The sequence below is a fragment of the Micromonospora sp. CPCC 205558 genome (assembly GCF_036902955.1).
Lineage (GTDB): Bacteria > Actinomycetota > Actinomycetes > Mycobacteriales > Micromonosporaceae > Micromonospora.
Genome location: NZ_JBAKHR010000009.1, coordinates 227,050 through 273,672 on the forward strand (window position 1 = coordinate 227,050; position 46,623 = coordinate 273,672).

Sequence of the window (46,623 nt, forward strand, 5' to 3'; positions counted from 1 at the left end):
TCCTTGGCCCGGGCCTTCTCCTCGTCGCGTCGGGCACCGCCGAACGCCACGTCGAAGCGGTGCTCGGCGATGACGTCCAGCAGCGTCGTGGTCTGCAGCCGGTTGCGGCTGGCCCGCCGCCCGGTCTGCTCGATCACCCGCCCGGCGTCGATCGAGTCCTGCACCGAGGCCACGATCAGTCGTACGCCCAGCTCGGCGACGCGCTTGTCGCGGTAGTCGAGGACCTCCGGGAAGTTGTGCCCGGTGTCGACATGAACCAGCGCGAACGGCATCGGAGCCGGCCGGAACGCCTTCTCCGCCAGGCGGAGCATGACGATCGAGTCCTTGCCGCCGGAGAACAACAGCGCCGGCCGCTCGAACTCGGAGGCCACCTCGCGGATGATGTGGATCGACTCCGCTTCCAGCATTTCCAGACTCATGTGACACCTCGCGTGTTCCCGCCGTCGACCAGCAGCACCGTGCCGGTCACGAAGCCCGCCTGCTCGCTCGCGAGGAAGGCGGCGAGCGCACCGAAGTCCGCTGGCTGCCCGACCCGGCCGAGCGGCACCTCGGCGATGATCTCCTTGAGCGCGGTCTCGCCCTCGACGGCGGCCCGCGCCGCCACGAACCCGTCGAAGGCCGGCGTCTGATGGACGCCGGGGGCCAGCACGTTCACCGTGATGCCGCTGGCCCCGACCGCGTGCACCACACCCTTGGCGAAACCGAGCACACCAAGCCGGGCGGTCGCGGACATCGCGGTGCCGGGCAGCGGCTGGCGTACGGCCTCCGAGGTGATCAGCAGGATCCGTCCCCAACCGGCCCGGCGCAGGTGCGGCAGTGCCGCCAACGTGATCGAGATGTGCGGCAGCAACGACCCCTCTACGCCTTGCCGATAGTCGTCCACGGTGAACGTGTCGGCCTGGCCGTGCGGCACGCCGGGAGAGTTGGTGACCACGACGTGCAGCTCGCCGAACTCCTCGACCGTCTGGTCCACCCAGCGCGTCACGTCCGCGTCGTCACGGACGTCCACCTCGACCGAGAGCACCTGCCCAGGACCGGCCTCGTCGACCAGCTTGTGCGCCGCGGCCAGTCGCTGCGGGTCGCGGGCCGCGATTGACACGTTCGCGCCCTCGGCCGCCAGCGCGCGAGCGACGGCCAGCCCGAGGCCGCTGCTGGCGGCGGCGACCAACGCCGTCCGTCCGGACAATCCGAGATCCATCACGCCCCCTTTCTCGCCAGCGTCGGATACCCGTAGCGGCGCAGCAGGGGCAGTGCGAGCGCCGTGGTCGTGGCGGTCGGCAACGACGGCAGCTCGGTACGCCAGCGCTCGTCCGGCCGGATCAACACGGTGCCCTGGCCGAGCCGATCCGGGTTGCCGGTGACCGTGTGGTTGATACCGAGGGTCACCTTGCCCTCCTCCGTCACCGGTGGCTCGTCGTCGAGCCCCGCGAAGCGCAGCACCTCGGCCAGCACCTCACGGGGCTGCCGGGTCAGGTCCTCGTGTCGGATGCGGAGGTAACGGCCCTCCGCGGCGCGGCCGACGTACTCGGAGGCCACGTTGAAGCCGACCCAGTTCGCAGTGCTCTGGGCCGGGCTCATCGGCTCGATGTACCGCTTGCCGCGCTGGTACGAGTAGGTGGTGGCGCGCGGATCGCGAACGATGTGCAGCACCCGCACGTCCACGTCGGAGCGCCGGAGCAGAGCAGCAGCCTCAGCGGGGTACTTGGAGCTGTCCACGACCGCCCGCTCCGCGCCACGCCGCGTCAGCTCCTGATAGACCGCGACGGTGCGGTCCAGCACCGCGGCGACGTGGGTGGGCGTGCTGGCGAGCCGGGCGCGGGTGTGCCGGGTCCGGAGGCCGGCCTGCTGCCACGCCATCATCTGACGCGCGAGCTGGGTGGGCTGGTCGTCGCCGAACGCGGCGATCACCGACGACCACAGCGCGCACTGCCGGATCTGCTCGCCGCATCCGCACAGCGAGTTCGTGCCGCTGTCCAGCATGCCGTTCTTCCACAGGTAGTGAAGCTCGCCCGCGTGCAGCACGCCGGGCAGTTCGTTGAGGACGTTGCCGAGGATGGTGCTGCCGCTGCGCAGCCAGCCCGTGATGTAGATGACCTTCATCGCTGACCGTCCGTCAGCAGGAGGAAGTGCTGGGGCAGGTGCACGGCCAGGCCCACGGAGGTGCGGGCCTCCACGACGTCGCCATGCAGCGTCAGCGCCGACCGGCTGGGGTCGAGCAGCGTCACGGCGGCCCGGAAATCCCCGAGCAGCGCCTGGCCACGCGGCATCATCCGGGTACGCGAGACCTTGATTCCGGCCTCGGCGAGTCGGCCGAGCAGCCCGTCGCGGACCAACTCCCAGTAGTGGGCGGGGTGCACGACGATGCCGTCGCAGGAACCACCGGTCTCCTCGACCACGCCCGCCGCGGCGGTCAACACCGCACCGAGGTCGCCGCCAACGGTCTGCCTGCGCATCTCGGGCAGCTTCAGCAGCCCTGCTATCCGACCGTCGGCGGTGCCGTGCAGCAGGGCCTGGTTCTCCACCACGCCCATCCGGACGAGCACCCGGTAGTCGATGAACGCGGCGAGCAACGCGGGCTCGTGCCGCAGGTCGGCCGGCAGGGGAACCGACACGCTCAGCTCGGTCAGCTCGGCGTATTCGACTGTGGGCTCGAAGGAGGCCTCCGGGGTGGCGGCGTACGCCGTGCCGGCGTCGCCGTACTCGCTCTTCGGCGCCTCGCGTACGTAGGCGAGCGTCTGGTCGGAGACGGAGGCCACCTTCAGCAGGTGCCGCACGGTGTAGCGCGGGCGGCTCTTGAAGAGCGGGAAGGAGGCGGTCAGGTGCGCCCGGATCGGCACCACCACGTCGGTGCCGTTCTGCACCCGGGCGACCGACATGGCGAATTCCTCACCCGGGCTGCGTCGGCTCAGCGATGGGTCCGCAAGCGTCTGCCGGGTCACTTCCAGAGCGCTGGCGCTGGGCTGCATCGTGGTGGTCATTGGTTCCCCTTCAGGACGGCGCTGAGGACTGCGGATGTCGTGAGCCCCAGCGCGGCGAGTGTCTCGTCGTGGTTGCCACCCTCGGTCGACCAGTCGGCACCGGCGTTCACACTCCGTACCTCGCGGTCGGGAAGCAGCAGCGCAAGGGTGGATGCCACGCTGCCGGCGGCGCGGTGCTCCTCGACGACGACCAGCCGCCGCGCGCCGGCCAGCTGCGGCAGGGCAAGCGCCAGGCTTTCCGCGTCCACCCAGCACAGGTGCGCATGGCCGAGCTCCGGCTCGCCCTCGGTGACGGCCTGGCACAGTGCGGTCGGCTTCTCCCCGATGGAGACGAGGCAGGTGTCGCCATCCATCGGGTTCAGCCAGGTGACCGCGCCCCGACCGGCCGGAGCGAACGACGCGTCGAACACCTCGTTGCGGCCCAGCCGCACGTAGCAGGGCCAGTCGCCGTCGGCGGCGGCCCGGATCGCCTCGCGGGTCTCGGCCTCACCGGCGGGTACGGCGATCCGCACACCCGGCAGGCTCTGCATCACGGCGAGGTCTTCCAGGCAGTGGTGAGTCGGCCCGAACCACGCGCCGGACACCCCGCCGTACGGGCTGACCAGGACCACGGGAGCCCCGAGGTATCCCAGCCCGAGCTTGACACTCTCCCCCGCCCGGAGCGCCGCGAACGTGGCGAACGTGCTGACGAACGGTCGCAGCCCGGCGGAGGCGAGCCCGACCGCGATGTCCACGGCGGACGCCTCGGCGATGCCGAGGTTGAGGAACCGGTCAGGAAACCGGTCCTGGAAGCAGTGCGAGGGACCGCCGAGGTCCGCCTCCAGGCACACAATGCGCGGGTCGTCTGCGGCCAGCTCGGTCAGCTCAAGCCGGTACGCCTCCCGCGCCGACACCGTGGCTGTCATCACCGGATCGCCGCCTTCCACTGCCGGGCCCGCGCTGGGCTGATCTTCACGTAGTGCGAGCCGGCCTTGCCCTCGGTCGCCGGCACACCCTTGCCCTTGACGGTGGTGGCCAGCACCGCGATCGGCCGGTCGGTCGGCACGATCGTCGTCAGCAACTTCTCGATGTCGTGCCCGTCCACCTCGGTCACCAGGAAGCCGAAGGCGGCCAGCCGGGCCGGCAGGTCGGTCAACGGTGAGATGTCCGAGACGTAACCGTCGTTCTGACCGCCGTTGAGGTCCACCACCACGGTGAGCCCGCCGACGCGCTTGGCCTGGGCCACCTGCAGCGCCTCCCAGACCAGGCCCTCCTGCAACTCGCCGTCACCGACCACCGCGATGGCCCCGCCGGGCCGGTTCAGCAACCGCCGGGAGAGTGCCCAGCCGACCCCGTACGCGAGCCCGTGGCCGAGGCTGCCGGTGGGAAACCGGACGCCGGGCACCTTCGGGCTGGGATGTCCGGTGTAGGGCGATCCAGCGCGGCCGTAGCGGGGTGCCGGATTCTCCTCGATGACGCCGACTTCGTGCAGCACCGCGTAGAGCGCGGCCGCCGCGTGGCCCTTGCTCAGTACGACCTCCGTGCCCGGCTGCGAGCGGGCAACGGCGTACGCGGCGACCAGGATGTCCACCACCGAGAGGCTGCCGCCGAGGTGGCAGCCGACGCCGCTGGCAGCCATGTCGACCACCAGCCGGCGAGCCCGGGTGGCCTGTTCGCGAAGCCTGTCGATCTCGTCCATCACCGCACACACCAATCCCGTACGGCAGCGGACAACACCGTCCGCGCCCGCCGGTACTCGTCGGCCGACAACCGCTCGTCGGGCGTGTGGTCCAGGTGGGCATCGCCCGGCCCGTACGCCACCATCGGAACGCCGCGCCATCTGGTGGCGAGCGTGTTCATGTCGCTGCTTCCCTTCTTCGCCAGCAGCCGTGGCGCGTCACCGGTCACCGCACGCAGGGCCCGGGTGAACGCCCGCACCAACGGATCGGTCCGTGGCGTGCTCACCGGCGGCGTGGCCAGCAGCAGCTGACCGTCTTCGAAGGCGGACAGCACGTCGTCCAGTTCGGTTCCCGGCGGCACCCGTACATCCAGCACCGCCGAGGCGGTCTGGGTGCCACCGGCGCCACCAGTGGCCAGGTCGAGCACCGCGAACAACGCTTCCGGGCTGCACTTGCCGACCTCGGCCTCGACCTCGCCGATGAGGTCGACGAGGCAACTGGCGGCCGTCCGTCGCTCCTTGCCCGCCGTGTGACCGGTGGTCCGGGCCACGTCCATCCGCACCTTGCAGACGCCGTGGTAGCCGATCGTCACCGCGCCGGCACCGCTGGGCTCGCCGATGATCACCGCGTCCGCCGGGTAGTGGTCACGCGCGTAGAGCGCACCTGACGCTGTCCGTTCCTCCTCCACGGTGCCGACCACCCGCACCGTGACACCGTCGGGCGGTTCGAACTCCACGAGCGTCTGCAGGAACGCGGCCAGGCTGGCCTTGGCGTCCACGCAGCCACGGCCGGTCAGCACGGGGCCGTCCCATTCCACTGGCCAGCGGTAGGGCACGGTGTCCAGATGGCCGAGCATCAGCAGCCGACGTGGCCCGCGACCGCGCGTGGCGACCAGGTTGCCGGCTGGATCGATGACCGCGGGTACGCCTCTCTCGGTCAGCCACTTCAGCAGGAACAGCGCCAGCTCGCGCTCGCCACCGGAGACCGAGGAGATCTCCACCATGCGGGTCAGCAGATCCAGGTCGGGATCTGGTGCGGCGGTACGCCAGAAGCGGGTACCGCCGTGGGCGTTGGCGGTGTGCGGGCCGGTGATGGCAACGTCGGCGGTCCCGCCCAGGGCGAGCTCCGCCGCCCGGACCTTCTGCCGCATCCGTCCGCGGGCGTAGGTCATTCCCTCGCCTCGGCACAGCTGCGGCAGGGTGCTGCCGCGGTCGGACGGGTCGGCGAGCAGGCCCGGGGTGCCGGTCACCAGGCGTAGGTGATCGGCGGCGAGCGCGTTGGCCAGTTCGGCGGCGAGCACATCGGCGTCCACGTTGATGGGCGCGCCGCCGTCGGCCGCGGTCACCGGCGGTGACACGCAGACCACGTCGAAGGCGTCGAGCAGAGAGCGCAGCCGAGCCGCGTTCACCGCGGAGACAACGCCGGCCCGGTGGTCGCGGACCAATCGCTGCCGGTCACCCTCGACCACCCGGAGCGGCCGGTTCGGGGTACCCGTGACCAGGCCCTCCGGCGTGGCCGTCGCAGCGAACACCGTCATCTCCCGCTGGCCCAGGTTGTCTCGTATCCGAGGGAGGGTCAGCTGCTCGTACGCGGCGACGATATGCGGCATCTCGTCGGGCGGGCAGTACCGCACCTCGTCGCCGGAGGCCAGCCGCAGCATCCGCATCGGGCGCTCGATGCCGGCGTAGTAGTCAGCGATGTCGGCCGCGCCGCCGGCGACCAGCAACAGTCGGGCACCGCCCGCGCTCAGCGCGGCGAGGTCGTCGTAGACGGACGCGTGACGCAGGCTCGAACTGCCCACCTTGACCACGTACAGCGGTCGATAGGGAAAGATGCCCGCCAATACCTCGTTGTTCATCATGGCCATCCACCGGCCTCCGGAAGTCCCAGCCGTTCGTCCATTCCGTGGATTCGGTTCAGCGTCTGCACCGCCTGGCCGGCGCCGCCCTTGATGAGGTTGTCCAGGGCGGACACCACCACCCAGCGCTCACCGGCCACCGCCACTCCGACCTCGGCGACGTTGGCGCCCACGACCGTCTTGAGCATCGGCATCCCCATCGGGGACCGCCCGCCCGCCACCCGCACGAACGGCGCATCGGCGTACGCCCGGGCGAACGCCCGACGCACGTCGCTCTCCCCCGTACCTGGCTTCAGCCGCCCGTACGCCGAGACCATGACGCCGCGGGCGACCGGCAGGCTGAACGTGGAGAACTGCAGGTCCGGAGCCCGACCGGTCAGGTCGTTGAGGGCCTGGCGCACCTCGGGAGCGTGCCGGTGGCCGTGCAGCCGGTGCACCCGGACGTTCCCGTCGCGCACCGCCGGATGCTCGACACTGCCGGTGCCGCTGCCGCTCGATCCCGACTTCGCGACCACCACCACGTCCTCCGCCGCCAGATCAGCCTGGAACAGCGGGTAGAGCGCATAGATGGTGGCCGCCGCCATACAGCCCGGCAGGTTGAGCACGGACTCCGTCGGCGTCGGCGCGAACTCTGGAATGTAGTAGGGGATGGGCTGCCGCCAGCCGCCCGCCGACGCGGGATAGTGGCGCTCGATCTGGTCCGACTGGCGCAGCCGGTAGTCACCGGCCAGGTTGATCACGACCCTGGCGCGATCGGCCACGTCGTCGAGCACGGACGGCAGTACGCCGTTGGGCAGGCAGGCGAACGCGACGTCCACGTCGGGCATTTCGTCGAGCTTGCGCATGTGGTGTCCGCCGATTGCCGAATTGCGCAAACCCGGCACGACCTGCCCCACGCGCTGACCGGCGTGCCGGGCCGACGACACGAACGTCGGCACCACCCGGGGGTGGGCAGCCAGCAGACGGATCAGCTCGGCTCCGATGAACCCGCTGCCGCCGAGGACGGCCGCCCTGATGTGCTCGCTCACGCCGCCACCTCCGCCCGTGCGAACACCGCGTCGCGCACGTATGCGGCGACGTGGCCGGCGATGTCGACGCCGTGGATCTTCGAGGATTGGGCGAAGTCCGGGTTGGTGTTGACCTCCAGCACGTACATCTCGCCGGTCTCCTTGGACTCGGCCAGGTCGACGCCGTAGAAGCCGGGGCCGAAGCACGCCACGACCCGGGCGCACAGGTCGCGGGCGCGGTCCGAGATCGGGATGGGCTCCACGGCACCGCCCTGGTGGGTGTTGGTGCGCAGACCGGAGCCCACCTGACGGTAGGCCACGATCGGACGGTCCCCCACCACGTGCACCCGCTCGTTGTAACCGGGCTTGGGCACGTACTCCTGCACCACGACGGGGAACTCCTTACCGGCCGGGTCCAACGCCTCCCGGCCGCCGACCCAGGCGTCGAACTGCGCCTCGTCCGCGAGGCGGACGATCCCGCGTCCCCACGAGCCGCTGATCGGCTTGACGACCGCGTCCCCGCCGAGCGCGTCGACGTAGGCACGAACCTGCTCGACGGTGAACGCGATGTGCGTCGTCGGGTGCGGAACGTCGTGGTTGGCGAAGGCAATCGCCTGAAGGTCCTTGGCGAGACACAGGCGCACCGCGTGCGGCGTGTTCAGCGTCTCGACGTCGGCGTGCTCGAACCGGGCGGCCATCGAGGCCAGCTCCCGATGGGACACGTTGCGCAACAGCACCATGCGCGGCCGCGGCGCGGCGTTGTTGAGCACGGCGGCGGTGTGCCGGGGCAGCGCCGTCTGCGCGGTCAGTCCGGTTGCCCGGAGAGCCTCCAGGAGCAGGCGTTCCTCCGGGCGCACCATGGTCACGGAGACCAGCACATCGGCCGTCTCACTCACCCCAGTCCTCCTCGATCTCGGGTGCGCGGTCAAGCCGGATCGTGGGGGCAACTTCGACTACCTCGTGCTCCTGGCCGCAGCCGCGGCACGCCAGGATGTCGCCCAGCTCAGCCCCGGTCGATACGGCGACCTCGGTGTCGCACTCCAGGCAAACAACCGATGCGGTGGTCAGATTGGACATGGGATCCCTCCGGAAGACTAGGCTCGCTCGAAATCGATGATCATCATGTCGCGGGTCGCGATGGCCGCGCCCTCGGGTCCGATCGGGGTAACTTCGTGCTCCATCGCGCGGTCGTCGAGCAGAATCGTTTCCATCGGATTCGACATCGTGTGCTCGAACAACGGCTCGCTCTCACCCTTACGGAAGACGCGGCTGACGCCGCCGGCACAGTTCTGCCGGCCAATCAAATGGATCGCCACATAGTCGTGGCCGTCGCTGTGCCGTCCTTCCGGTGCCGGTGCCGAGGTGCCCTCGTCGCCGGCCGCCACGCGAATCATGTGGACGGTTATCGACCAGTCGCTGTCGATTTCGCCGGCACGGCTGATGAAGCTCAGGTCATGCGCGATGGCGGCTTGAAAGTTCGCGTTCTCGTACGCCTCTGGGGTGATCGGCGCGAACTGCCTGGCCTGCCCACCGTAGACCCGGTTCACGTCGGTCGCCTGGTAGAACGGCTGGTCCGGCAGCGTCTCCAGGCCACCTCCGGCGCGCCCCAGCAGCCGTCCCAACCGGCGGTATCGGCGTGTCCGGTGGCTCGGTTGAACATACGGGTCGATGGGAAGGTCCTCCCAGAATTTCGCGAATTCATACCACCCGTCAGTTACCGAAACGGGTAGTTGCTGATGGGCCCACCCGTTTTTCACGATGTCCTGCGTGCGGAGCAGGGCGAGATTTTCGATAGGCATTGCGTGCCTCCCTTCTTATCCAGGAATGAACGTACTCGCGGGGCGGTACTCTGCACCCGGCCGAGCTCCACTCAAGACATCTGGAATTGGCACCCAGAACCTGATTGAGTCGTCACCCAGGCTGTTGTGTTTCGAGCTGCTGGGTGACGAGTGCGGGAGCCGGCGGGGGCGACCGGCGCGGGCGCCCATCATCGCCGCATCGCTTGCTGGCGGCCGCTCACGCGCCGGCCGCCGCGCCTGACCACGCGTCGCGTTCGACGGTCGGCCCGGCCCGCTGACTCGGAAGAGATTCCTGTCAAACGACAGTCGGTAGTAGCTTGCCCGCCTGCTCAACACCTTCCCAGCACCCACGACACGCCGATGAGCAGCATCGACAGCTCCGGAGTGGACATGGCGAGGAGAGTCGGGCCAACTATGCTACCGTCAAAACCCGGTTAGCTGGCATCACGTACGCGGATCTGCGATTGAGTAGCGCCATCGGGATGGTCGAGTGTCTATTGCGTACCGCTTGCGTGGCGACTTCTTGCTACACCTTGTCCAGGATTTTGGGAGGTAGCCAATGGTGCACCAACGACGCGCTGTCTATGCCCTCATCGCGTTGTCCGCCGCCACTTTCTGTTACGTCACCACCGAAGTACTTCCGATCGGGTTGCTGACGCTGATCGCGCCAGACCTGGGACGCTCCAGGTCCGAGACGGGTCTGCTGGTGACCGGGTACGCCGTGGTCGTCATGATCGTGGCGCTCCCGCTGACCCGGGTCACTCGGCGAGTGCCCAGACGTCCGCTGCTTGCCGGCGCCCTCGGCGTGTTCGCTGCGGCGACGGCGGTGTCGGCCCTCGCAACCTCCTATGAGGTGCTGCTCGCCGCACGGCTGGTGTCCGCCATCACCAACGGTGTCTTCTGGGCGGTGGTGTTCCCCGTAGCGATCTCGATGTTCCCCGAGAACATCCGAGGCCGCATCGTGGCTCGGCTGTCGATCGGTAACGCTCTCGGCCCGGTGCTGGGCGTGCCGCTGGGCACCTGGTTGGGCGCGCAGGCCGGGTGGCGGAGCGCCTTTGTCGCGATGGCCGTCTTCGGCTTCGTCACCTGCATCGCGGTCGCCCTGCTCCTGCCGAGCGTCGCACCACAACAGAGCGCGAGCGGTGTCGGTGCGATGCCGGACCGGCACCGCTTCGTGGTGCTCCTCGTGGCCACCATCCTCGCGGTCACCGGGGCCATGGGCGCGTTCACCTACATGACCGTCTTCCTCCTCGACGTGAGCGGGTTCGCCGCGGCATCGCTCGGCCTGCTGCTCTTCGTCCAGGGCTCGTTCGGCGTCGTCGGCACCTGGGGAGTCGGCCGGGTCCTGGACCGATTTCCGCTCGGTGTCGTGCTGGGTCTACTCGGGCTCATCACCGCCGCGATGCTCGGTCTCTATGCGGTCGGCGCGAGCAAGATATTGACGATCCCGCTGCTCGCCGTGGCGGGAATGTCGTTCAGTTCGCTGATCGCGGGCATCCAGCACCGAATCATGCAGGTGGCCCCGTCGACCACCGACATGGCGTCGGCCAGCCTCAGCGTCGCGTTCAACTTCGGTCTCGCCGCCGGCTCGTTCATCGGCGCGGGCCTGCTGGCTACGGCCGGGGTGCGCGTCATCCCGTTGTTCGGTGGCCTACTGACGGCCGCCGCATTCGCGTTGCTCGCCTGCCACGAAATGTCCCGCAAGAGAAGGAGAGGCCATGAAACTGTCCGTCGTAATCCCGACCTACAACCGGTCGGACATTCTGCAGCTCACCCTTGAGTCCCTCGTCCATCAGGACCTGGATCACGATGACTACGAGGTGCTGGTGGTCGACGACGGATCGTCGGACGACACTGCGGATGTCGTGAAGAAGTACATGGACCAGATGAACCTCCGCTACTTCTTCCAGGAGGACGAGGGTTACCGGGCTGCCGGGGCCCGCAACCTGGGTATCACCCACGCCCAGGGCGAGATCACCGTCTTCATGGACGCCGGGGTGATGGCGCACTCCAGCCTCCTCCGCGTGCACCTCGCCACCCACGAGGCCGCAAGCGAACCGCTCGCCGTGTGCGGATACGTCTTCGGCTACAGCCTCAACAACGAGAACGCCGACGACGTCCTGGCCGACCTTGACCTCAACAATGTGGACGGCACGATCGAGCAATGGCGCGAGAAGGGCCTCCACCGCGACATCAGGGAGGACTTCTTCATCCGGGAGGGCGACGACTTCTCCGCCGCGCCGGCACCCTGGCTCATGTACTGGACGTTCAACTCCTCGGTGCGGACGGAGCAGCTACGGCGCGTGGGCATGTTCGACGACGCGTTCCGGGCCTGGGGTGGCGAGGACGTCGACCTCGGCTACCGGCTGCACCGCGACGGCGCGCGCATGTTCCTCAACCGCGATGCGGTGTCCCTGCACTGGCCGCACGAGCGTGACGGCGAAGGCGCCGACGCAGTCGCCAACTATCGGTACATGGCCCGGAAGTACGACACGCCGATCACGCGCCTGCTGGACATCGTCCCGACCATCAACTTCTTCGTCATCAACGATGTCATCCGGGGTCGGAAGCTGACCCACTGACCCGAGCGCAGCTGGTATGTGGCCCACGGACCACATACCAGCGCGGCGCCCCTCGCGCGCCGGCCACCGTCGATGCGACAAAGGCCGGCGCGCGACGCGTGGTCGACGACTCCGCGCGCTCTGCTGTCAGGGCGCTTCTGCCAACAGCACGCGTCGATGGTGTCGGCCATGACGCTGAGCATCGTCTTGCGCGCCACGCCCACCAGCGAACGACTCTCCGGCCAGAGATGAGTTACGGCCAGCCGTCGTCGGACGGCCCCCGGCCTGACCGGACACCAGCCGGGGAATCTCACTGAAATCACCTCAGTAGTAAATCCCCGTTCTGATGAGCAGCTCCACAGAATGTCTTGAGTATCCGGGAGAACACTAATGCGGTACCGCGACGGGAGTACGTTGCTGCTACGAATATAAAGGAACTGCGGAAGGATGGGATCGCGTTCAGCCTATCGGGAGAGCGGACACGAATTGTGCGCTCTCCCGTCATTGGTTCCAACGGGACGAGCAGCAGGCGCGTGAGAGATGATCCGAGGTCGACCTGGGGCTGGCACCCGCAATCGACAAACGGTCGACCCCTTGGCCGGCGGACTCTCAATAGGCAGGTCTGGCGCACCGGAAGGAGCTCCGGCGCAGCCGGCACACGGCCCGGCCGCGGTTACGCGGACCGGCGGACGGTAAAAGTCTGGTCGAAATGAGGCGGTCATGGGACAAGAGTCGGTTACCTCCATGATATTGGACGATGCACGGTCGCATCGGTCATTCGAGAAGGACTACTCGCCTACCTCCATAGTGAATGGATCAACAGGGGAGTTTTCTCGTGTGTCGTACGACTTGGCAGTGGTTGGTCTCGGCTATGTGGGTCTACCCCTGCTGAAAGAGGCAGCCGCTGCCGGGCTGCGTGTTGTCGGCGTGGATATCGACGCCGGCCGGGTCGACATGCTGAACAGCGGGAAATCGTACGTCGACGACATCTCCAAGGACGATCTCGGTGAGATGCTTGCCGCCGGCTTCCGTGCGACGACGGACCCGGCGTCGTTCGCCGAGAGCGCAGTCATCATCGTCTGCGTGCCGACGCCGCTCAGCGACGATCACGGACCTGATCTGACGGCTGTGCGGAGTGCGGCACGCATGGTGGCCGCCCGCCTGATGCCGGGCACACTGGTCGTCCTGGAGTCCACGACGTATCCCGGAACAACCGAGGAGGTCGTTCGGCCGATCCTGGAGGAATCGGGCCTCACGGCGGGGCGCGACTTCAGCCTGGCGTACTCGCCTGAGCGCATCGATCCGGGGAACGGCCAGTTCGGACTGCGGAACACGCCGAAGGTCGTCGGTGGCCTGACCGAGAGCTGCCGTGACCACGCTGCCACCTTCTACGGCAAGCTGGTTTCCCGGGTGGTGCCCACCTCCGGCCTCCGCGAGGCCGAGATGGCGAAGCTGTTGGAAAACACCTATCGCAACGTGAACATCGCCCTGGTCAACGAAATGGCGATCTTCTGCGAGGAACTGGGCATCGACCTGTGGGAGACCATCGAGGCCGCCGCCACCAAGCCATTCGGCTTCCACAAGTTCCTCCCCGGCCCGGGAGTCGGCGGACACTGCATCCCGATCGACCCCTCCTACCTGTCGCACACCGTCCGCAAGCTCGGCTACGCCTTCCGGCTGGCCGAAACAGCGGACGAGATCAACGGGCGGATGCCCAGGTACGTCGCCAGCCGCCTGCAGCGGGCGCTCAACCGGGAGCGGAAGTCGGTCAACGGCGCACGCGTGATGCTGCTGGGTGTGACGTACAAGCCGGACATCGCCGACGACCGCGAGACTCCGGCGCTGCCCCTGGCCCGTGAGCTGCTCAACCTCGGCGCCGAGTTGTGCTTCGCCGATCCCTACGTGCGGAACTGGGTCGTCGACGGGGTGAGCATCACACCGGTGGAGGCGCCCCTTTACGCGGTCCACGACTGTGACGCCGTCGTACTGCTCCAGGCCCACTCCGCGTTCGATCTCGCGGCCATCGCCCGGCGCTCCCGGTTGGTGCTCGACACGAGCGGCCGCATGGAGCGCTACGACAACGTCGAGCGACTCTGAGCCGCGCTTCAGGAGACCTTCGGATGACTCACGGAAACGGACACCCACGATGACTTTCACCTGGTCGCAGCAGCGCATTCTCATTCTTTCGCCGCATCCCGACGACGAGACCCTCGGCTGCGGCGGATTGATCCACAAGGCGAAGTCCGCCGGCGCCGAGGTCTTCGTCCAATTTCTCACCGTTGGCAACACCACCGATCAGTCCTCGTCCGTCGTTTCCAGCCCGACGGAACGCGACCACGAAATCAAGCGGGTCGCAGACCACCAACAGTGGGACGGCTGGCACATGGCGTTTCCGGGCGACGAGTATCACCTCCGGCTCGACCAGATTCCCCGGGTCGAACTCGCCAACATGGTGGAGCAGGAGAGCCCGCTGGCGATCGCCAGGCTGCGTCCGACGATGTTGATCGCTCCGCACCGGTCGAGCTACAACCAGGACCACCAGGCTGTCGCTGAGGCGGCCCACACCGCGACGCGACCATCCAACACCCGGCTACGCCATCACCCCGATTTCGTGCTGGCCTACGAAGAGGCAGCGGATCAGTGGCGTACCGATTCGGTCCCGATGCCTAACCTCCTGGTCGAACTCGCCGAGGAGGACCTCGAAAGCAAACTCGAAGCCATGCGGCAGTACGCCACCCAGGTTCACGAGCATCCACATACGCGGTCCGAACAAACCCTCCGCAGCCTCGCGGTACTGCGCGGCATGCAGGCCGGCGTACCGCTTGCCGAGGCGTTCTACATCATGCGCTGCCTGGCCTGACCGGCTGCGCACCCCCGCACCCCACCTGCTGCCGAAAGGAAGCGAGCTATGCGAATTCTTGTCACCGGGGGCGCCGGATTCATCGGCTCCCACCTCTGTGAATTCCTGGTTGCGCAACACCATGACGTCACCGTGCTCGACGAGCTTTCCACTGGTTCGGTGGCAAACCTCGCCAGTTGCCTGGACGCCGGGACCGTACGCCTCGTGGAGGGGTCGATCCTCGACCGGGACCTGGTGAACGAGTGCGTCCGCGGCAAGGATGCGGTCTTCCATCTCGCCGCCGCCGTCGGGGTGCGAACGATCGTCGACAATCCCCTGCACTCACTGCGCGTCAACCTGTACGGAACGGAAAACGTCGTCGAGGCGGCAGTGACGCACGGGGTGCCATTCGGCGTCACGTCGACAAGTGAGGTGTACGGCAAGAACGATGCCGACGGGCTCCGCGAGGACGCCGACCGGATCCTCGGGTCCCCGCTGCTCAGCCGATGGTCATACGCGGCGGCCAAGGGTCTCGACGAGTTGGTGGCGCACGTTCGCGCGGCCGAGACGGGCACCCCCTGCGTGAGTTACCGACTGTTCAACGTCGTCGGGCCGCGGCAGACAGGCCGGTACGGCATGGTCCTGCCCCGGTTTGTCGCGCAGGCGCTCAACCACGAACCGATCACGGTGTACGGCGACGGCACGCAGCGCCGGTGCTTCGGGTCGGTCTACGACGTCGTACCCGCGATGGTCGAGCTGCTGCGGACCCCTGCGGCGCACGGTAGGGCGGTGAACCTCGGCGGGCGCGAGGAGATCTCCATCCGCGGCCTCGCCGAGAAGATCAAGGACTTCACCGGCTCGACCAGTGACATCCAGACGGTGCCCTACGACGTCGCCTACGGCAGCGGATTCGAAGACATGGCTCGCCGTATGCCGGATCTGTCACTGGCCCGCGAACTCATCGGGTACACCGTCCGTTACAGCCTCGACGACATCGTGCGATCAGTCGTCGGGGACCCACACCGCGTCGACGATCGGGATTCGCTGCTGGCCGCTCCGTAGTCGAACGGGCGCAGCTGTGGACGCAGACGCCACACCGCACCTGATCCCACGCCACGCCGCCAACCCGGCCCGCCGCCGGGACGGAGACCGGCCCGGCACGGAGAGTGGTCCTCCGCGCCGGGCCGTGGCACCCGGTTGGGTCAGGCGGGCACGCAGTCGGCCAGCACGCCCGGGCCAGTGCCGGTGCCCTGGAAGCCGAAGTTGGTCGACTGCCGACCGAGGACCCGTCCGTTGTAGCTCATGTTGGTGAACCCGACGGTTCCGCTGCTGCCGCTGGCCTGGGCGTTCCAGACGCCGGTGACCGCTGCGCCGCCGGGCAGCGTGACGTTCACGGTCCAGCCGTTGATGTCCGACTTGCCGGCGGTGACCGTCACGCTCGCGGTGAAGCCCCCGGCCCACTGGTTGACCGCGATCGACGCGTAGCAGCCGTCACCGGCCGGCGGCGTGGTGTTCGGCGGCGGGGTGGTCGGCGGGGTGGTCGTCGGCGGGGTCGTGGTCGGCGGAGTGGTCGTCGGCGGGGCGGTGGTGGGCGGGGCGGTGGTGGGCGGGTTGGGCGCGCCGTTGGCCAGGCTGAAGGCCAGCTCGGGCTGGAACGAACCGGCGGTGTAGCGGCAGCCGTCCGCCTCGCCCGGCGGCTTCACCCAGAGGTACGCGTCGATGTTGTTGTCGCCGGTGTTGGTCGTCGGGTACTGCCCGATGCGTCGGTCGGTGTTGTCGTCGCCGCACCAGTCCCCGCTGGCGCCCCCGTTACGGCTGGTGTCGATGACCTGGCGCTTGCCCGAGATCCCCATGCCGTTGAGGGAGGAGATGACCGACCGGCCGAAGTTCGCCTCGTTGGAGGTGGAGTTGTAGTTCGACACGTTGGTGAAGAAGCCGTCGGCGTACTGCACGCCGGCGGCCCGGAGCCGGTTGGCCGTCTCACCCGCGCTGTTCCAGGTGGAGTGGCCGCCGTCGAGGTACACCTTGGCGTTGGGGTTGCCCGACTTGATGGTCCGGGTGGCCGTCGAGATCGCCTCGTTGCGCGCGTTGATCTCGCCGGTGCTCAGGCAGGTCAGCAGGGCGAGCGAGTCGGTCTCCAGGATGATGATGACGGTCTGGTTGCCCAGTCCTCTGGCGAAGTTGGACACCCACGTCTGGTACTGGTTGAGGTCGGGCGCCCCACCGGCGCTGGCCCCGCCGCAGTCCCGGTTGGTGATCTCGTACACCGCCAGAACCGGGATCTGCTGTGCCGCGTTGGCGGCGCCGATGAACCCGGAGACCTCGGACTGCACGGTCGAGGGGTTGAAGTTGGCGAACCAACGCGCCTGTGGCTGACTTGCGATCTTGTCGCGGATGACGGCGGCTCGCGAGTCGCCGGGGTTGGCGGCGACCCAGCGGACGACGGCCGAACTCGGGTCGCGGTAGAGCGACCCGGACAGCGTGCCGGCGGAGGCGCTGCTGACGGCGAGGCAGACGCCGACGGCGGCGGCGCCCGCGACGGCCGCCACACTGGCGGCCGCCGATCTGCGGCGGAGCGAGGAGAGGATGGCCACGACGTGTTGCCTCCAGATCACATCGATGTTGCTAAGTTGATGGGAGCGTTCCCATGGACGTTAGCGGAGGCGTGCACCACTGCCAAGATGTGAACGCCCATCGATGGGGCAGATGCCGATGTTCGGGTGTCACAGCAGCCACCACTGTCGGCCTCGGCGACCTTCGCGGATCACCACCCACGCTGCGTCGAGGCCCGGTGGAGGAAGGCTCGACAGGCCCGCCTACTCCGGCTGATTGGGAGTGCCGCGCCCCAGCTCGTAGGGGGATGTCACCCCCTCGTAGGCGAGGTGCATCACCATGCCGTTGGCCGCGTGGTCGAGGTTGTGACAGTGGTCCATCCAGAGCCCCGGATTGTCCGCAGTGAAGCCGATCTCGTAGATCTGACCGGGTATCAGGTCGAGGCTGTCGATCCACCACGGCGACCCGGTCGCGCGGACCCCGTTGCGGGACAACACCAACGCGTGATGACCGTGCAGATGCATCGGGTGGTTCTGGTGGCTGCGGTTGACGATCCGCACCTTGACCACGTCACCCGTCCGGACCATCAGCGTCGGCGTCCTGGGGAAGCTGTGCCCGTTGATGATCGGCACCAGGTGGAGACCGCCGTCGTAGAAGGACAACCGGTCGTCGAGGAGCTGGGTGAACGAGCGGTCGAACGACGAGCCCGCGTCGAAGGGCCGGGAGCCGCCAGAGCCGTACGAGAGTGGGTCGAACTGGTGCCCGTCGTCGACGACCTTCGGCGTCGAGCTGTCACCCGGGGGCGCCAACACCAGCCCACCGTCGCGGTTGGCGAGGTCGGTGAGGCGCACCGGGCCTGCCGGCATCGTGAACGTCACGTCGTAGCGGCCCCCGGTCGCCAGCCCGAACCGCGGGTCGGTCAGCGGGGTCGGGCCGCTGACGTCGACCCCGTCGATCGCCGCGACCCGCACCGGCGTGCCGTTGACCGTCAACGACCGCGGGCGGCTGTCGGTGGACGGATTGTTGTCGGTGTTGATCAGGCGCAGCCGCACCGGCGTGCCCGGGGCGACCTCCTGGCGTTGCAGCGTGTCACTGGTGCCGAACGCGACGATGTTGTCGTCCGGCGTACGCCACTCGTGCGCCATCACGACGACATCACGCTCGCCGGGCGGCGGGCCGTCGCGTGGCTCGACGATCAGTGCGCCGAACAAGCCCCGCCGGATCGCCTCAAGCGGGTTCTGGTGGGTGTGGTACCAGAAGGTGCCGACCTGCTCGGCGATGAACCGGTAGGTGAAGGTGCCACCCGTCTCCACCGCGTTCTGCGTCGCGCCGGCCACGCCGTCCTCACCGTTGGGCACGTCGAGGCCGTGCCAGTGGATCGTCACGTTCTCGTCGGGGATCTCGTTGTGCAACGTCACCTCGACGAGGTCGCCCTCGCGGACCCGCAGTTCCGGTCCGGGCGACTGACCGTCGTACGTCAACGCCTCGATCTCGGTGCCCGACGACAGCCGTACCGTGGCGTTTCTCGCGGTCAGGGTGAAGGCCTTGTTGGGCTTGCCGGTCCGCGGCCCGCGCAGGTCGTCGACGGAGACCCCACCGTGCCCACCGTGACCGAACGACGGGCCGCCGCCGTAGTCGACGTTGTCGTGCGACGTCATGCTCATGCGGTCGGGCAGTCTGCTGCTCTGGGCCACGTAGGCGATGCCAGCGGCGACGACGAGCACCACGACGGCGGTCTGCGCGGTGGCGCGCAGGGCGCTGGCCCGCCGGCCCCGACGGGCGAAGTCCGTCGCCGTGACGGCACGCAGGCGCCGCCCCTGCCAGAGCCACAGCACCAACACCGACAGGAGGATCGGCGCGGCGTGGGTCGCGATGTCGTCGAGGTAGGAGGGGACCGGCCGGGACACGTACGCGAAGTAGACACCAATGACCGTCGCCACGGCCGTCACCTGGACCGGAACGACGAAGCGGGGATCGGCGACGGCGGAGCGCGTCTGCACGTCGACCGGTGCGTCGTCGCGGTTGGCCAGGGCGCGCAGCGCCGGCACGGTCCAGACGGCGACGGCCAGCATCGGCAGCAGCAGGAGCGGCATCTGCACGATCACGCGGTTGTCGGCGAAGATCCAGTCGACGGCGAGCATCAACCCGATCGCGACGCACTTGACGATCAGCACCACCAGCGCGGCGACGAGCAGGCGCAGCAGCCGCCGCGCGCTCTTCCGCAGCGCCTCGGGCGTCGGCCGCCAAGCCAGCCGCGTGGCGAGGATCGCCGCGGACAGCCAGATCAGGAACAGGACCCCGGCCAGGATCCCATCGGCGTTCTCTCCGACCTCAAACATGACGCCAACGTACGGAAGGTGTGCGGCACGTGGCATCCGGTGACGAACGGCCAGGGTGTACGGCGATCACCGTAGCCGGGATCCCCTGCGAAACAGGGGCCGTAGCTAGCTGCCGGGCGCGACGAGCCCGGTCTGGTAGGCGAGCACGACGAGTTGCGCGCGGTCGCGGACGCGGAGCTTGACCATGGCCCGGTGGACGTGGGTACGGGCGGTGGCCGGGCTCATCGACAGCCGGCGCCCGATCTCCTCGTTGGTCAGGCCGCTGGCCACCAGGCTCATCACCTCGCGCTCGCGGTCGGTCAGCACCGCCAGCCGGCCGCCGTCGACCGGCGGCGGCGCGACCCTGCTGACGAATGCGCTCACCAGCCGGCTCGTCACCCGCGGCGAGATCAACATGTCGCCGCCGGCCACCACCCGCACGGCCTGGCGCAGTTCGTCGGGCTCGATGTCCTTGAGCAGGAACCCGCTCGCGCCAGCGCGCAGCGCCTCGAAGACGTACTCGTCGAGCTCGAAGGTGGTCAGCACGATGACCCGCACGGCCGGGAACCGTTCGACGATCGCGGCCGTGGCCTTGACGCCGTCGAGCACGGGCATTCGCACGTCCATCAACACGATGTCGGGCCGGGTCGCGGCGACCATCTCGACGGCCTGGGCGCCGTTGGATGCCTCACCGACCACCTCCAGGTCGTCGCTGTGGTCGAGCAGGCCCCGGAAGCCGGCCCGTACGAGTGTCTGGTCGTCCGCCAGCACCATCCGGATCGTCACGCTGTCTCCTCCACCTCGACCGGCAGCCGCGCGGCCACCCGGAAACCCCCGCCCTCCGGCCGAGGGCCCGCCTCGAGCGATCCGCCCGCGGCCGTGGCCCGTTCCCGCATGCCGGCCACCCCGTGCCCCCGCCGGCTCGCCGGGACCCCGACCCCGTCGTCGACGACCTCGACCGTGACGGCGCCACCCGTGTAGGTGATGGTCACGTCGACGGTCGTCGCCTCGGCGTGTTTGACCGTGTTGGTGATCGACTCCTGCACGATCCGGTAGACCGAGAGCGCCACCTCCGGCGGGATCGGTCGCGGGTTGCCGGCGACCCCCGAGCGCACCTTCACGCCGGCCTGCTCGGCGACCGCGAAGACGCGGGCCAGATCGGGCACCTCCCCGGCGTCGCGGAGCATGCCGATCGCCGAGCGGACCTCGTGCATCGCGTCGCGGGCCGCGCCCCGGATGCTACGCAACGCGGCCCGCGCCTCGGCCGGCTTGCTGTCGAAGATGTCGTCGGCGAGGCTCGCCTGCACACTGATCGCGGCGATCGTGTGACCGAGTACGTCGTGGACCTCGCGGGCGATGCGGAGCCGCTCCTGGGCGACCTCGTGTTGACGCTCCTGACGCATCACGGCGAGCCGCTGCTGTGCCTCAGCCAGCCGGATCCGGCGGGTGCGGATCGTCTCGGCGAGCAGCACCACGGCCGCGAGCAGTGAACCCTCTTCGAGGGTCGCCGCCAGGGCGGGGAAGAAGCCCTCGCCGAGCAGCGTGTAACGCATGATCAGCTCAAGGACGACGAAGAACCCGGCGACGACGAGCGCCCAGGTGAACCGGCCGGCGGCCGCGACGGAGAAGAGGGCGGCGGCCAGCGGGAGGGCGGGCGGGATGCCCGGGTACTCAAGCGCGTAGTAGATCATCAGCGCGGTGACCGAGCCGACGAGCACCAGCAGCGGCCAGCGGCGGCGGAAGACCAGCAGGAGCCCGATCACCGCGCCGATCGCGTAGGCGCGCGCGTCCGGCGGCCGGGCGCCGGGCTCGTCGGCGACTCGGATCGCCACCGCCACGACGGCCGCGACGACGATCGCGATGACTGCATCGATCGCGATCCGTCGGATGGCCGGGCCCATGTCCGCAACGGTACGACGCGCGCACGGTCCGTTAGCGAGGGCCCCTTCCTGACCCGAACCCGTCAGCAAGGGGCCCCGTCCCTCATCCCGCCCCGGTCAGGGGCTCGTGCAGGTGACGTTGCTGGGTGCGCTGGCACCGTTGCCCGTGGCGGTGAACCCGAAGTTCGTCGACGCGTTCGGGCCAACCGTGCCGTTGTAGGGGGCGTTCCTGACGGTGACGCTGCCGGTGGTGCCCGTGTTGACACCGCTCCACAGGCTGCTGATGGCCTGACCACTGGCCAGGGTCAGGCCCACTGTCCAGCCGTTCAAAGCCGCCGCGGAGTTGTTGGCCACGGTCACCTCGGCCTGGAAGCCGCCGGGCCAGGTGTTGAGCGTCCGGTAGGTGGCCACGCAGGCGCCGGGCTCCCCGGTGGGCGGCGGGGTGGTCGGCGGATCCGTGGGCGGCGGGGTCGTGGGCGGCGGGGTGGTCGGAGGGGTCGTCGACTCGAACTGGCTGAAGAACCTCCAGATCTCGCCCGAGGTCCAGGTCCGCGAGTCGTTGGGGCTGCCCGAGCCGTCGACGGGGCTGGGGGTGTGGTCCCCGTCGAACGCCGCCCACTGCACCGGGTAGCCGGCTCGGCAGCCCGAGTAGGCGGTGGTGATGTGGGTGAGGCTGCCCCGGCTCGGCTCGCGCGGGCTCTGCGCGGTACAGCCGTTGTTCCGCACGAACGTGTCGCGCAGTTGCCGCCCCTGGGAGATGTTCAGCACGCTGTCGTAGATGCCGTGGATGCCGAAGTAGGCGACCGGCTGAGTGCCCCCGTTGCATCCGCTGAGGTTGGCACCGGACAGCACGCTGACCGCGCGGATGACAGTGGGTCGGGCGCAGGCCACCGCGTAACTCATCGCCCCGCCGTAGCTCCAGCCCAGGGCGAAGCGCTGAGTGGTGTCCACGCAGAGGTCGTTCTCGATCTGCCGGGAGATGTCGTCGAAGAGGGTCAGGTCGCGACCGTTGGTGTTGGCCCAGCCGGCGTTGAGCCCCTGCGGAGCGACGAAGATCGTGCTGTTGTTCGACAACGGCTGGAGCCCGTAGTAGCCGGCCGAAGTGACGTTGTTGGCCGAGCCGTTCAACCAGTGGAAGCCGAAGACCAACCGGTAGGGATGGTTCCGGTCGTACCCGTCCGGGATCCGCAGGTTGTACGTACGGCTCTGTCCGCTGCTCTGAATCGTCCGCGTTCCGCTGGCGAGGGTGGGGGCCTTGCCGCAACCGGCGGTCGCCGCGAGGGTGCCGTTGGTGGCGGCCACCGCCGTCGCACCGAAGCCGCCGCTCAACACGCCGCCGGTGGTGGCCGCGAGGAGAAGCGCCGCGGCCGCGATGGATGGGAGGAAGAACCTGGGTCTCAGCATTGCTTGGGCTCCTTGCCGTTCGGCCTCTGGTGCTCGTGACTTGGCAGCGACACATTGCGATGTGCCGCCGCGACCCGTCGGCCCGGACTGCCTGCGGTGGAGCGTCGGAAGCTGGACATGCGGCCGGCGCGACATCGCCTGACGACCAACCATGGTCGTCTGGCATCGACGGGGGCCCGGACTGGTCACCGACCGGCAGATGCGGCGGGAGGGGCGGACCCCTCGGCGCGTCGTCGCCGGCTGGCTCAGGTGACCGGGAGCGTGCCCTTCACTCCCGGATGAAAGATAGCATGTTATCGATAACATGCTGATCCAGATCGACCGTCCGGTTGGGCGATCGCGCGCCGAATGAGCGACGCCCCGCAGGCGCTCATCGGCCTGCGGGGCGTCACTCGACAACTGCTGAAATTCGTGGGCCGATCAGCCCGACTTCACCACAACGAAGTACCAGACCTCGTCGGTGGTACTCCCGTCGGCCTTGCGGCCCTTGACGACGAGGTAGGTGCCGGTTGCCTCGGTCGGCGTCCAGGTGATCGACGCGCGGCCCTCGGCGTTGGCCTCGACCGTCCCCGGGACGCCACCGATGGTGTATTCGAACGACGTGATTCCGGCCGTCCCACCGCTGAACTCGAACCGGCCCTCAAGGCCCACTCCGCCGCCGGGGGTGCTCTGCGGATACTCCTCGGAGAACACGTACGGCGCGGTGCCGACCTGGAACGGATATTCGGTGACCGGGGAGAGCCGGCCGTCCTCGGTGCGGCCCTGCACGGTGAGCATGTTGAGCCCGTTCCGGTCCGGCACGACCGTGACCCGGGTGCTCCAGCTGTCCCCGATGGCCACGGTCAACTCCGGGCCGTCGTTGAGCCGGTAGCGGTACTCCACCACCTCCGGAGTCCATGAGGTGCTGAAGCTGAAGTCCCCAGGCACGCCGATGCCACCCCTCGGGCTCCACTCGGAGAACTCGCTCCACACCGAGACCCGCGTGTCGCGGACCGGGACCGTCATCTCGCGCTCCGGCGACGTCGTTCCGTCCTGAGCGACACCGGCGACCCTGGCCGAGAACCAGCCGCCTCCGGACTGCGGTGTGAACGAGACGGTCGCCGTGCCGTCCGGCCGCGCCGCGACGGTCTGATACTCGCTGAAGTCCAGCGAGTAGCGGAACTCCTTGGTGTCCGGCAGCACCGAGCGGAACGTCAGCGTCATCGGCTGACCGTCCGCACCACCGCTCGCCGGGTCGGTGCTGACCACCGGCGCCTCGAATGGTTGCCAGGTGAAGGTCTTCTCCGGCGACCGGGTGCCATCGGCCAGCAGAGCCTGGACGATCAGCGTGTTGTCACCGATGTGCGTCGGCGTCACGGTGAACTCCGTGCTGCCTCCGCCGCCGTCGATCGCGACCTCCGGTTCGCCGTCGAACCGGTAGGCGTACCCGGTCACGTCCGGCAGCCGGCTGCTCACGTAGAACTGCACCGGCAGGCCGACGCCGTCGATCCGGTTCAGGTGTTGCAGTGTCGGCGAATACAGGTTCGGCACCGGGTCGATGACGTTGAACTGGTGGTACGCCTCCATCGACTTCTCGCCGTCCGCCCGCACCGACCGCACGACCATGTCGTGCCAGCCTGCGGTCGCCGTCCACGAAACGACCGCGGTTTTGTCCGCGGCTGCCTGAACGGTCTCCGCGACGCCGTTCAAGACGTATTCGTAGGCGACGACGTCACTGTTGCGCGGCGTGAACGTGAACGATCCGGTCTTGCCGGCGATCTGGTCGGTGTCGAAGTTGAACTCGGCCGACGCCACCCCAGGAGCGTCGGTGACATAGACCCGCAGGGTGTCCTGACCGATGAGCTTCTTGTTCACGTAGCTGCTGACGACCACCTCGACCTCGCCGGTCGCGGTGAACGTCAGCTGACCGGTGGCTGCGCCGTCGACGGCCGGCACCCGGGTTTCCGGCCCACCCTTGATCTGATAGCCGAAAGCGGTCGTCTCGGGCTTCCGCGCGGTGAGGGCGAGCGTGCTCGGAAGCCCGACGCCGCCCAATTCGATCTGCACGTTCGGTGCGGTGTCGGCGATGTTGAAGCGGTAGCGCTTCTCCGGCCCCCGGTTGCCCACGGCGTCGACCGAGTGGAAGGTGAGCTCCTCGAACCGGTCCCGCTTCGGGGTGTATTCGAGGACCGCCGTGCCGCCCGGGTGCCGCGCCTTGACCTGTCCGTTGTAACCGCTCGAGTCACGCCACGCGAACCCGACCACGTCGAGGTCGCCGCCCGCGTCGAGGCGGAACTTCCCCTTGAGGCCGGTGCCCCCGCCGGGCGTGGTGCCCTCGGGGTAGAGCTTCGAGGCGACGCCCGGCGGGTTCGCCGGTGCCGTCTTGTCCATGACGAGGTAGCAGATTTTGCTCCACGGGCCGGCGTCGTAGTAGTCACGGCCTTGTGCCTGCCAGGCAAGAAGCTCGCCGTCGGCGTACTGACTGAGGTCCGTGCCGTAGTTGTAGCTGGAGAACTCGCGGCGCTGGTCCGGGTGGTCGACCGGCCAGATCGCGTAGAGGATCGACGGCGAGTCGCCCTCGTCGGGGTCGTTCGCGGTAGCTCTGAACAGGGTCGACGCCCCCGCCGGCGAAGGCTTGTCGACGGTGCCGCACGGCCGGGTCGGGCTCTCGAGACGCGGTTCGGTAACCGTTGGCGGGTGGTTGGACGTGGAGCTCAACGTCGGCTGCTGAAAGGTTCGGCCGGCCCGCGGGTCCGCTTCCTGGGCTGCCGTGATCCGGTATTCGATGGTGATCGACTTCTCGTGCCGGCCGAGGGCGGCGTTGAGCGTCGACACCATGTCGACGCCCAGGTAGCCGGGGCAGTAAGCACCTGCCCCGCGGTTGACCGAGATCAGCTTGTCGAGCTCGGCGGGCGGGTTGTTCCAGGTCGTGCCGGCCTTGACCGGGGCGGTCCGCCACAACTCGATCGTCGCGGCGGTGGAGCAGTCGGTGACGGTGTCCTCGTACGTGTACAGGTACGAGCTGTGCACCACCGCGCCCTTGAGCTGGGTCAGGTCGTAGGTGAAGTAGGAGCGGTAGGTGTGCGCCTTGTTCGCATCGTCGAGAATCGTCCCGACGGGCGGCGCGACTGCGGGGTTGACGAACTTTGTCTTAGGGCTCTGCGAATCGAGATAGGCCCAGCTCGACAGGGGCAGATTGACCGAGGTGGCGGCGAGGGCCGGCTGGCTGGTGGCCAGAACGACGGCGGCAACACCCACCACGGATGCCAGCATCGCTGATCCGATGCGCTTCATTTGGACGGTTACCTCCACTTAACGGCGCCTTGATCGGCTCCGTTCCGCGTTATCGTAACGACGAACGCCACTGGGTATTCGCCCGACAATCCAATGTGGAACAAGTCGGGAGTTCGTACGCCTTTTCCACGGGACTCAGGCCCGCAGCTCCCGTTCCGCCCACTCGGCAGCAATCCCGCTCGGATTGCCGTTGCGAAAGAGCGGCGGCTCGTGCAGCAGGAAGTCACGGTGGCTGATGTTCCAGGCGTACGCGCCGGCCATGGCGAAGGCCAACACGTCGCCCACGCCGATCGGCCCGGCGGTGGCCGAGAAGGACAGCACGTCCTTCGGGGTGCAGAGCTGCCCGACCACGGTGACCGGCCCGCCGTCGGTACGAGGGCCGTCGGCACCGCGTCGCGGGTGCACGGAGAACGGCTGCGCGTGCCCCTTCGCCGCCGGTGTCCGCAGGTGGTGCGTCCCCCCGGCCACCACCACGAACCACTCGCCGTAGGAGCGCTTCACGTCGATGACCTCGGTCAGGTACCACCCGCAGTGGGCGGTTACCGACCGGCCCGGCTCGATGCGCAGCCGCACTCCCGGGTACCTGTCCAGGACGTCCGCCAGGGCCTGGCCGTAGCCCTCCCAGTCGAACCGCGCGGCCGGGTCGGTGTAGTCGACGGTCATGCCCCCGCCCACGTCGACCTCGTCGGCGCCGACCTCGGCCACGGCCCAGCCGACCACGGCGGCGGCGACCGTCGCAGCCAGCGGTGCGTGCAACCCACTGGCCAGGTGGGCGTGGATTCCGCGTACGTCGATGCCGGCGGGCGGGCGCCGGGCGCACTCGACGGCGTCGGCCGGGTCCATGCCGAACGGGCTGGGCCCACCGCCCATGACCAGGCTCGCGCCCGGCGCGTCGACCGGCAGGTTCACCCGCAGCAGCACCTGCGCGGACCGGCCCGCGGCGGTGGCGAGCGCGCCGAGTCGCGCAAGTTCGGTGGGCGACTCGACGTGGATGCGGTGCACCCCGGCGGCGAGCGCAGCGCCGAGGTCCGCGTCGGTCTTGCCCGGCCCGGCGTACGCGGCCGGCGCCCGTCCCGGCAGCACCTCGGCCAGCCGCCGTAGCTCCCCCCGGCTCGCGGCCTCGAACCCGTCGACGATCGGAGCGAGAGTCCGCAGAACACCGGGATCCGGGTTGGCCTTGACCGCGTAGAGCAGCTCGACCGGCTGCGGCAACGCGCGCCGGATGGCTCGGGCCTGCGCGGCCAGCGCGTCGAGGTCGTGGACGTAGACCGGCCGGGTCAACGTGGCCCACCCATCGGGTTCGGCACCGGCACGAACGGTGCGGCCCGGTCGGCGTCGCGCCGCCACCGGACCAGCAGGTTCGCCTTGGCCAGCAGCGGCTCGCCGGTCAGCAGCGCGCGCAGCTCGGAGGGATCACCGAGGTCGGCGGCGACCGCCTCGACGACGGCCCGCAGCTCCTGCCACAGCCGCCGTTCGATCTCCGGCCGGGCGTCGGCGAGAGCCCCGCTGATCCCACCGAGATGGTTGACGAACAGGCAGTAGACGATCCGGCGGTGGGCGGCCCGGGGACCGTACCGGACTTGCACCGGAACGCCGTCCGGCCAGGTGACCCACCGGTCGGCGTCCAGCTTCACCCCCTCCAGGTCGCGCAGCAGCATGCGTACCGGGCGGCGGTCCCGGTCGAGCACGACGACCACGTTCTGCAGGTGCGCCTCGTGCACGACACCGTGGCTGAGCCAACTGCGCAGCACCGCCGGGACGAGCAGGCCGACGTACGAGCGCCACCAGGCCACCGGGTCCGCTGTCACCAGCGGCGTCGAGGCCAGCGCCGCCGCCAGCACCGGGGTGTCGCCGGGTCGCAGGTGCGGGCGCAGACCGCCGCGCAGGATCGTCCCGTACGCCTCGTCGATGGTCGGGACGTCGACGGTGCGGTAGGCGGGCTCGGCGAGCAGCCCCACCCCGTCCGGCAGCGGCACCCGGGCCAGCAGGTCGGTCAGCGCCACCGCGCCGGTGAGTTCGTAGCGGGCGTTCTTGCGCAGGCAGTTGGTGATGCGCACGTGCAGGCTGGTCTTGACGAACAGGTCGGCCCCGGGGGCGTAGAGGGTGCGGACGCTCGCCGTCGGCCGGACCGGCACACCGGCCGCCCCCAGGTCGCGCAGCCGTGGGTGGGTGGGCGGGATCAGCGACAGCTGCCAGGGGTGCACCGGCAGGACGCGGTGCCCGCGCGGCGGCCGGGGCGGGTCGAGCGCGGCCACGAGCGGATCGAACGGGCCGGCGTCGGCGATCAGGTCATCCGGTACGGCAAGCCAGTGCAGCTGGAACGCCGTGCGCAGCTCCGGCGCGTACGCCCGCCAGCTGGCCGGGTCACCGCTGCGCCACTTCGGGGTGGGGTGGTGCGGGTGGCCGAAGACCAGCGACTGTTCGGAGTCGACGTACGCGTCGATGGAGGGCTCACCGGTGGGGGTGGGATCTTCGGCCGGTCGATCGGCCAGCAACCGGGCCACGGTGTCCCGGCTGGCCCGGACCTGCCCGACGAACTCGTCATTCGTCAGGCCGGTACGAGTGGCGAGCTCCGCCGCGACCAGAGCCGCCAACCCGTCCGCGTCCAGGTCTTCCCACCGCCCGCCGTCGATCCTTCGTTGCACCGGGCCGGCGTAGCGGTGCGCGCCGAGCGGCGAGGCTCGGGCGACCTCGCAGCGCACTGTGACGTCGAGGTGCGGCAGCAGCAGCCGTACGGCACCGTCGGTGACGGTCGGGGTGCCGTCCGGCGGGGGCAGCTCGCGCAACAGGCAGCCGAAGACGGCGTGGGCGGCGGCCAGATCGGCGAGCTGACCGGTGTCGGTGGCCGGCCGGGAGCGCAACTGCGCGCTCGTCATCGTGTCTCCCGGAGGTAGTTCGGGCCGGTACGCAGGTAGTACTTGTTGATGTCGGCGCAGCCCAACCGCTGTTTGGGCAGCAGGGTGCCGGCGGTGAGCATGGCCTTGATGGGCAGTTGGTTGGCGTGCAGGACCCGCTCGGTCAAGGTATGCACCGCCGGCCCGTCACCCCACCGGTCACGCGCGGCGGCGAGTCGGGGCACCAGCGCCTCGGCGGGTGACGGAACGGGCAGCCCGCGGCCCGCCAGGGCGACCAGCGGCGCGGTCGCGGCCAGGTGCAGGGTGATGGTGATGAACACGTCGGCCAATTCCTGCTGGTCACGCGCCCACATCCGGTCGTCGTGCAGGACGAGCCCGCCGGTGCCCTCGTGCCGCGCGTCGAGCCGGGCGCCGTCGTTGTCCTTGTAGAGCAGGCCGACCGTGCCGTCCGGGTGCACCAGCAGGTGGATGTTCTGCGGGTGCGCCTCCAGGGCGATGCCGTGGCGCAGCCAGAGGAAGACGTGCCAGTCGAGCAGCAGGTCCAGGTAGGACTCCAGCAGCGGCACGGGCCGCCCCGGGCTGATCCGTTCGAGGACGGTGCCCGCCACCGGGTCGGCGGCGGCGAGGGCCGCGACCGGCACGACCTGGACGCCGGCCAGGTCACGCGGAAATCGGCGCAGCAGGAAACCGCGTCGCTCGTCACCGTCGACGTGCGCCCAGGTGCTCTCGTCCGCGTGCCGGATCCGACCGGCGAAGCCGGGTTCGGTGGTGGCGATCCGGTCGAGCAGGGTGGCGACTGCCGCGCCGTCGGCGAGCGAGCCCGGTTGCAGCGTGCGTCGGTTGCGCGCGCCGAGACTCGCAGTGGGCAGCGGGAGTTTGAGATGCAGGTACGGGTCGTGGTCGAGTGCCACCGTCCGCATGGAGAGGGTGGGTCGCACCGGGGTCACCGGCAGGTCGACCACCGCTAGCGCGTCGCGGGCCACGGTGATCGGATGCGCCGGCAGCAGCAACTGGTCCGGTCGCGGCGCGCGCGGCCACCACGCTGGGAGTTCGCCAGCGAGCCGAACCTCCTCGGCGGGGGCGGCGTACCAGCGCAGCGCGAAACGTGGGGCGTGCTCCGGGGCGTACCGGAGCAGTTCGTCGTCGCGAAGACCGTGCCGGCACCGGTCGGTCGGGTAGACGGGGTGGCCGTGGTGGGCGGCGAGCACGTCGTCCAGGAGCGCCGCCGGCGGGCCGGTCGGGGTGATCGCCCGTTCGGCGGCCACCTCGCTGAGCACCCGCGGCCGGTGCCGGGCGGCGAGCCGCCGGGCCCGCAGGTCGGCGCGGCACTCGACGCCGAAGTCCCGCCAGCCAGCCTCGGCCTCGGCGTTGTCGTGCGGGGCGAGCAGCGTCAACAGCCCGTCCAGCGTCTCCGTACGCTGCGGGTCGCCGGCGCGGGTCACCAGCAGCACCATCGGCGCGGCGCTGCGCAGTGCCTGCTGGAACCCGTCCGCCCGGACCGGAATGCGCAGCAGGCCGGCGGGGTGGGGCGCCTGCCACCAGTCGGGCCCGTCCGGTCGGCCGGCGCTGAGCAGGCCGAGGTGATCCTCGCGCAGCAGGGCGTCGAGCACCCGGGCGAAGACTTCCCGCTCGCAGTCGTCGCTCACTCGACGATGGTCCACTGGAGGTCGCCGCGGAGAGCGGCCAGTGAGTGCCGGACGGTGGCCTCGTCGGGGCCGATGCCGTGCAGCACGGCGAGGTAGTCACGGTTCGTGCCGGTGTGCTCGGCGGTGCGACCCACCTCGCGCAACGGATGGCAGCCCAGCCGGACGTCGCCGTGCACGGTGTCCAGCCGGCCCGGCGCGGCGACGAGACGGCCGGACCGGTCCGCGCAGACGTACTCGACCCGGGCGTGGCGGTCGACGGGGTCGGGCAGGCCGAGAGCGGCCAGCGGCTCACCGAGGTGAAGCCGGATGACGTACTCGAACAACGGCACACCGAGCAGGTCGGCGAGGATCAGGTCCATCCGGTCACCGATGAGACGGTAGTTCACCTCGATGAGTCGGACCCGGCCGTCGGAGATGACGTACTCGGTGTGGCAGGCACCGAAGCCGACCCCGAGCGCGTCGAGCCGCTCCCGCAGCTGGGCGCGGGCCTGCTCGGCCGGGGGTGACCAGGCGAGGCTCTCCTCGGTGAAGGTCGGTGGCGGGCCGAGGCCGGTACGCCACCCGCCGAGGGAGGCCAGCTCGGTGCCGTCGCCGAGGGTCTCGAAGGTCCGCAGGTCGCCGTCGAGGTACTCCTCGACCACCAGGGCCACGCCGGGCCGGCGGCCCCGGATCTCGGCGACCCGGGCGACCAGCTCGCCGTGGTCGACCACCAGGTACGCGTCCTCACTGGCCACCCCCTCGCGGGGTTTGACCACCGCCGGGAACATCCCGGTCGGCACCTCTGGCGCGGCTTGCGGGTCGACGGTGACGGCGCGTACCAGATCGAGGCCCGCGGCGGCGATCGCCCGGCGGGCCGCCGCCTTGTCCTTGCAGAGACGGGCGGCGTCCGGGTCCTTGCCAGGCAGGCCGAGCTTGCGGGCGGCGATCGCGGTGGCCTCCTGGAGGTGGTCGCTGTTGGACAGTAGCGCCACCGGTCGGGTCGATGCCGCCGCCGCGACCACCGCGGCCGCGTCGCGGACCGCGCAGCGCGCCACCCGCACGTGCGCCGGCCATTCGGCTGGCCGGTCGGTCAGCACGGTGGCCGACAGCCCGAGCGACGCCGCTGCCGGAAGGAACCCGTCCAGGACGGCGTCGGTGGGGTTGAGCGCGGTCAGGTAGAGCCGCATGCCGCCTCCGTCGACTACCATAATGTCACGCTTAGGGCAGCCTACCCTTATTAGGCGGATACAGCGCGATCTACCCGATTTGGCGGGCCGGCGGTCGAGCCGGGCCGGCGCGGGAATCGGCGCTGGTGAGCGAGGCCGAGGGCGACTCCGGCGGCCACCAGCACGATGGCCGCGACCGCGACCGGCGGGTAGCCGACCCGGTCGGCCGCCGCGAGCCCGATCGACGACGCCACGAACGAGCAGACCAGGCCGAACGACGACAGGACGGTGAAGTCGGTGCCACCGGTGTCGGGCCGGGAGTAGTCCATGTTGACCGTGTAGAGCACGACGTTGGCGATGGTGTAGGCCACCATGAAGCAGCAGAGCGCGGCGACCGTCCCGCCCAGCGGCGCCTGACCGTTCATCAGCGGCAGCAGCAGCAACGTCGACACCGTGAGCGCGAGGCCGCCCGCCACGAGCACGCCACCGCGCCCGAACCGCCCGATCCCGAGCCCCGCCACCAGACCCGCCACGATGGCCGGGGCGCTGGTCACCACACCGGTGACAACGCCGATCCGACCCAACGACCACCCGGCGTCGACCAGCGCCGGCGTGACCAGGGCGTACGCCATGCCCGCGCCGACGTAGACCAGCGGCACCACCCCGAACGTCCACCACCGGCAGCCGGGCTGGCCGAACACCGACAGCAGCGCCCGGTAGGCCGTGCCGACCCGGGCCACCCGATCGGTACGGGGAGGCTCCCGGAACCGCCACACCACCAGCAGGCCGACCGCCGTCATCGCGGCCAGCAGGCCGATCGCAGGCGCCCAGCCGAACTGGTCGTAGACCAGGACGCAGGCGCCGCCACCGAGCAGGTTGCCGAGGTAGCTCGCGGCGACCTGGATGCCGTTGCCGGTCCCCCGGGACGACTCGGCGAGCATCCGCACCGCGACGGCGTCCACGGCGATGTCCTGGGTGGCCGAGAAGAACACGTACGCGGCGCAGATCGCGATGATCGGGCCGAGCGCGTCGGCTGGGCTGGCGAACGGCAGCAGCGCCAGCAGGGCCAACACCAGGGCGCTCTGCAGCACGAGCAGCCAGGAACGGTAGTGGCCGCGGCGGCGTGAACCGTACCGGTCGAGGAGCGGTGCCCAGAGGAACTTGATGGGCCAGATCAGGCCGACGATCTGCAGGAGCGCCAGCGTGTCCAGCGAGGTGCCGCCGTCGCGCAGGATGGCGGTGAGCCCGACGGTGATGAAGCCGACGCCGAGGTACTGGGTGACGTACAGCGCGGTCAGGGTGCCGAGCCGGCCCTTCATGCCGCTTTCCAGTAGCCGAGGGAGGTCAGCCGGTCCTTGTCGACGCCCAGCGTCTTGCGGAGGTGCCGGGTGATGCCCCGGGTGCTGGCCGCCTCGCAGGCCACCCAGTAGTGCCCCGTACCGCTGGTTGGCAGGGCGGCGCAGACCATGTCGACGAGGTGCTGACCCGCGTCGCGCCGTGGCACCCAGGTGACCTCGTGGTGCGCCCGGGCCCGCAGCGCGAGCGCCTTCTCGCCCTCATGGGCGTACTCCAGCCAGACCGTCGCCGGGATGTCGGCGCCGGCGTCGAGCAGGCTGTTCACCGCGGGCAGCGAGGCCGCGTCGCCGACGAGGTAGAGATGCTCGGGCGCGGGGTCGGGCAGCTCGAACGCGCTGCCCTGAACTGTCGCGCTGATGGTGTCGCCGACCTTGGCCGTGGTGGCCCAGCGGGCCGCGCAGCCGTCGTGGATGGCGAATTCGAGGCTGAAGCGGCCGGTGGCCGGGTCGGGGTCGACCAACGTGTAGGCGCGCTGGTGTGCCCGGCCGTCGTTGTCGAACCACAGCCGGATCCACATCGTGGGGTGCACCCCGCACGACTCCAGCAGGCCGCCCCCGTCCAGGAGAAGTCGCTGGTAGTGCCCGTCGATCGACTCGGTGCTCAGGACGGTCAACCGAAAGTCCCGACCTCCCATGGCCTTGAGGACCAGGGCCTCCCAGTTCCGTTTCACGCACCCCTCCAGGTAAGGTCATCCTTGGTTAGGGGAGGGTAACCTAAGTTGCGCTCCGGATGGAACAGAGGACGGCGCCCGATGACGTACCAGGAGAAGATCGCCGGCCTCGGCGAGCTGTCGTTGGTGACGGTGGACCCCGACCGGGACGCCGCCCTCCTGCACGGTTGGGTGACCCTTCCCCGCAACTCCTTCTGGGGCATGGGTTCGCACACCCTCGAAGAGGTACGCGAGGTCTACGCCTTTGTGGACGGTCTCTCCACCCACCACGCGTACCTGATCATGATTGACGGGGAGCCGGTCGGCCTCTTCCAGAGCTATCAGCCCGAGGCCGACCCGGTGGGCGAGAGCTATCCCGTCCAACCCGGCGACGTGGGGATGCACCTGCTGCTCAGCCCCGATCGACGCCTCGCCCGCAGCCTCACCAACGCGGTCGGCCCGGCGGTGGCACGCTTCCTGTTCCGCGACCCGGCCGCGCAACGGATCGTGGTCGAGCCGGACGTCCGCAACCACCTCGCCCTGCGCCGACTGGAGATCGAGGGCTTCACCTTCGACTCGGAGATCGACATGCCGGACAAGCGGGCCCAACTCGCGTTCCTGACCCGCGCCCGGTTCGCGGAGAGACACCAGACACCGGCCTGACCGGCAACCCGACCGTCAGCCGTTGCCTGGTGGCTGGTGGGTGACGGTCAGTTGTTGGCGTTCCAGAAGCCGACGAGGGTCGCGGTCCACCAGCCGACCTGCGAGATGGTGGCGGCGGCGACACCGGGCAGCAGGACGGACCAGGGCGGACGGCCCCGCACGGCCACGAGCCGATCCCGCACCCGGCCGAGGAACAGCCCGTTGATGCCGACCACCAGCACCGCGAGCAACTTGACCCAGACCAGCCCGGACGACGTGTCCGGACCCAGGGCGGCACCACTGGCGAGCAGACCCACCAGGCCCAGCCAGATGAGCAGGTGCGCGCCGCGTGCGGCAGTCAGCACGGTGCCGAGCGGTTCCCTGCGCAGCAGCCAACGGAGGCTGAACCAGTCCACCGTCAGCACCGCACCGAAGCCCACCACGAGACAGGTCAGGTGACAGAAGAGGGCGACCATTCGCGCACCCGGCGAGAGGGTGACGTGCGGCGCGACGAGGATCGCCAGCAGCCACCCGAGACTGACCGCCAGAATCGGGGCGACGATGGCGGCGCGGCCGGCGGCGCGACGGTGACCACCGCGCCAACCAGCCGCGGGCTCCGCGTCGGGCAGCGGTGCGCTGCGGAGCCGGTGCGTCGCGCGCCCCGCCGGGCGGACGGCGCCCGACGTGCCGGCTCGGTGGGCGGGGTTGGACGCCCGGGGCGCTGGGCGGACGTCGGCGGGCAGGTCAGACGTCCGCATCGGCCGGTCTTCCGGGCGGCATGCTCAGCCGACCGATGCGGTGGTGGGCGCGCCGGGCCGGTTGTCCAGCGTGCTCAGCTCGGCGGCCCGCGCCTGCTGGATCCGGCCGGCCAGCGCCTTCAACTCCGGGCTTTCCCCGCTGGTCTGCTCGCCCCGGCACAGCACCACGGTCTGCGCGAGGTGCGCCCGGATCAGCGCAACCGCCCGGGTCGGCACCTCGGCGTCGGGCGCGGCACGCAACTCGGCCAGGCTGGCCTCGGTGACCATGCCGGGCATCTGGTGCCCCTCGTGGATGTTCAGCTCCGGCATGTTGCCCGCGGCCAGCAGCCCCCGCAGGTCCCGCAACTCGGCCTGATGAGCCTTCCGAAGCTCACCGAGAAGGGCACGCAACGACGGGTCGGCGTCCGCCGGTCGGGTGTCGAGCTGGTCGATCAGTGCGAGCGCGCCCTCGTTCATCGGGATCAGCAGTTGGATGAAGGCGTCGTCGGTGCCGTTGAGCACCACCGGCGCGGTCGGCACCGCTGCGGCCGACGAGGCTGCGGCCGAGGAGGCCACCGGTGCGTGGTCGGTGCGGCCCCAACCCTGGGTGAGACCCACGGTCAACACCGTGGCGACCAGGGTCGCGACCACGCCGACCAGCCGCCCGGGCCGGACGCGAAGCCCGGGGCGTTCCGCCATGGCTTGTTCGTCCATCCGTCCGCCCCTGCTCACCGGGCGGCTTGGAACGCGCGGCCGACCACTGTCGCCTCGGCCCCGTCGCTGAACAACCCGGACCGGTCCTTGGCCGTGGCGGGTAGCCCGAACCAGGCGTAGCGCTGCAGGTAGGGGAGTTGGCCGAGCATGGCGGTGGCCGCCGTGAGGAAGGCCGCCTGCTGCTCCTGACTGGGAAACTGCGAACCGCCCGCGCCGAAGCGGATCAGCGCGAACTCGGTCAGCCAGATCGGCTTTCGATACCGCTGGTAGACGGCCTGAAGATACTGCCGGAGTTGGGCCACCGCGGTGGCGGTCGTGAAGTCGGCGCCGAACCAGTGCAGCGTGATGAAATCCACCCGGTGGCCGCGGGCCTGTGCGCCGGTCATGAACCTGTCCAGCCAACCCTGCGGGTCCGGCCCACCCCAGGCGACAGCCGGGCTGCCCAGCCTGCTGCCCGTCGCCATCAGCTGCGGCCACAGGTCCAACGCCTGCTCGACGGTCATGTTCGCCTGGTCGGGCAGGTCCGGCTCGTTGAAGGTGAGCAGGTACGGCCCGGCGGCCTTGGCCCGAGCCAGCTCCGTGGCGGTGACGTTCTCCGCGCTGCGGATCATCGGCACGAACGTCGCACCGCGCGGAGTGCTGATCCCCGGGTGCTGGGTGCCCCAGGTGTAGTACCAGCCGGCCTTGGAGTTCGCCAACGCCTGACTCGCCCCGGCGAAGTTCCACACCCCGACGCCCTTGCGTGCGGAGCTGACCACCGGCGTGACCGGAGGTTTCGACGAGGGCCGTGCGCTCGGCGAGGGCGCGACGCTCGGGGGGACGACGGCGGTGGGTGCCGCGGATGGCGGCGCCGCCCACGAGGGTGCGGACGGATCGTCCGGCAGGATCACCACCGCCATGGTGATGGCCACGACGGCGGCGGCCACACCGGCGGCGAGGGACGGCACCAGGCCACGGGGCCGGTTCACCGCGAGGTCGACGATGCTCTGGCCGCCGCCGGCATCGGTGGACACCGCCCCGGGTGAGGTCGGCCCGGCGGCAGGCGCGACCGTGGGAGCCGGGGGCGCGACGGCCTGCGCCGCGGCTGTGGGGGCGGCCGCGCTCGGCAGGTGGGCGCCGAGACCCGCCGGCAGCGGCAGCAGCGGCAGGCCGGCGAGCAGCCGGTCGATCGGCAGGAGCGTGCTTCCCAGCCGGGCACAGAAGGCGCAGTCGCGGACGTGTCGAGCCAGTCGCTTGCGCCACAGCGAGCTGGGCACGCCGTCCCACTCGGTGGCCACGACGCCCAGGTCCGGGCAGCCGGGGCGGGCGCGGAGCGCGCGTACGACGCCGCGGGCGCTCTGGATCTGCTCCTTCATCCGGTGGACCCGCACCGCGACGTGCCCCGGTGACAACCCGAGCGCGTCGGCGACCTCGTTGCGGGTGATCTCGCCGGTCTCCTCCAGCCACCACAGCGAGAGCAGTTCCTGGTCGTCCGGGTCGAGCCAGCGGGTCGCCTCGGCGACCTCGCGTCGTTGGTCGGTGAGGCCGAGCCGGAGAATCGTCATCCCCGCGAAGTCGGAGGCGGGGTCGGGCACGTTGTGGATCGCGTCGAGCCCGGCATCGCGGTTGAGAGCGACGCGCCGGCGTGTCTCCCAGTCACGAACCTGGCGAATGGTGATCGCCACCAGCCAGGACCGGTAGGCCGCCGGGTCGTTGAGCGCGGGCAGGTATCGGATCACCCGTACCAACGTCTCCTGGACCACGTCGTCGACGTCGGCGTGCCCCCGCAGCGCACGCCCGACGATGTTGTAGACCAGCGGGAGCGACGCCGCGACGACATCGTCGAGGGCCCGCTGGTCGCCCTGCCGGGCCGCGACGACCAACCCGACATCGGGCAGTGCTCGACCGGCTGACGACATGGGTCTCACTCCTTGGGTGCTCGTTCGCGCGGCGCCCACGCTGGGTGCGCTGACCGCCCTCAAGATCGGAGACTTGCGGCAGCGGGCGGGATTACAGAATTCTCGGACGGCTGGTTCGCCACAAGCGACGCGGGTTCGTCGGCGGCGCATACGGGGCGACGACGCCGGGTATGGTGCGGGGTGTCGGTGTCGCCGGGCGCTCGCCCGTGCACAGGACACCGCATTCGGGCGCCAGCGTGTGCGCCGAAGCGTCACCGGGTCGCACGGCCGACGTTGCCGAGGCCTCAGACGCACCCCTCTCGTAGAGACAGGATCCCTGTATGACATCGAACGACAACGGTCGACCTGCCCTGTTCCTCGCCACGTCGAACGGCGACGCGCTGGACGGACCGGCGGTGACCTTCGACAGCAGCGAGGAGGCCATGCGGCAACTACGCCACCCGTTCGCTGTGCAGTCGGCCCCGCCGGCCCCGGCCGCTGTCGACGCCTCGGAGCAGCGCGGCTGACCCGAGCGCGCCGTCCCGCAAACGCCAGGGTCATACTTTCGGCTAGAAAATAGTCGACCTTTCGGGTAGTGTCCGGGTCATCAAGTGAACGACATGACGCGGTGGCGAGGCCCGTGCTCGTGGCCTTGCGACAGCGCACCTTCGCCCGTGTGTGCGCCCCGGCGTTAGCCGGTTCGGAGATCCTTCCGGTCGACTCGATCGACGGGCCTGCGGGAAGGACCATCCACATGGCCACCATCGTCGACAACGCGACCAGCACACGCGCCGATCAGCGGAGCAGCGACCAGAGCCCGGACGAGCTCCTCGCCACGATGAAGGCGACCCGGGCCGACGACCCCCGCCGCGCGGCACTGCGGGACCGCGCCATCGAGGCGTGGCTGCCACTCGCCCGGCACCTTGCGCGCCGCTACGGCGGACGCGGCGCGCCCGACGACGACCTGGCCCAGACCGCCTTCGTCGGGCTCATCAAAGCCGTGGACAACTTCGACCACAGCCGAGGTGTCGACTTCAGCGGGTACGCCATTCCCACAATCATCGGCGAAATCAAGCGCTACTTCCGGGACCGCACCTGGGCCGTACGCGTGCCCCGCCGCCTCCAGGAGCTGCGCCTGTCGATCAGCGCCGCGAACAGCGCCCTGACCCAGACCCTCGGCCGCTCGCCGACCGTCGCCGACATCGCGTCCTACCTCGACGTCTCCGAGGAGACGGTCCTGGAAGGGCTGGAGGGGGCGCGCGCCTACCGGGCCACGTCGCTGTCCACCCCGACCGGCGCCGACGGCAGCCGGGAGCTCGGCGACACCCTCGGCGACGACGACCAGGCGTTCGATCTTGTCGAGCTCCGCGTCGCCCTCGCTCCGGCCCTCGCCACGCTGCCGGAACGCGAACGCCAGATCCTGAGCCTGCGCTTCCACGGCAACCTGACCCAGGCCCAGATCGCCGACCGGATCGGTGTCTCGCAGATGCACGTGTCCCGGCTGATCACCCGCTCGCTGGCCGCGCTGCGCCACCAGCTCAGCGACGACATCGCAGCCTGAGCGCCGCACCCCGTCAGCCGTTCAGAGTTGGATGACGTGACCCACCCGGGGCGGCGTACGACCGGCGAGAACGTCGAGCCACGCGTGTTGCAGCGCCGTCGGCCCGGCACCCACCCGAACGTCGAGCCACCCGCTCACGACGGCGGCGAAGCGTTGCCAGGCCGCGGTGAACCGCTGATCGAGCCCGTCGCGGCCCCAGTCGTGGCTGCGCTTGCGCATCTGCACCGGCGCGAAGAACACCTCCTCGGCGGCGTCCGCGTTCGGCGTCTGGTTGGTGAGCCCGACCGCGATGTCCCGGACGAGCCGGTCACCGAGGCGCTGGCGCAGGGCGGCCCGGGTCGACGGCGCGCCGGACAGGTCGAGGTAGACGGTCGGGACGACGTCGAGGGTGTCGATGTCGTCGTACGACACGACCTCGTCGTAGCACCCGAGCGACCGGGTGAACGCCAGGTTGCCGGGTGAGGTGAGACCGATCAGGCGCGGCCCGCGCCGGTGCAGCTCGAACGCGGCGGCGTACGCGGTCTTGCTCGACGCCGACGACACCAGCAGCGCCTCGGCCCCGTAGAAGTCGTTGTCGACAACCTGGTCGGCCAGCATGAACGAGGTGAAGAAGAGCGGCCGGAACAGGATCAGCAGATCCTCCTGGTCGCGCTGGTACGCCGGGTCGCCGGTGGTAGACCGGTACGCGTTGTACGGCGACGGCAACTCGGCACGGTGCGGGCTCGCCTCGCGGAACCCGGACGCGTCCACCCGGTCCGGCCGCACCACGAGGTGACCGGCGGGCGGAAGGTAGCCGTAGATCCGTTGCCCCACCTCGACCCCCGCCACCGCCGAGGCGACCACCTCGGCGAAGCCCCAGAGCGGCGGCAGGCCCCACTGCGGTCCGAGCCCCTGGGCGTCCGGCGGGAAGAACTCCCAGTAGCGCATCGCGTCGCCGAGCACCGCGTAGGTCACGTTGTTGGCGGTGAGGCCGACGCGGTCCACGCGCAGCAGCGCCTCGCCGTCGGCCACGGCGGGGGTGACGCCATCGACGAGCGTGGTCTGCCCGAGGTCGTCACGCGCCACGGCGAAGGTCCATGAGTCAGCCATGAGGTGACGCTAGACAGCCTCACAATCGGAGACAAGTGCACTGCGAGTGCAAAATCCCACTGCGTGCGGGTCGGCGGCCGGGCACCCGGCGTCTACCGAGCCGCCCCCGCCCCGGGGGCGCGTCGTGATCAGCGCGTCGTGATCAGCGCGTCGTGATCAGCGCGTCGTGATCAGCGCGTCGTGATCAGCGCGCCGCCGGCGGACGGCCCGAGCGGCGCCACCTCACGAGGACGGCGCATCGGCGAGATCGGCTGGGTCGAGGTCCAGGGTGGCGAGCAGCCCGGAGTGCTTGGCCGGGTCCACGCGCTCCGGCAGCTCCCGCTCGACCCAGTCGGCCCGGGCCTGCTGACCCCGCTCACGAAGTGCGGCGACGATCCGGTCCCTGGCGATCCTCATCTGGTGCTCCTTCATCAAGGCGTTCGGGACAATATGCACGAAGGATGAACCTGCGTGCTTGCGCCGGGCGAGCGATCGCCGGCCGACGACGACGCCTCGCCCGGTCGGGACGCGGTCCACGGTCAGCCGATCCGACCGGTGGTCGCGGCGACGGAGAAGATGAGCGGTAACGCCCCTGGCGGGCTGGTGGCGACGGCGTCTGACGGCCACCGGGTCCCCCGGGCGACCTGTTCACCGTACGCCCTCGCGGCGGCCCCGCCGCGTCTGCCCGGCCCCGACGCTGGTCAGGGTGCGATACGCGGCAGTCGGATCGCGCTGTCGTCGTAGACGCTGATGCGGTACATGATCCTCGTCAACCGGGCCACCGGGGTGGAGGCCGCCCCGGTGATCGTGGACCGCAGCACCGGTCGCCCGCTCGACGACGCCGACTTCGTGTTCGCCGCCGGCCCGGCCGCCAGCGAGACCACGCGCAGGCGTTACCAGCACATCGCCATCCAGGCGACCCCGCAGCGGCCCGGACCGGCTCACTCCAGCGGATAGAGACGCGCCGGGTCGCCGGGTCGGAGGCTGTCCGGCACGTCGTCCGCGGTGCTGGCGGCGATCGAGCCGAGCAGCGCCAACGAGCGTTCGGACTCCGTACCCGGCTCGGCGTGGTAGATCACCAGAAGCTGCCCGTCGGCGCCCGCCACCGCGAGCTTGTCGCAGTACAGGTCGAGCTCGCCCACCTCGGGGTGGTGCAGCCGGCTGACGATGCCCTCCCGTCGACGCACCTCGTGGCGCGCCCACAGCCGCCGAAAACAGTCGCTCTTGAGTGACAACTCCCCCACCAATGCCGTCAACCGTGGGTCGTCGGTGTCCCCGCCCGCGTCGGCACGCATCTGCCCCACCACGCCCTGCATCGCCTGCCGCCAGTCGCGGAACAGCTCCCGCTCGGCCTCGTCCAGGAACACCGCGCGGAGTCGGTTGGCGCCCGGGACGAGATTCGGCGACAGCGCCCTGGCCATCGGGTTCGAGGCCAGGATGTCGAGGTAGCGGTTCTGCACGAAGGCCGGCATGGTGAGCTGCCGCAGCAGGTGCAGGATGCTGGCCGGCACCCGCTCGGTGGCCGGTCGGGCCGCCCGGCGCGACCGCGCACGGCTCAACCCGATCATGTACGAGGTCGCCTCCGGGTCGAGCCGCAGCACCCCGGCGAGGGCATCGAGGACCTGCACCGACGGGTGCCGCTCGCGACCCTGCTCCAATCGGAGGTAGTAGTCGGCGCTGATGCCGGCCAGCATCGCCACCTCCTCGCGCCGCAGCCCCGGCACCCGGCGCAGGCCCACGCCCGGGCCGAGCCCGACGTCCTCGGGCCGGGTCTGCTCGCGGCGGGCACGCAGGAAGTCGCCGAGCGGATTCGTTGCGTCCATGCCATCGACGGTAGATCGCCGGACCGCCCGGTGACTGGCTGTGTCACTACCAGGAACAGCTCGCCCTGCCGCCCGGATGGGTGCCGACGGACAGTCGTCGGAGGGCCGGTTCCCACCGGCCGCACGTGCCACGACGACAACGGACAGAGGACGACATGAGCGAAAATCTTCCCGGTGGTGCCCTAACCCCCGCCAACGGCCTCACCCTGAGCCGGATGGGCTACGGGGCGATGCAGTTGGCCGGCCCGGGTGTCTTCGGCCCGCCCCGCGACCGCGAGCAGGCGCTCGCCGTGCTCCGTGAGGCCGTCGACCTGGGCGTCCGGCACATCGACACCAGCGACTTCTACGGACCCGTCGTGGTCAACGAGCTGATCCGCGAGGCGCTCCACCCGTACCCCCAGGATCTGCACCTGGTCACCAAGGTCGGCGCGCGACGCGGCGCCGACGGCTCCTGGATCCCGTCTCTGACGCCGGATGACCTCAAGGCCCAGGTCCGGGAGAACCTGGACCACCTCGGCCTGGACGTGCTCGACGTGGTCAACCTGCGGCTGGGCATGGCGAAGGGCACCATGGGCGCGCCGCTCGGCGCACAGTTCGCCGCCCTGGCGGAGCTGCGGCAGGAGGGCCTGATCCGGCACCTCGGGCTCAGCAACGTCACCCTCGACCAGCTCACCGAGGCCCAAGCGATCGCGCCGGTGGTCACCGTGCAGAACCTCTACAACCTCGTCAACCGGCAGGACGACGCCCTGGTCGATCGGTGCGCGGCGGAGAACATCGCGTTCGCGTCGTTCTTCCCGCTCGGCGGGTTCACGCCGTTGCAGTCCGACATCCTCGACGGCGTGGCTGCCCGGGTGGACGCCTCGCCGCAGCAGGTCGCCCTCGCCTGGCTGCTCCAGCGATCCCCCACCACCGTGCTCATCCCCGGCACCTCCAGCGTGGCGCACCTGCGGGAGAACGTCGCCGCCTCCGACCTGAAACTGCCGGCCGACGCGATCGAGGAGTTGGACCGGCTCGCGTCCTAGTGCTGGTGCGGCCTGGTTCCTAGTGCTGGTGCGGCCGGTTGCGGATGAGGGTGAGCGCGAGCACGGCGGTGACGAGGAAGACGACGCCGTTGATCCGCAACCCGGCCTGGACACCCGAGGTCAGTGCCTCGGCGATCGCCGCTCGGACCGGGTCGGGCAGCGGTTGGTCGCCGTTGGCACCGGAGGCCACCGCCGCCTGCACGGCCGTGCGGGTGGGTTCGCCGACCTGGTGCGCGGCGAGCCGGCCTGGCAGGTCGGCCACCATCGTGGTGGTGAGGAGCGTGCCGAGCAGGGACGAGCCGAGCACCGAGCCGACCTGACGGGCGGCGTTGACCGCCCCGGAGGCCATCCCGGCCTGGGGTGGCGCGACGCTGGCCATCGCCGCCGCCGTCGCCGGGGCCACCACCAGAGCGCTGCCCGCGCCGAACAACACGAACAGGGCCCAGCGGTGATCGAACGACGTGGTCGGCCCCTGGTTCGCCAGGGCGAAGCTCGCCACCGCACCGAGGACCAGGCCGAGGGTCAACGGCGCTTTGAATCCGGTACGACGAATCGCCCGCCCGGCACCGAAGGCGACCAGCACGTAGGTGCCGAAGAGCACCAGCAACCGCCAGCCGGTGTCCAGCGGGCTGAGCGCCTGGGCACGTTCGTGGAAGAGGACCAGCAGGATCGCCACGCCGGTGAAACCGAACAGCGACACCGCGCCGACGACCATGACAGCGCTGAACGACGCGGACCGGAACAGCCGTACGTCGAGCATTGGCGCTCTGGTCCGCAACTCGACCAGCACGAACACGACCAGTGCGACGACCGCGACGACCCAGGCCGTCGACACCACCGGGCTGGTGTAGCCGACCTTGCCGCCCTGGATCAGCGCGTAGACGGCGGCCGCGATCGCGACGGTGCCCAGCAGCAGGCCGGGCACGTCGAGTCGGGCCGTACTCGGCCGGAACTCGGCCACCCCGACGACGGCGACGACGAGGGTGACCACGCCCAGCGCGATCGTCGACAGGTAGACGCTGTGCCACTGGTAGTGCTGCAACAGCGCGCCCGCGATGAGCGGGCCGATCGCCAGCCCGATGCCGGACGCCGCCGACCAGGCGGTGATGACCTCGGTCCGGCGGTGCGGGTCGGTGAAGGTCGCACCGAGGATCGCCAGGCTGTTCGGCAGGATCAGAGCGCCACCAAGGCCGGCGACCAACTGCCCGGCGATCACCCAGCCGACGGTCGGAGCGCTGGCCACGACGGCCGCGCCGATGATCATCGCGATGACCCCGGCGGCGAACATGCGCCTGCGCCCGTACCGGCTGCCCAGGGTGGCCGCGGAGAGCACGACGCTCGCCACCATCAGGGTGTAGGCGCTGGGGATCCAGACCAGGGTGGTCGGGTCGACCCGCAGGTCCTGCTGGATCGTGGTCAGCGAGGAGACGGTGGCGGTGATCTGCAGGAACGTGATCATCGCGCCCAGGCACATGGCGATCAGGGTCACCGGGCGGGAGCCGCGGAAGGATGAGCGGGCAGTGGCCGCCGGCTCTGGCGTTGCCGGTCCGGGCGGAGCCGCTCTGGGTGGAGTAGCTCCGGGCGGGGTCGAGGCCGTGGCGCTGGTGGTCACTGAAGATCCTTCAGGCTAGTAGTCTGGCTTGCTTCTGCCAAAGTCAGCGCGACCCAGTGAAGCACCTGGCTAGCCATTACGCAAGTCAGGTATGCTGGGCGTCATGGCAGACCTACGAGAAGATCGCGATTCCTGGTCGAGCGAGAACTGCTCGGTGGCCCGGGCGATGGACATCGTGGGCAGCAGGTCGACGGTCCTGATCATGCGCGAGGCCCTGCTCGGCACACGCCGCTTCGACGACTTCGTCCGCCGGGTCGGCGTCGGCGAGCCCGCCATGGCCACCCGACTCAAGGAGATGGTCACCGCCGGGCTACTCGAACGCATCCCCTACCGCGAGCCGGGGCAGCGCACCCGCCACGAGTACCAACTCACCCGCAAGGGCCGCGAACTCCTGCCCGTCATCACCGCACTGCGCAACTGGGGCGACACCTGGGCCGCCAACGAAACCGGCCCGTCCGTCATCGCCACCCACCACGACTGCGGCGAACCGATCCGCGCGGTGCTCCGCTGCACCGCCGGCCACGACATCTCGCACGACGACGTCGACATCATCGCCGGCCCGGGCCTCGTCCGGCGCGACTGACCAGAGCGTCACCGGCCACGCGACCTGCATCACCGGCTCCGGCCCGCTCTTCGCCAGCCGCGCTGGACGACCTCTCTCGCGACACCTTGGCCCGGCGACAACCGTGAGTTGACGCGTGCAGCGCGGCGCGGCTCAGCGCGACGCGGCCCAGCGCGACGCGGCCCAGCGCGACGCGGCCCAGCGCGACGCGGCCCAGCGCGACGCGGCCCAGCGCGACGCGGCCCAGCGCGACGCGGCCCAGCGCGACGCGGCCCAGCGCGGCGCGGCGTTCCTTAATGATCACGCCCGGTCCGCCTCGGTTCGCGGAGCGGCCCTGATGGGCATTGGGCGTCGCCGACCCATTGATCATCTTGCCTGAAAGTGTCGTACGTCTGTTCTAGTGTCGGGTCATGGTTGAGGAGTTGGCCCGGGCAGATGACGCGGTCGCCGCCTGCGTCGATGCCGCCGCCTGGGCCCTCACCGAAGAGGATCTGATCGCCGCTCTCGACGCCACGCACCGCCTGGAGCAGCGCCTCGCCGCTGTCAAGCTGACCCTGGTCCGCGAGATCGACGGCCGAGGCACAGCCCACACGCAGGGTGCCTCCTCCACCGCGGTGTGGTTGCGGGAACGACTGCGACTCACCGTCTCCGCCGCCCGCCGGCTCGTCGACCTCGCCACGGCTCTCGACACCGGCAACCCCGGCATCCGACAAGCGTTGGCTGATGGCGCCATCAGCCTCGACCAGGCTCGGGTCGTCACCGACACCGTCACCACCGTACAGCAAGCCGCCGGCGCAGAGGCCGCCGACAAGGCAGTGGGGGTGCTCGTCGACTGGGCCGGGCAGTTCGACCCCACCCTGCTCCGCAAACTCGGCACCCGCATCCTCGACCACGTCGCCCCGGACCTCGCCGACGCCGCCGCAAAAGCCGCCCTCGACGCCGAAGCCGCCCGCGCCGACCGCGACCGGCACCTCACCCTGTCCGAGCAGACCGACGGTCGACTACGCCTCACCGGCATCCTTGACGCCGAAACCGCCGGCCTCCTCCGCGCCGCCATCGACCCGCTGACCGCACCATCCGGCCCCGACGACCAGCGGTCCCCCGGGCAACGCCGCCACGACGCCCTCGCCGACGTGTTCCGACTCGCCCTGCGCACCGGCGAACTGCCCGACAGCGGCGGTGATCCCGCCCAGATCGTCGTCTCCACCAACTACGACAGCCTCGCC

General features: G+C 70.2%; 43 protein-coding genes (1 of these 43 only partly in view). 13 read left to right on the forward strand and 30 right to left on the reverse strand.

Features of this window, described 5'->3' with window-relative positions; genetic code table 11:
- The 11 genes in view from cysD to V6U86_RS13625 are tightly spaced (at most 17 nt apart) and all read right to left on the reverse strand, a layout consistent with a single transcriptional unit that may run on beyond the window.
- Positions 1 to 419 carry the 5' end (the start) of a sulfate adenylyltransferase subunit CysD gene (cysD, locus tag V6U86_RS13575; protein WP_334502761.1) on the reverse strand. Its footprint begins 472 nt before the window's first position, so only the first 419 of its 891 coding nucleotides appear in the window; it begins with the start codon at positions 417 to 419; its stop codon lies beyond the left edge, outside the window.
- Positions 416 to 1,198, reverse strand: a complete 783-nt coding sequence (locus V6U86_RS13580; protein WP_334502763.1) for an SDR family oxidoreductase — start codon at positions 1,196 to 1,198, stop codon at positions 416 to 418. The genes cysD and V6U86_RS13580 overlap by 4 nt, the downstream gene beginning before the upstream one ends.
- Positions 1,198 to 2,100: a sulfotransferase gene (locus V6U86_RS13585; RefSeq protein WP_334502765.1), complete on the reverse strand. Its 903-nt coding sequence runs from the start codon at positions 2,098 to 2,100 to the stop codon at positions 1,198 to 1,200. Before V6U86_RS13585 ends, V6U86_RS13580 begins: the two co-directional genes overlap by 1 nt.
- Positions 2,097 to 2,978, reverse strand: coding sequence for a family 3 encapsulin nanocompartment shell protein (locus V6U86_RS13590; RefSeq protein WP_334502768.1), 882 nt, complete (start codon positions 2,976 to 2,978; stop codon positions 2,097 to 2,099). The genes V6U86_RS13585 and V6U86_RS13590 overlap by 4 nt, the downstream gene beginning before the upstream one ends.
- Positions 2,975 to 3,883 carry a transketolase family protein gene (locus V6U86_RS13595; protein ID WP_334502770.1) on the reverse strand — a complete coding sequence of 303 codons (909 nt, stop codon included), beginning with the start codon at positions 3,881 to 3,883 and terminating at the stop codon, positions 2,975 to 2,977. The genes V6U86_RS13590 and V6U86_RS13595 overlap by 4 nt, the downstream gene beginning before the upstream one ends.
- Complete coding sequence (locus V6U86_RS13600; protein WP_334502886.1) at positions 3,883 to 4,656, reverse strand: 1-deoxy-D-xylulose-5-phosphate synthase N-terminal domain-containing protein; 774 nt, start codon at positions 4,654 to 4,656, stop codon at positions 3,883 to 3,885. Before V6U86_RS13600 ends, V6U86_RS13595 begins: the two co-directional genes overlap by 1 nt.
- The gene (locus V6U86_RS13605) at positions 4,656 to 6,494 is read right to left on the reverse strand and encodes a M20/M25/M40 family metallo-hydrolase (protein WP_334502771.1); all 1,839 of its coding nucleotides are present in this window, start codon (positions 6,492 to 6,494) and stop codon (positions 4,656 to 4,658) included. Before V6U86_RS13605 ends, V6U86_RS13600 begins: the two co-directional genes overlap by 1 nt.
- A complete protein-coding gene (argC, locus tag V6U86_RS13610) occupies positions 6,494 to 7,522 on the reverse strand; it encodes an N-acetyl-gamma-glutamyl-phosphate reductase (protein WP_334502773.1) in 1,029 nt (342 codons plus the stop codon). Before argC ends, V6U86_RS13605 begins: the two co-directional genes overlap by 1 nt.
- Positions 7,519 to 8,397: an ATP-grasp domain-containing protein gene (locus tag V6U86_RS13615; protein ID WP_334502776.1), complete on the reverse strand. Its 879-nt coding sequence runs from the start codon at positions 8,395 to 8,397 to the stop codon at positions 7,519 to 7,521. The genes argC and V6U86_RS13615 overlap by 4 nt, the downstream gene beginning before the upstream one ends.
- On the reverse strand, positions 8,390 to 8,578 hold the full coding sequence (locus tag V6U86_RS13620; RefSeq protein WP_334502779.1) for a lysine biosynthesis protein LysW: 189 nt from the start codon (positions 8,576 to 8,578) through the stop codon (positions 8,390 to 8,392). Before V6U86_RS13620 ends, V6U86_RS13615 begins: the two co-directional genes overlap by 8 nt.
- A 17-nt stretch (positions 8,579 to 8,595) precedes the next feature.
- A complete protein-coding gene (locus V6U86_RS13625; RefSeq protein WP_334502781.1) occupies positions 8,596 to 9,300 on the reverse strand; it encodes a 2OG-Fe dioxygenase family protein in 705 nt (234 codons plus the stop codon).
- Between the two features lie 559 nt (positions 9,301 to 9,859).
- On the opposite strand from V6U86_RS13625, the gene V6U86_RS13630 reads away from it, so the two are divergent.
- The 5 genes from V6U86_RS13630 (at position 9,860) to V6U86_RS13650 (ending at position 15,762) form a co-directional block, all read left to right on the forward strand.
- Positions 9,860 to 11,080, forward strand: coding sequence for an MFS transporter (locus tag V6U86_RS13630; RefSeq protein WP_334502783.1), 1,221 nt, complete (start codon positions 9,860 to 9,862; stop codon positions 11,078 to 11,080).
- On the forward strand, positions 11,019 to 11,882 hold the full coding sequence (locus V6U86_RS13635) for a glycosyltransferase (protein WP_334502785.1): 864 nt from the start codon (positions 11,019 to 11,021) through the stop codon (positions 11,880 to 11,882). The genes V6U86_RS13630 and V6U86_RS13635 overlap by 62 nt, the downstream gene beginning before the upstream one ends.
- 816 nt (positions 11,883 to 12,698) lie before the next feature.
- Positions 12,699 to 13,958, forward strand: a complete 1,260-nt coding sequence (locus V6U86_RS13640; RefSeq protein WP_334502888.1) for a nucleotide sugar dehydrogenase — start codon at positions 12,699 to 12,701, stop codon at positions 13,956 to 13,958.
- A 49-nt stretch (positions 13,959 to 14,007) separates the two neighbouring features.
- The gene (locus V6U86_RS13645) at positions 14,008 to 14,721 is read left to right on the forward strand and encodes a PIG-L deacetylase family protein (RefSeq protein WP_334502787.1); all 714 of its coding nucleotides are present in this window, start codon (positions 14,008 to 14,010) and stop codon (positions 14,719 to 14,721) included.
- 48 nt (positions 14,722 to 14,769) lie between these two features.
- Positions 14,770 to 15,762: an NAD-dependent epimerase/dehydratase family protein gene (locus V6U86_RS13650; protein ID WP_334502790.1), complete on the forward strand. Its 993-nt coding sequence runs from the start codon at positions 14,770 to 14,772 to the stop codon at positions 15,760 to 15,762.
- A gap of 140 nt (positions 15,763 to 15,902) precedes the next feature.
- Here the strand turns inward: V6U86_RS13650 and V6U86_RS13655 are convergent, their stop codons facing one another.
- The 12 genes from V6U86_RS13655 to V6U86_RS13710 form a co-directional block, all read right to left on the reverse strand.
- The gene (locus V6U86_RS13655; RefSeq protein ID WP_334502890.1) at positions 15,903 to 17,294 is read right to left on the reverse strand and encodes a glycoside hydrolase family 6 protein; all 1,392 of its coding nucleotides are present in this window, start codon (positions 17,292 to 17,294) and stop codon (positions 15,903 to 15,905) included.
- 222 nt (positions 17,295 to 17,516) lie between these two features.
- Positions 17,517 to 19,592 carry a multicopper oxidase family protein gene (locus V6U86_RS13660; RefSeq protein WP_334502792.1) on the reverse strand — a complete coding sequence of 692 codons (2,076 nt, stop codon included), beginning with the start codon at positions 19,590 to 19,592 and terminating at the stop codon, positions 17,517 to 17,519.
- Between the two features lie 105 nt (positions 19,593 to 19,697).
- Positions 19,698 to 20,357, reverse strand: coding sequence for a response regulator transcription factor (locus V6U86_RS13665; protein ID WP_334502794.1), 660 nt, complete (start codon positions 20,355 to 20,357; stop codon positions 19,698 to 19,700).
- Complete coding sequence (locus V6U86_RS13670; RefSeq protein ID WP_334502796.1) at positions 20,354 to 21,472, reverse strand: sensor histidine kinase; 1,119 nt, start codon at positions 21,470 to 21,472, stop codon at positions 20,354 to 20,356. Before V6U86_RS13670 ends, V6U86_RS13665 begins: the two co-directional genes overlap by 4 nt.
- A 96-nt stretch (positions 21,473 to 21,568) precedes the next feature.
- Entirely contained in the window at positions 21,569 to 22,855 is a 1,287-nt protein-coding gene (locus V6U86_RS13675; RefSeq protein ID WP_334502798.1) for a cellulose binding domain-containing protein, read from the reverse strand.
- Positions 22,856 to 23,275: 420 nt separating this feature from the next.
- A complete protein-coding gene (locus V6U86_RS13680; RefSeq protein WP_334502800.1) occupies positions 23,276 to 26,107 on the reverse strand; it encodes a hypothetical protein in 2,832 nt (943 codons plus the stop codon).
- Positions 26,108 to 26,263: 156 nt separating this feature from the next.
- Entirely contained in the window at positions 26,264 to 27,409 is a 1,146-nt protein-coding gene (locus V6U86_RS13685) for an alanine racemase (RefSeq protein WP_334502802.1), read from the reverse strand.
- Positions 27,406 to 29,004, reverse strand: coding sequence for an IucA/IucC family protein (locus V6U86_RS13690; RefSeq protein WP_334502804.1), 1,599 nt, complete (start codon positions 29,002 to 29,004; stop codon positions 27,406 to 27,408). Before V6U86_RS13690 ends, V6U86_RS13685 begins: the two co-directional genes overlap by 4 nt.
- A complete protein-coding gene (locus V6U86_RS13695; protein WP_334502806.1) occupies positions 29,001 to 30,629 on the reverse strand; it encodes an IucA/IucC family protein in 1,629 nt (542 codons plus the stop codon). The genes V6U86_RS13690 and V6U86_RS13695 overlap by 4 nt, the downstream gene beginning before the upstream one ends.
- On the reverse strand, positions 30,626 to 31,795 hold the full coding sequence (locus V6U86_RS13700) for an ATP-grasp domain-containing protein (RefSeq protein ID WP_334502892.1): 1,170 nt from the start codon (positions 31,793 to 31,795) through the stop codon (positions 30,626 to 30,628). Before V6U86_RS13700 ends, V6U86_RS13695 begins: the two co-directional genes overlap by 4 nt.
- 50 nt (positions 31,796 to 31,845) lie before the next feature.
- Positions 31,846 to 33,093, reverse strand: coding sequence for an MFS transporter (locus V6U86_RS13705; protein WP_334502808.1), 1,248 nt, complete (start codon positions 33,091 to 33,093; stop codon positions 31,846 to 31,848).
- Positions 33,090 to 33,800, reverse strand: a complete 711-nt coding sequence (locus V6U86_RS13710; protein ID WP_334502810.1) for a siderophore-interacting protein — start codon at positions 33,798 to 33,800, stop codon at positions 33,090 to 33,092. The genes V6U86_RS13705 and V6U86_RS13710 overlap by 4 nt, the downstream gene beginning before the upstream one ends.
- A gap of 81 nt (positions 33,801 to 33,881) precedes the next feature.
- Here V6U86_RS13710 and V6U86_RS13715 point away from each other — a divergent pair, with 81 nt between their 5' ends.
- Positions 33,882 to 34,442, forward strand: coding sequence for a GNAT family N-acetyltransferase (locus V6U86_RS13715; protein ID WP_334502813.1), 561 nt, complete (start codon positions 33,882 to 33,884; stop codon positions 34,440 to 34,442).
- 47 nt (positions 34,443 to 34,489) lie between these two features.
- On the opposite strand, the gene V6U86_RS13720 is transcribed toward V6U86_RS13715, so the two are convergent.
- Genes V6U86_RS13720 through V6U86_RS13730 form a run of 3 tightly spaced genes read right to left on the reverse strand, consistent with a single transcriptional unit; the run spans position 34,490 to position 37,770 of the window.
- A complete protein-coding gene (locus V6U86_RS13720) occupies positions 34,490 to 35,179 on the reverse strand; it encodes a hypothetical protein (RefSeq protein WP_334502817.1) in 690 nt (229 codons plus the stop codon).
- Positions 35,180 to 35,203: 24 nt separating this feature from the next.
- Positions 35,204 to 35,872 carry a DUF305 domain-containing protein gene (locus V6U86_RS13725; protein WP_334502819.1) on the reverse strand — a complete coding sequence of 223 codons (669 nt, stop codon included), beginning with the start codon at positions 35,870 to 35,872 and terminating at the stop codon, positions 35,204 to 35,206.
- 14 nt (positions 35,873 to 35,886) lie between these two features.
- Positions 35,887 to 37,770 (reverse strand): sigma-70 family RNA polymerase sigma factor, encoded by a 1,884-nt coding sequence (locus V6U86_RS13730; RefSeq protein WP_334502821.1) that lies wholly within the window; start codon positions 37,768 to 37,770, stop codon positions 35,887 to 35,889.
- Positions 37,771 to 38,090: 320 nt separating this feature from the next.
- Here V6U86_RS13730 and V6U86_RS13735 point away from each other — a divergent pair, with 320 nt between their 5' ends.
- Positions 38,091 to 38,276 carry a hypothetical protein gene (locus V6U86_RS13735; protein ID WP_334502823.1) on the forward strand — a complete coding sequence of 62 codons (186 nt, stop codon included), beginning with the start codon at positions 38,091 to 38,093 and terminating at the stop codon, positions 38,274 to 38,276.
- A 227-nt stretch (positions 38,277 to 38,503) separates the two neighbouring features.
- On the forward strand, positions 38,504 to 39,310 hold the full coding sequence (locus V6U86_RS13740) for an RNA polymerase sigma factor SigF (RefSeq protein WP_334502825.1): 807 nt from the start codon (positions 38,504 to 38,506) through the stop codon (positions 39,308 to 39,310).
- 21 nt (positions 39,311 to 39,331) lie between these two features.
- Here V6U86_RS13740 and V6U86_RS13745 read toward each other — a convergent pair whose 3' ends face one another.
- Both V6U86_RS13745 and V6U86_RS13750 read right to left on the reverse strand, forming a co-directional pair.
- On the reverse strand, positions 39,332 to 40,399 hold the full coding sequence (locus tag V6U86_RS13745; RefSeq protein WP_334502827.1) for a DUF2855 family protein: 1,068 nt from the start codon (positions 40,397 to 40,399) through the stop codon (positions 39,332 to 39,334).
- Between the two features lie 222 nt (positions 40,400 to 40,621).
- On the reverse strand, positions 40,622 to 40,795 hold the full coding sequence (locus V6U86_RS13750) for a hypothetical protein (protein ID WP_334502830.1): 174 nt from the start codon (positions 40,793 to 40,795) through the stop codon (positions 40,622 to 40,624).
- 333 nt (positions 40,796 to 41,128) lie between these two features.
- Here V6U86_RS13750 and V6U86_RS13755 point away from each other — a divergent pair, with 333 nt between their 5' ends.
- Complete coding sequence (locus tag V6U86_RS13755; RefSeq protein ID WP_334502832.1) at positions 41,129 to 41,335, forward strand: hypothetical protein; 207 nt, start codon at positions 41,129 to 41,131, stop codon at positions 41,333 to 41,335.
- On the opposite strand, the gene V6U86_RS13760 is transcribed toward V6U86_RS13755, so the two are convergent.
- The gene (locus V6U86_RS13760; RefSeq protein WP_334502835.1) at positions 41,320 to 42,201 is read right to left on the reverse strand and encodes a helix-turn-helix domain-containing protein; all 882 of its coding nucleotides are present in this window, start codon (positions 42,199 to 42,201) and stop codon (positions 41,320 to 41,322) included. The genes V6U86_RS13755 and V6U86_RS13760 overlap by 16 nt on opposite strands.
- A gap of 155 nt (positions 42,202 to 42,356) precedes the next feature.
- Here V6U86_RS13760 and V6U86_RS13765 point away from each other — a divergent pair, with 155 nt between their 5' ends.
- Positions 42,357 to 43,223 (forward strand): oxidoreductase, encoded by an 867-nt coding sequence (locus V6U86_RS13765; RefSeq protein ID WP_334502837.1) that lies wholly within the window; start codon positions 42,357 to 42,359, stop codon positions 43,221 to 43,223.
- Positions 43,224 to 43,242: 19 nt separating this feature from the next.
- Here the strand turns inward: V6U86_RS13765 and V6U86_RS13770 are convergent, their stop codons facing one another.
- Entirely contained in the window at positions 43,243 to 44,712 is a 1,470-nt protein-coding gene (locus tag V6U86_RS13770) for an MFS transporter (RefSeq protein ID WP_334502839.1), read from the reverse strand.
- 226 nt (positions 44,713 to 44,938) lie between these two features.
- Between V6U86_RS13770 and V6U86_RS13775 the strand changes: the two genes are divergently transcribed.
- From V6U86_RS13775 to V6U86_RS13785, 3 genes are all read left to right on the forward strand, one after another.
- Positions 44,939 to 45,418 (forward strand): winged helix-turn-helix transcriptional regulator, encoded by a 480-nt coding sequence (locus V6U86_RS13775; protein WP_334502841.1) that lies wholly within the window; start codon positions 44,939 to 44,941, stop codon positions 45,416 to 45,418.
- A gap of 115 nt (positions 45,419 to 45,533) precedes the next feature.
- Positions 45,534 to 45,776, forward strand: coding sequence for a hypothetical protein (locus tag V6U86_RS13780; RefSeq protein WP_334502843.1), 243 nt, complete (start codon positions 45,534 to 45,536; stop codon positions 45,774 to 45,776).
- A 31-nt stretch (positions 45,777 to 45,807) separates the two neighbouring features.
- On the forward strand, positions 45,808 to 46,623 hold an 816-nt coding region (locus tag V6U86_RS13785; protein ID WP_334502845.1), incomplete at its 3' end, for a DUF222 domain-containing protein.

Coding starts and splice junctions, on each gene's coding strand:
- V6U86_RS13580 (WP_334502763.1), bottom strand. CDS start 1,198: ATGGATCTCGGATTGTCCGGACGGACGGCGTTGGTCGCCGCCGCCAGC.
- V6U86_RS13585 (WP_334502765.1), bottom strand. CDS start 2,100: ATGAAGGTCATCTACATCACGGGCTGGCTGCGCAGCGGCAGCACCATC.
- V6U86_RS13590 (WP_334502768.1), bottom strand. CDS start 2,978: ATGACCACCACGATGCAGCCCAGCGCCAGCGCTCTGGAAGTGACCCGG.
- V6U86_RS13595 (WP_334502770.1), bottom strand. CDS start 3,883: ATGACAGCCACGGTGTCGGCGCGGGAGGCGTACCGGCTTGAGCTGACC.
- V6U86_RS13600 (WP_334502886.1), bottom strand. CDS start 4,656: ATGGACGAGATCGACAGGCTTCGCGAACAGGCCACCCGGGCTCGCCGG.
- V6U86_RS13605 (WP_334502771.1), bottom strand. CDS start 6,494: ATGAACAACGAGGTATTGGCGGGCATCTTTCCCTATCGACCGCTGTAC.
- V6U86_RS13620 (WP_334502779.1), bottom strand. CDS start 8,578: ATGTCCAATCTGACCACCGCATCGGTTGTTTGCCTGGAGTGCGACACC.
- V6U86_RS13625 (WP_334502781.1), bottom strand. CDS start 9,300: ATGCCTATCGAAAATCTCGCCCTGCTCCGCACGCAGGACATCGTGAAA.
- V6U86_RS13630 (WP_334502783.1), top strand. CDS start 9,860: ATGGTGCACCAACGACGCGCTGTCTATGCCCTCATCGCGTTGTCCGCC.
- V6U86_RS13635 (WP_334502785.1), top strand. CDS start 11,019: ATGAAACTGTCCGTCGTAATCCCGACCTACAACCGGTCGGACATTCTG.
- V6U86_RS13645 (WP_334502787.1), top strand. CDS start 14,008: ATGACTTTCACCTGGTCGCAGCAGCGCATTCTCATTCTTTCGCCGCAT.
- V6U86_RS13650 (WP_334502790.1), top strand. CDS start 14,770: ATGCGAATTCTTGTCACCGGGGGCGCCGGATTCATCGGCTCCCACCTC.
- V6U86_RS13660 (WP_334502792.1), bottom strand. CDS start 19,592: ATGTTTGAGGTCGGAGAGAACGCCGATGGGATCCTGGCCGGGGTCCTG.
- V6U86_RS13670 (WP_334502796.1), bottom strand. CDS start 21,472: ATGGGCCCGGCCATCCGACGGATCGCGATCGATGCAGTCATCGCGATC.
- V6U86_RS13675 (WP_334502798.1), bottom strand. CDS start 22,855: ATGCTGAGACCCAGGTTCTTCCTCCCATCCATCGCGGCCGCGGCGCTT.
- V6U86_RS13680 (WP_334502800.1), bottom strand. CDS start 26,107: ATGCTGGCATCCGTGGTGGGTGTTGCCGCCGTCGTTCTGGCCACCAGC.
- V6U86_RS13690 (WP_334502804.1), bottom strand. CDS start 29,004: ATGACGAGCGCGCAGTTGCGCTCCCGGCCGGCCACCGACACCGGTCAG.
- V6U86_RS13700 (WP_334502892.1), bottom strand. CDS start 31,795: ATGCGGCTCTACCTGACCGCGCTCAACCCCACCGACGCCGTCCTGGAC.
- V6U86_RS13705 (WP_334502808.1), bottom strand. CDS start 33,093: ATGAAGGGCCGGCTCGGCACCCTGACCGCGCTGTACGTCACCCAGTAC.
- V6U86_RS13715 (WP_334502813.1), top strand. CDS start 33,882: ATGACGTACCAGGAGAAGATCGCCGGCCTCGGCGAGCTGTCGTTGGTG.
- V6U86_RS13720 (WP_334502817.1), bottom strand. CDS start 35,179: ATGCGGACGTCTGACCTGCCCGCCGACGTCCGCCCAGCGCCCCGGGCG.
- V6U86_RS13725 (WP_334502819.1), bottom strand. CDS start 35,872: ATGGACGAACAAGCCATGGCGGAACGCCCCGGGCTTCGCGTCCGGCCC.
- V6U86_RS13730 (WP_334502821.1), bottom strand. CDS start 37,770: ATGTCGTCAGCCGGTCGAGCACTGCCCGATGTCGGGTTGGTCGTCGCG.
- V6U86_RS13735 (WP_334502823.1), top strand. CDS start 38,091: ATGACATCGAACGACAACGGTCGACCTGCCCTGTTCCTCGCCACGTCG.
- V6U86_RS13740 (WP_334502825.1), top strand. CDS start 38,504: ATGGCCACCATCGTCGACAACGCGACCAGCACACGCGCCGATCAGCGG.
- V6U86_RS13745 (WP_334502827.1), bottom strand. CDS start 40,399: ATGGCTGACTCATGGACCTTCGCCGTGGCGCGTGACGACCTCGGGCAG.
- V6U86_RS13750 (WP_334502830.1), bottom strand. CDS start 40,795: ATGAGGATCGCCAGGGACCGGATCGTCGCCGCACTTCGTGAGCGGGGT.
- V6U86_RS13755 (WP_334502832.1), top strand. CDS start 41,129: ATGCGGTACATGATCCTCGTCAACCGGGCCACCGGGGTGGAGGCCGCC.
- V6U86_RS13760 (WP_334502835.1), bottom strand. CDS start 42,201: ATGGACGCAACGAATCCGCTCGGCGACTTCCTGCGTGCCCGCCGCGAG.
- V6U86_RS13765 (WP_334502837.1), top strand. CDS start 42,357: ATGAGCGAAAATCTTCCCGGTGGTGCCCTAACCCCCGCCAACGGCCTC.
- V6U86_RS13775 (WP_334502841.1), top strand. CDS start 44,939: ATGGCAGACCTACGAGAAGATCGCGATTCCTGGTCGAGCGAGAACTGC.